Source organism: uncultured Bradyrhizobium sp. (genome assembly GCF_936943645.1).
Classification (GTDB): domain Bacteria; phylum Pseudomonadota; class Alphaproteobacteria; order Rhizobiales; family Xanthobacteraceae; genus Bradyrhizobium.
In genome coordinates this window covers 1-57493 of record NZ_CAKZJO010000084.1, presented here as the reverse complement: position 1 = coordinate 57493, position 57493 = coordinate 1, and the positions used below count along the sequence as shown (strand labels likewise).

Annotated in this window: 51 protein-coding genes and 1 pseudogene (1 of these 52 cut by a window edge); 24 read left to right on the top strand and 28 right to left on the bottom strand. The window is 64.9% G+C overall.

Annotated elements, in window-relative coordinates; genetic code table 11:
• The 3 genes from ccoN to Q0743_RS24330 all read right to left on the bottom strand — a co-directional run.
• On the bottom strand, positions 1–904 hold the 5' portion of the coding sequence (gene ccoN / locus Q0743_RS24340; protein ID WP_298244024.1) for a cytochrome-c oxidase, cbb3-type subunit I. 746 nt of this gene lie to the left of the window's left edge; only the first 904 of its 1650 coding nucleotides appear in the window; its start codon is at positions 902–904; its stop codon lies off the left edge, out of view.
• Positions 905–1127: 223 nt separating this feature from the next.
• Entirely contained in the window at positions 1128–1553 is a 426-nt protein-coding gene (locus Q0743_RS24335) for a CBS domain-containing protein (protein ID WP_298244023.1), read from the bottom strand.
• Positions 1554–1587: 34 nt separating this feature from the next.
• Positions 1588–2421, bottom strand: coding sequence for a universal stress protein (locus tag Q0743_RS24330; RefSeq protein ID WP_298244022.1), 834 nt, complete (start codon positions 2419–2421; stop codon positions 1588–1590).
• A 198-nt stretch (positions 2422–2619) separates the two neighbouring features.
• Between Q0743_RS24330 and fixL the strand changes: the two genes are divergently transcribed.
• The 4 genes from fixL (at position 2620) to Q0743_RS24310 (ending at position 6161) form a co-directional block, all read left to right on the top strand.
• Entirely contained in the window at positions 2620–4137 is a 1518-nt protein-coding gene (fixL, locus tag Q0743_RS24325; protein WP_298244021.1) for a sensor protein FixL, read from the top strand.
• A 17-nt stretch (positions 4138–4154) separates the two neighbouring features.
• The gene (gene fixJ / locus Q0743_RS24320; RefSeq protein WP_298244020.1) at positions 4155–4772 is read left to right on the top strand and encodes a response regulator FixJ; all 618 of its coding nucleotides are present in this window, start codon (positions 4155–4157) and stop codon (positions 4770–4772) included.
• A gap of 91 nt (positions 4773–4863) precedes the next feature.
• Positions 4864–5277: a response regulator gene (locus Q0743_RS24315; RefSeq protein ID WP_298244019.1), complete on the top strand. Its 414-nt coding sequence runs from the start codon at positions 4864–4866 to the stop codon at positions 5275–5277.
• Positions 5278–5462: 185 nt separating this feature from the next.
• The gene (locus Q0743_RS24310; protein ID WP_298244018.1) at positions 5463–6161 is read left to right on the top strand and encodes a helix-turn-helix domain-containing protein; all 699 of its coding nucleotides are present in this window, start codon (positions 5463–5465) and stop codon (positions 6159–6161) included.
• 61 nt (positions 6162–6222) lie between these two features.
• Here Q0743_RS24310 and Q0743_RS24305 read toward each other — a convergent pair whose 3' ends face one another.
• Genes Q0743_RS24305 through Q0743_RS24290 form a run of 4 tightly spaced genes read right to left on the bottom strand, consistent with a single transcriptional unit; the run spans position 6223 to position 12106 of the window.
• Positions 6223–7512: an MFS transporter gene (locus Q0743_RS24305; protein WP_298244017.1), complete on the bottom strand. Its 1290-nt coding sequence runs from the start codon at positions 7510–7512 to the stop codon at positions 6223–6225.
• Between the two features lie 23 nt (positions 7513–7535).
• Positions 7536–8057 carry a PRC-barrel domain-containing protein gene (locus Q0743_RS24300; RefSeq protein WP_298244016.1) on the bottom strand — a complete coding sequence of 174 codons (522 nt, stop codon included), beginning with the start codon at positions 8055–8057 and terminating at the stop codon, positions 7536–7538.
• Positions 8058–8077: 20 nt separating this feature from the next.
• On the bottom strand, positions 8078–10282 hold the full coding sequence (locus tag Q0743_RS24295; protein ID WP_298244015.1) for an amylo-alpha-1,6-glucosidase: 2205 nt from the start codon (positions 10280–10282) through the stop codon (positions 8078–8080).
• A 60-nt stretch (positions 10283–10342) separates the two neighbouring features.
• A complete protein-coding gene (locus Q0743_RS24290) occupies positions 10343–12106 on the bottom strand; it encodes an ABC transporter ATP-binding protein (RefSeq protein WP_298244014.1) in 1764 nt (587 codons plus the stop codon).
• 272 nt (positions 12107–12378) lie between these two features.
• On the opposite strand from Q0743_RS24290, the gene Q0743_RS24285 reads away from it, so the two are divergent.
• On the top strand, positions 12379–13449 hold the full coding sequence (locus Q0743_RS24285) for a glycosyltransferase family 4 protein (protein WP_298244013.1): 1071 nt from the start codon (positions 12379–12381) through the stop codon (positions 13447–13449).
• A gap of 210 nt (positions 13450–13659) precedes the next feature.
• Here Q0743_RS24285 and Q0743_RS24280 read toward each other — a convergent pair whose 3' ends face one another.
• The 5 genes and pseudogenes from Q0743_RS24280 to Q0743_RS24265 all read right to left on the bottom strand — a co-directional run bounded on the left by Q0743_RS24280 (position 13660) and on the right by Q0743_RS24265 (position 19828).
• Positions 13660–15588, bottom strand: coding sequence for an alkyl sulfatase dimerization domain-containing protein (locus tag Q0743_RS24280; protein WP_298244012.1), 1929 nt, complete (start codon positions 15586–15588; stop codon positions 13660–13662).
• Positions 15589–15724: 136 nt separating this feature from the next.
• Entirely contained in the window at positions 15725–17005 is a 1281-nt protein-coding gene (locus tag Q0743_RS34305; protein WP_367184938.1) for a TRAP transporter large permease, read from the bottom strand.
• A gap of 219 nt (positions 17006–17224) precedes the next feature.
• A pseudogene (locus tag Q0743_RS34300) lies at positions 17225–17701 on the bottom strand (TRAP transporter small permease); the annotation flags it as partial.
• A gap of 154 nt (positions 17702–17855) precedes the next feature.
• Entirely contained in the window at positions 17856–18857 is a 1002-nt protein-coding gene (locus Q0743_RS24270) for a DctP family TRAP transporter solute-binding subunit (RefSeq protein ID WP_298244011.1), read from the bottom strand.
• 200 nt (positions 18858–19057) lie between these two features.
• A complete protein-coding gene (locus Q0743_RS24265; protein ID WP_298244010.1) occupies positions 19058–19828 on the bottom strand; it encodes a methyltransferase domain-containing protein in 771 nt (256 codons plus the stop codon).
• 163 nt (positions 19829–19991) lie between these two features.
• On the opposite strand from Q0743_RS24265, the gene Q0743_RS24260 reads away from it, so the two are divergent.
• The 4 genes from Q0743_RS24260 to Q0743_RS24245 all read left to right on the top strand — a co-directional run bounded on the left by Q0743_RS24260 (position 19992) and on the right by Q0743_RS24245 (position 21889).
• Positions 19992–20735, top strand: coding sequence for an SDR family oxidoreductase (locus Q0743_RS24260; protein WP_298244009.1), 744 nt, complete (start codon positions 19992–19994; stop codon positions 20733–20735).
• Positions 20736–20871: 136 nt separating this feature from the next.
• Positions 20872–21048 carry a hypothetical protein gene (locus Q0743_RS24255; RefSeq protein ID WP_018322718.1) on the top strand — a complete coding sequence of 59 codons (177 nt, stop codon included), beginning with the start codon at positions 20872–20874 and terminating at the stop codon, positions 21046–21048.
• 121 nt (positions 21049–21169) lie between these two features.
• Positions 21170–21601, top strand: coding sequence for a pyridoxamine 5'-phosphate oxidase family protein (locus Q0743_RS24250; RefSeq protein ID WP_298244008.1), 432 nt, complete (start codon positions 21170–21172; stop codon positions 21599–21601).
• 12 nt (positions 21602–21613) lie between these two features.
• On the top strand, positions 21614–21889 hold the full coding sequence (locus tag Q0743_RS24245) for a hypothetical protein (RefSeq protein WP_298244007.1): 276 nt from the start codon (positions 21614–21616) through the stop codon (positions 21887–21889).
• A 39-nt stretch (positions 21890–21928) separates the two neighbouring features.
• On the opposite strand, the gene cax is transcribed toward Q0743_RS24245, so the two are convergent.
• Together cax and Q0743_RS24235 are read right to left on the bottom strand one after the other, a co-directional pair.
• Positions 21929–23029 carry a calcium/proton exchanger gene (gene cax / locus Q0743_RS24240; RefSeq protein ID WP_298244006.1) on the bottom strand — a complete coding sequence of 367 codons (1101 nt, stop codon included), beginning with the start codon at positions 23027–23029 and terminating at the stop codon, positions 21929–21931.
• 325 nt (positions 23030–23354) lie between these two features.
• Positions 23355–24416 (bottom strand): isocitrate/isopropylmalate family dehydrogenase, encoded by a 1062-nt coding sequence (locus Q0743_RS24235; protein ID WP_298244005.1) that lies wholly within the window; start codon positions 24414–24416, stop codon positions 23355–23357.
• Positions 24417–24589: 173 nt separating this feature from the next.
• On the opposite strand from Q0743_RS24235, the gene Q0743_RS24230 reads away from it, so the two are divergent.
• A complete protein-coding gene (locus Q0743_RS24230; protein ID WP_298244004.1) occupies positions 24590–25978 on the top strand; it encodes an MFS transporter in 1389 nt (462 codons plus the stop codon).
• A gap of 5 nt (positions 25979–25983) precedes the next feature.
• On the opposite strand, the gene Q0743_RS24225 is transcribed toward Q0743_RS24230, so the two are convergent.
• On the bottom strand, positions 25984–27606 hold the full coding sequence (locus tag Q0743_RS24225) for a B12-binding domain-containing radical SAM protein (protein ID WP_298244003.1): 1623 nt from the start codon (positions 27604–27606) through the stop codon (positions 25984–25986).
• A 312-nt stretch (positions 27607–27918) separates the two neighbouring features.
• Between Q0743_RS24225 and Q0743_RS24220 the strand changes: the two genes are divergently transcribed.
• Genes Q0743_RS24220 through soxA form a run of 7 tightly spaced genes read left to right on the top strand, consistent with a single transcriptional unit; the run spans position 27919 to position 33910 of the window.
• Positions 27919–28368 (top strand): (2Fe-2S)-binding protein, encoded by a 450-nt coding sequence (locus tag Q0743_RS24220; RefSeq protein ID WP_298244002.1) that lies wholly within the window; start codon positions 27919–27921, stop codon positions 28366–28368.
• A 12-nt stretch (positions 28369–28380) separates the two neighbouring features.
• Entirely contained in the window at positions 28381–30567 is a 2187-nt protein-coding gene (locus Q0743_RS24215) for a molybdopterin cofactor-binding domain-containing protein (RefSeq protein ID WP_298244001.1), read from the top strand.
• 57 nt (positions 30568–30624) lie between these two features.
• Positions 30625–31896, top strand: a complete 1272-nt coding sequence (locus tag Q0743_RS24210) for an NAD(P)/FAD-dependent oxidoreductase (protein WP_298244000.1) — start codon at positions 30625–30627, stop codon at positions 31894–31896.
• Positions 31889–32341: a sulfur oxidation c-type cytochrome SoxX gene (soxX, locus tag Q0743_RS24205; RefSeq protein WP_298243999.1), complete on the top strand. Its 453-nt coding sequence runs from the start codon at positions 31889–31891 to the stop codon at positions 32339–32341. Before Q0743_RS24210 ends, soxX begins: the two co-directional genes overlap by 8 nt.
• A gap of 8 nt (positions 32342–32349) precedes the next feature.
• The gene (locus Q0743_RS24200) at positions 32350–32817 is read left to right on the top strand and encodes a SoxY-related AACIE arm protein (protein WP_298243998.1); all 468 of its coding nucleotides are present in this window, start codon (positions 32350–32352) and stop codon (positions 32815–32817) included.
• A complete protein-coding gene (soxZ, locus tag Q0743_RS24195) occupies positions 32817–33134 on the top strand; it encodes a thiosulfate oxidation carrier complex protein SoxZ (RefSeq protein WP_298243997.1) in 318 nt (105 codons plus the stop codon). The genes Q0743_RS24200 and soxZ overlap by 1 nt, the downstream gene beginning before the upstream one ends.
• Positions 33131–33910: a sulfur oxidation c-type cytochrome SoxA gene (gene soxA, locus Q0743_RS24190; protein ID WP_298243996.1), complete on the top strand. Its 780-nt coding sequence runs from the start codon at positions 33131–33133 to the stop codon at positions 33908–33910. The genes soxZ and soxA overlap by 4 nt, the downstream gene beginning before the upstream one ends.
• Before the next feature lie 52 nt (positions 33911–33962).
• Here soxA and Q0743_RS24185 read toward each other — a convergent pair whose 3' ends face one another.
• The 3 genes from Q0743_RS24185 to Q0743_RS24175 all read right to left on the bottom strand — a co-directional run bounded on the left by Q0743_RS24185 (position 33963) and on the right by Q0743_RS24175 (position 37496).
• Complete coding sequence (locus tag Q0743_RS24185) at positions 33963–35615, bottom strand: regulator (RefSeq protein ID WP_298243995.1); 1653 nt, start codon at positions 35613–35615, stop codon at positions 33963–33965.
• Positions 35612–36325 carry a cysteine hydrolase family protein gene (locus tag Q0743_RS24180; RefSeq protein WP_298243994.1) on the bottom strand — a complete coding sequence of 238 codons (714 nt, stop codon included), beginning with the start codon at positions 36323–36325 and terminating at the stop codon, positions 35612–35614. Before Q0743_RS24180 ends, Q0743_RS24185 begins: the two co-directional genes overlap by 4 nt.
• A 217-nt stretch (positions 36326–36542) precedes the next feature.
• The gene (locus Q0743_RS24175; RefSeq protein WP_298243993.1) at positions 36543–37496 is read right to left on the bottom strand and encodes a hypothetical protein; all 954 of its coding nucleotides are present in this window, start codon (positions 37494–37496) and stop codon (positions 36543–36545) included.
• A 165-nt stretch (positions 37497–37661) separates the two neighbouring features.
• Here Q0743_RS24175 and Q0743_RS24170 point away from each other — a divergent pair, with 165 nt between their 5' ends.
• Positions 37662–41138: an indolepyruvate ferredoxin oxidoreductase family protein gene (locus Q0743_RS24170; RefSeq protein WP_298243992.1), complete on the top strand. Its 3477-nt coding sequence runs from the start codon at positions 37662–37664 to the stop codon at positions 41136–41138.
• A gap of 262 nt (positions 41139–41400) precedes the next feature.
• Here Q0743_RS24170 and Q0743_RS24165 read toward each other — a convergent pair whose 3' ends face one another.
• The 4 genes from Q0743_RS24165 to Q0743_RS24150 all read right to left on the bottom strand — a co-directional run bounded on the left by Q0743_RS24165 (position 41401) and on the right by Q0743_RS24150 (position 46368).
• Positions 41401–43131, bottom strand: a complete 1731-nt coding sequence (locus tag Q0743_RS24165; protein WP_298243991.1) for an FAD-dependent oxidoreductase — start codon at positions 43129–43131, stop codon at positions 41401–41403.
• A gap of 58 nt (positions 43132–43189) precedes the next feature.
• Positions 43190–44209 (bottom strand): trypsin-like peptidase domain-containing protein, encoded by a 1020-nt coding sequence (locus tag Q0743_RS24160; protein ID WP_298243990.1) that lies wholly within the window; start codon positions 44207–44209, stop codon positions 43190–43192.
• Positions 44210–44315: 106 nt separating this feature from the next.
• Positions 44316–44762 carry a hypothetical protein gene (locus Q0743_RS24155; RefSeq protein WP_298243989.1) on the bottom strand — a complete coding sequence of 149 codons (447 nt, stop codon included), beginning with the start codon at positions 44760–44762 and terminating at the stop codon, positions 44316–44318.
• A 7-nt stretch (positions 44763–44769) separates the two neighbouring features.
• On the bottom strand, positions 44770–46368 hold the full coding sequence (locus Q0743_RS24150) for a GMC family oxidoreductase (protein WP_298243988.1): 1599 nt from the start codon (positions 46366–46368) through the stop codon (positions 44770–44772).
• Between the two features lie 200 nt (positions 46369–46568).
• Between Q0743_RS24150 and Q0743_RS24145 the strand changes: the two genes are divergently transcribed.
• Positions 46569–47357 carry a thermonuclease family protein gene (locus Q0743_RS24145; protein ID WP_298243987.1) on the top strand — a complete coding sequence of 263 codons (789 nt, stop codon included), beginning with the start codon at positions 46569–46571 and terminating at the stop codon, positions 47355–47357.
• 219 nt (positions 47358–47576) lie between these two features.
• On the opposite strand, the gene cyoD is transcribed toward Q0743_RS24145, so the two are convergent.
• Genes cyoD through Q0743_RS24125 form a run of 4 tightly spaced genes read right to left on the bottom strand, consistent with a single transcriptional unit; the run spans position 47577 to position 51424 of the window.
• Entirely contained in the window at positions 47577–47963 is a 387-nt protein-coding gene (cyoD, locus tag Q0743_RS24140) for a cytochrome o ubiquinol oxidase subunit IV (RefSeq protein WP_298243986.1), read from the bottom strand.
• Positions 47960–48601 (bottom strand): cytochrome (ubi)quinol oxidase subunit III, encoded by a 642-nt coding sequence (locus Q0743_RS24135; RefSeq protein WP_298243985.1) that lies wholly within the window; start codon positions 48599–48601, stop codon positions 47960–47962. The genes cyoD and Q0743_RS24135 overlap by 4 nt, the downstream gene beginning before the upstream one ends.
• Complete coding sequence (gene cyoB / locus Q0743_RS24130; RefSeq protein ID WP_298243984.1) at positions 48601–50601, bottom strand: cytochrome o ubiquinol oxidase subunit I; 2001 nt, start codon at positions 50599–50601, stop codon at positions 48601–48603. Before cyoB ends, Q0743_RS24135 begins: the two co-directional genes overlap by 1 nt.
• Positions 50591–51424, bottom strand: a complete 834-nt coding sequence (locus Q0743_RS24125) for a cytochrome ubiquinol oxidase subunit II (protein WP_298243983.1) — start codon at positions 51422–51424, stop codon at positions 50591–50593. The genes cyoB and Q0743_RS24125 overlap by 11 nt, the downstream gene beginning before the upstream one ends.
• A 231-nt stretch (positions 51425–51655) precedes the next feature.
• Here Q0743_RS24125 and Q0743_RS24120 point away from each other — a divergent pair, with 231 nt between their 5' ends.
• From Q0743_RS24120 to Q0743_RS24110, 3 genes are read left to right on the top strand one after another with little or no spacing between them, the layout of a single operon-like run.
• Complete coding sequence (locus Q0743_RS24120; RefSeq protein ID WP_298243982.1) at positions 51656–52468, top strand: SDR family NAD(P)-dependent oxidoreductase; 813 nt, start codon at positions 51656–51658, stop codon at positions 52466–52468.
• 13 nt (positions 52469–52481) lie between these two features.
• Positions 52482–53036: a carboxymuconolactone decarboxylase family protein gene (locus Q0743_RS24115; protein ID WP_298243981.1), complete on the top strand. Its 555-nt coding sequence runs from the start codon at positions 52482–52484 to the stop codon at positions 53034–53036.
• A 1-nt stretch (position 53037) separates the two neighbouring features.
• The gene (locus tag Q0743_RS24110; RefSeq protein WP_298243980.1) at positions 53038–53838 is read left to right on the top strand and encodes an SDR family NAD(P)-dependent oxidoreductase; all 801 of its coding nucleotides are present in this window, start codon (positions 53038–53040) and stop codon (positions 53836–53838) included.
• A gap of 157 nt (positions 53839–53995) precedes the next feature.
• Here Q0743_RS24110 and Q0743_RS24105 read toward each other — a convergent pair whose 3' ends face one another.
• Positions 53996–55093, bottom strand: coding sequence for a quinone-dependent dihydroorotate dehydrogenase (locus Q0743_RS24105; protein WP_298243979.1), 1098 nt, complete (start codon positions 55091–55093; stop codon positions 53996–53998).
• On the bottom strand, positions 55090–55434 hold the full coding sequence (locus Q0743_RS24100; protein WP_298243978.1) for a DUF952 domain-containing protein: 345 nt from the start codon (positions 55432–55434) through the stop codon (positions 55090–55092). The genes Q0743_RS24105 and Q0743_RS24100 overlap by 4 nt, the downstream gene beginning before the upstream one ends.
• Positions 55435–55728: 294 nt before the next feature.
• On the opposite strand from Q0743_RS24100, the gene Q0743_RS24095 reads away from it, so the two are divergent.
• The gene (locus Q0743_RS24095; RefSeq protein ID WP_298243977.1) at positions 55729–56382 is read left to right on the top strand and encodes a helix-turn-helix transcriptional regulator; all 654 of its coding nucleotides are present in this window, start codon (positions 55729–55731) and stop codon (positions 56380–56382) included.
• Positions 56383–56513: 131 nt separating this feature from the next.
• Positions 56514–57266 carry a carbonic anhydrase gene (locus tag Q0743_RS24090; RefSeq protein ID WP_298243976.1) on the top strand — a complete coding sequence of 251 codons (753 nt, stop codon included), beginning with the start codon at positions 56514–56516 and terminating at the stop codon, positions 57264–57266.
• The last annotated feature ends 227 nt before the right edge of the window (positions 57267–57493 follow it).

Genomic DNA, 57493 nt, shown 5'->3' with positions numbered 1-57493 from the left:
GCTTCGGAATGAAGTAGTACATGATGGCGAGGAAGCCGGCGGTCAGGAAGAATCCGACCGCGTTATGGCCGTACCACCACTGCACCATCGCGTCCTGGATGCCGCCCCAGACGATGTACGATTTCGAGCCGAACACCGAGACGGGAAGCGCCGGATTGTTGCCGAGATGCAGCACCGCGATCGTCACGATGAACGCGAGATAGAACCAGTTCGCGACGAAGATATGCGGCTCCTTGCGCTTGATGATGGTGGCAAGGAAGACGAGCAGATAGGCGACCCAGACGATGGTCAGCCACAGATCGGCGTACCATTCCGGCTCGGCATATTCCTTCGACTGGGTGACACCGAGCAGATAGCCGGTGCCGGCGATCAGAATGAAGAAATTGTAGCCCACCACGACGAACCACGGGGCGAGATCACCGGCGAGGCGCGCGCGGCAGGACTTCTGCACCACGTAGAAGGAGGTCGCGATCAGCACGTTGCCGCCGAAGGCGAAGATCACGGCGGAGGTGTGCAGCGGCCGCAGGCGGCCGAACTGGATCCAGGGCAGATCGAAATTCAGCGCGGGCCAGGCCAGCTGCGAGGCGATGATGAGGCCGACGAGGAAGCCGGCAATGCCCCAGAACATGGCCATGAAGGAGGAGAACTTGATCGGGCCCATATTGTAGTTGGGGCGGCCGTTGATCTCCTGCGCCGGCAGCGCCGCCGGGCGATCGAGGTAGCGGTTGACGATGACGAACACCGCGGCAAGGCTCGCCGCCGCGCTGAGCGCGGCATGGAAGGCGAAGGGCGCATCCAGCGCCTTGGCCGAAGCGATCACGCAGAGGAAAGCGGTGACTGCGAACACGACAGCCAAGCCGCTTTCACCGATGGTCATGGATTTGGAAATGGAGGGCTGGCTCATGCGGATTCTCTCTGAAAGAACACAGCGCCAAGAACCACATTCACCCTCACCGGGAATTGATTGAAATCAAGAACGGCACTTAAGTTCGCCGTGACCGCCGAATATCTCGTCGGTTTCCTGCAAATTCTCGGCGCACAGGCAGGACGGTCGAACGTGACGCACAAGCGGAACGCCTCCGTACAATCACGGAGGCGCCAATGAACTCTCGATCAGGGATGGTCCCTCAGTCGCGCGCGGTCGCCTTCAGTGCCGCGATGACGTCCTCGCGGGCGATGATTCCGACCAGCTTCTGCGCGCTGTCGAGCACGATGATGCTCCTGATGCGATGCTCGACCATGATCTGGAGCACGCGCGTTAGGCGCGTGTCGGGGCTGACATAGATGAACTCGGGCGTCATGACGTCGCCGACCTTGCGGCTCATCAGGTCGTGATAGCGAGGCAGCATCTGGCTCGGCGTGAAGGCGAAGCACTTCAGGATGTCGAACTTGGTGACGATGCCGACCACCTGCCCGTCGTCCTCGACCGGATAGGAGTTGAAATCGTCGGTCTCGAACATCTCGCTGAGCTCGAGCAGGTCACGGTCACGCTGCACCGCTTTGACGTTGCGCGTCATGTAGCCGTCGACGGTCTGTTCGAGAAATTTGTACACGGCGCGTCCTCCTCAATTCGATTCCGGCCGGCCGTCAGTGCGACAGCAGCACGCTGCGGGCAGTCTGTGTGACCAGATACTGGGTGACGCCTCCCAGGATCAGCTCACGAAATCTCGAATGACCATAGGCGCCCGCCACGATCAGGCCGGCATCGACGTCGCCGGCGACTTTCTCCAGTTGCGCGGCGGCGCTCTCGTTCCGGGCGCCTTCGCAGATGCGCGCCGTCGCGGTGACACCGTGGCGGGCGAGCCAGGCGGCAACGTCGGTGACGCCTGCCGTCACGATCGCACGATCCTCGTCGCGCTCGGGAACGGCGGCGATGGTGACGTCCTTCGCCTTGCGCAGCATCGGCAGCGCATCGGCCACCGCCCGCCGCGCTTCCGGCGTGTCCTTCCACGCCACGAGCACGCTGCGCAGGTCGAGCCAGTTGACCCGGTCCGGGACGACCAGAAGCGGCCGGCCGGCCTGCATCACCAGATCCTTGGGGCTTGCGAGCGCGAACGCATCGGAGAAGGCCGGGCTCTGTCCGCCGCTGACGACGATGTCGGCGCAGCGCGCCTGCGCCAGAGCGAATCGCGCCGGAAAGTCCATGGCACTGCGCCACTCCGCATGCCCGCCGCGATTCCTGGTCGCGGCCCGGAATTGCGCCTCGAGGCCGGCCAGCCGCCGCTTGACCGAGGCTTCGCCCTCGTCGATCAGCGCTTGCGCCTCGGCGCCGTCGGTGAAATAGAGCGGCGGTGCGAACTGTGCCGCGGCGACCCCGACGATGGCCGCCTCGAATCGCTCGGCGAGCTCACCGGCAACCTGAAGACGCGCCTCGTTGAACTGATCGAGCGCCAGGCTGACCATCACCGTCGCGTATGTCATTGGAATTCTCCAGTGCAGAAACCTTGGTGAAATCTACGCCGGCCTCCGCACTTGGGGATGAGATAGATCAAGGAGGCCGCCGGTGCCCGGCTTGCCGTCAATCCGCAAGCGACGGAACTTGCCACCGGCCCGGCCTTGAGCGACATTAGGGGAGCGGTAACCGCGTCCGGAGCCACCGCATCAGGATAGGAGCATGATTTGTCGCCGACCCGCGTAACGCACCTGCATGACGATGGTCGGGGCGAGCGTTTTCGCGTTCGGATCGAAGGGTTTGGCGTCGGCACCTGGGATCTCGATCTCGCGACACAGGAGTTGGACTGGTCCGACACCGCCAGGGTTTTGCTCGGCGTTGAGCCCGGTCAGCCGGCGAGCTACGAGCTCTTCCTGTCGCGCCTTCAACCTGCGGACAGGGAGCGGGTCGAGAGCGCGGTCAAGCGCGTCTCCGAGCGTGGTGGCAGCTTCGACGTATCTTTCAGGGTGGCGAACGCCTCCGGCAACGGGCAGTGGATCCGCGCCCGAGCCGGGCTCATCAGGGACGAAGCCGGCGCGGCCCGTCATCTCAGCGGCATCTTTCTCGACATCGACGAGGAGAAGCAGGTCGAGGAGGCACTACGCACCCGTGAAACCCACCTCCGCTCCATTCTCCACACCATTCCCGACGCCATGATCGTGATCGACGGCCACGGCATCATGCAGCTTTTCAGCACGGCCGCGGAGCGCCTGTTCGGCTGGTCCGAGCACGAGGCGATCGGGCAGAATGTCAACATTCTGATGCCGGAGCCGGATCGCACCCGCCACGACGGCTACATCGACCGCTACCGCACCACCAACGATCCGCACATCATCGGCATCGGCCGTATCGTCACCGGCAAGCGCCGCGACGGCACGACTTTTCCAATGCACCTGTCGATCGGCGAGATGGAATCCGGCGGCGAGCCCTATTTCACGGGCTTCGTGCGCGATCTCACCGAGCACCAGCAGACCCAGGCCCGGCTCCAGGAATTGCAGTCCGAGCTCGTCCACGTCTCGCGGCTGACCGCGATGGGCGAGATGGCCTCCGCGCTCGCCCACGAGCTCAACCAGCCGCTGGCCGCGATCAGCAACTACATGAAGGGCTCGCGGCGGCTGCTCGCCGGCAGCACGGACGCGAACACGCCGAAGATCGAGAGCGCGCTGGATCGCGCGGCGGAGCAGGCCTTGCGCGCCGGCCAGATCATCCGGCGCCTGCGCGACTTCGTCTCCCGCGGCGAATCGGAGAAGCGGGTCGAGAGCCTGTCCAAGCTAATCGAGGAAGCCGGCGCGCTCGGGCTCGCCGGCGCGCGTGAGCAGAACGTGCAGCTTCGCTTCAGCCTCGATCCCGACGCAGACCTCGTCCTCGCCGACCGGGTGCAGATCCAGCAGGTGCTGGTCAATCTGTTCCGCAACGCGCTGGAGGCGATGGCGCAATCGCCGCGCCGCGAGCTCGTCGTCGCCAACACCCGTGTCGCCGACGACATGATCGAGGTGGAAGTGTCGGACACCGGCTCCGGCTTCCAGGACGACATCATTCCGAACCTGTTTCAAACCTTCTTCACCACCAAGGAAACCGGCATGGGCGTGGGATTGTCCATCAGCCGCTCGATCATCGAGGCTCACGGCGGGCGCATGTGGGCCGAGAACAATGCATCGGGCGGCGCGACATTCCGCTTCACTTTGCCGGCGACCGACGAGAACTGACCGACGAGAACCAATTCATGACGACCAAGGGACATGTCTACGTCATCGACGACGACGCGGCGATGCGGGATTCGCTGAATTTCCTGCTCGATTCCAGCGGCTTCGGCGTCACGTTGTTCGACAATGCGCAGAGCTTCATCGACGCCCTGCCCGGCCTCGGCTTCGGTTGCGTCGTCTCCGACGTGCGCATGCCGGGACTCGACGGAATCGAGCTGCTCAAGCGGATGAAGGCGCAGCAAAGCCCGTTTCCGATCCTGATCATGACCGGCCACGGCGACGTGCCGCTCGCGGTCGAGGCCATGAAGCTCGGGGCCGTCGACTTTCTGGAAAAGCCGTTCGATGACGACCGCCTCACCGCCATGATCGAATCCGCGATCCGCCAGGCCGAGCCCGCCGCCAAGAGCGAGGCCGTCGCGCAGGACATCGCCGCCCGGGTGGCCTCCTTGAGCCCCCGGGAGCGCCAGGTCATGGAAGGGCTGGTCGCAGGCCTGTCCAACAAGCTGATCGCCCGCGAATACGACATCAGCCCGCGCACCATCGAGGTCTATCGGGCCAACGTCATGACCAAGATGCAGGCCAACAGCCTGTCGGAGCTGGTCCGGCTGGCGATGCGCGCCGGCATGCTCAACGACTGAGAGGTCGATCGGTTTTGCGCCCAATCGGTTTTGGGCAAATCGAATTGAGGCAGGTCAAGGCCGCTCCCGGGCGCTGTGCTAGCCAAGTGGTATGATCGAGGTCGGTTCACATCATGAGCGGCCGTCGTCCTCAGCGCTCCCCACCGTCTATGTGGTCGATGATGATGCCGCCGTTCTGGGCTCCCTGCGGTTTCTGCTGGAAACCGACGGCTTTGCCGTGCGGACTTTCAGGAGCGGCACCGCGCTGCTCAATGCGGGCGGCGCGCGCGGAGCGGACTGCTACGTCATCGACTACAAGATGCCCGACATCAACGGCATCGAGCTGGCCAGCCGCCTGCGCCAGGCCGATCGCGGCACACCCGTGATCCTGATCACCGGCTATCCGGACGAAAACATTTCGGCCCGGGCTGCCGCAGCTGGCGTCAAGGACGTGGTCTTGAAGCCGCTCCTGGACGAAAATCTGGTCAAGCGCATCCGCCGGGCCATCCAGGATCGCCCCAGCTAATTATTTGATAAAACTTGGTTTTTATGAAGGTCGCGGGACGCATTCAACGCGCGCGGCCGAGCGGATCCGGACCGGAAGATCACCTCCGGACATCTACGTAAGGCGACCCCCTTAAGATATCGCTCGAAATTTTCGAAGCCCCCGATACCGCGTACCAAAGCGTCATCACAACGGAGATGGCGCAGATGCTGACCCAGACGATCAACACCCAGGCGATCAACACCCAGATTGTTGGCAAGATTGCCCCTGCCCATCCCGTCACCGACCAGTTCGGCGCCATCACCGGCCACGTCGGTCTGGTCGCCACCGAATTCTCCTACCGCAAGGACGAGGAGATCTACGGCGAAGACGAGCCGGCCGAGTATGTCTACCAGGTCGTGTCGGGTGCAGTGAGCAGCTACAAGCTGCTCTCCGACGGCCGCCGCCAGATCGGCGCCTTCCATCTTCCCGGCGACGTGTTCGGCCTCGAATCCGGTCCTGCTCACCGCCTTGCAGCCGAAGCCATCATCGACACCACCGTCCGTCTCGTGAAGCGCGCCAGCCTCGAGAAGGCCGCCGGCACTGACGTCCAGGTCGCCCGCAAGCTCTGGGCGATGACCGCCTCCGAGCTGCGCCATGCCGAGGACCACATGCTGCTGCTGGGTCGCAAGACCGCGATGGAGCGCGTTGCGACCTTCCTGCTCGAAATGGACCGTCGCCTCGCCGTTGCCGGCATGATGGCCCTGCCGATGTGCCGCCGCGACATCGGCGACTATCTCGGCCTTACGCTCGAAACCGTGTCGCGCGCGCTGTCGCAGCTTCACGCCCAGGGCATTCTCGGTTTCTCAGGCGCCCGCCAGATCGTGCTGCGCAATCGCCAGCGCCTGCAGCATCTCGACGCCTGATCGGTTTCTCCCCCGTGACTTGGCCGGCCGAACTCGCTTCGGCCGGCTTTTTCTTTTGCGGCTATCGCACCGTGCGCCGCGTCTCCGGCATCACGAAGAGAATCAGCAGGAGCCCGGTCGCGGCAACGCCGGACAACCCGATGAAGGCGGTCGCGTTGCCGAACTTGTCGCTGACATAGCCGCCGAGCACCGTGCTCAGCGACGCGCCGATGCCGGTCGCAGTACCGACGATGCCCTGTGCCAGGTTGAAATGTCCGCTGCCGAAAGCAACGTCGGCGACGATCAGCGGGATCATGACCGCGAACACCGCAGCCGTGATGCCGTCGAACAGCTGGACCGCGACCAGCAGATACGGATCGCGCACGGTCGCAAACAACAGGCCGCGAATCGCCAGAGCGCCGAACCCGATCAGCAGCAGCGGCCGGCGGCCCCATGCCTGCGCCTTGCGGCCGACCGCCGGCGACAGCAGCGCCACGATCGCCTGGGGGACGACGATGCAGAAGGCGACGAGCACCGTCGCCCATTGGGCCGACCGCGCCGTCACGGCGCTTGCCATCAACGGCATCATCGAAGCGTTCGCGAGCTGCAGCAGCAGCACGCTGAGCGCGAAGACGATCAGCGGACGCTGCCGGACCAAGTGCCAGATATTGGTGTCGCCGCGCTCGGCCGCTTCAGGCGGCATCTCGCCGTGACACCGCCTGATGTCGACCTCGTTCTCGCGGATGCGCGAGAGCGCGAGCAGGGTTGGAATCGCGAGCAGGAAGGTGACCAGGAAAACCGAGCGGCTCGACAGGAGATAGCCCGCGGTACCCATCACCGCCGCCGCGACGCCGTTGCCGAGGGAGGCGAAGCGCGCGTTGCGGCCGAGCCGCTCGCCGATCGCGAGCGGGCCGACCAGGCCGAGGCTGATCGCCGCAATTGCCGGCCCCAGCACGCAGCTCGCCGCCGCGTGCAAGGTGGCCGCGGCCACCACGACGGGGAAGATCGGCATCGCGGCATAGGCCAGCGCGCAAGCCCCGATGGTCGCGATGGCGAGGGCGGCGACCAGGCGCTCCGATTTCGCGGCATCGATGATCGCGCCGCCCGGCATCTGCCCGATCAGGGCGACGATGCCGCCGATCGACAGCACGAGACCGATCTCGACCTGGGTCCATTTCTGGGTGGTGAGATAGACCGCGATGAAGGGGCCGAATCCGGTCTGCACGTCGGCGAGGAAGAAGATGAACCAATCGAGGCCGCGCAAGCTCTGGCGCGACGGCGCCGGAATGCCGGCGGCCGGTGGCGCGGCGACGTCGTCCTGTTCAACGCGGCCTTCGCGATCTGCATGGTTCGGCTTCCTCGACAACAGCACAGGCGGTCACCCCTCCCTGCACCTCACTGGATCGCTTGCAGCGGTTGAAGGCTGCCGGACGCGCCCAGCACGACGATCGGCGTGTCTTCCTTGTATTCCGGCGCGGCCGCCACCTGCGCCTTGGTCAGTTCCAGCGTGATGCTGTCCTTCTTGTTGGCGATCTTGCCGAAGCGCAGCGCGTTCCAATCCACCACGATCTTGCGGCTGCCGACGCCGAGAAACCCGCCGAAATCGATCGCCGCGGCGCGGACATGGCCGGTGCGATCGACGATGACGTCGACGATGCGGCCCATGTCCTCGCCGGCGGCGCTGCGCACGTCGCGGCCGAGCACGCCATGGGCCTCGCTCGCGCCGATGATGGTCACCGACGGCGGAGGGGCCGCATCCTTCGGCGTGACCGTAACGGCCGAGGCCGGCGGCTGGCCCGTCGCCGGCGCATTCGCCTCGGTCTGGCTCACGGGCTGATCCTCCGCGGCATCTGATGACGCAATCGCAAGGCCCGCAACGAAGGCCGCCCCCAGTAGCAATGCTCGGATCGCACGCATGACACCCTCCTTGCGCGCCGCTAGCGCGCCAGCACGATCGAGACCTGGATCTGGCCGCGTGTGCGCAACACCTCCAGCGCCACGTCGTCGCCGTGACGACTGACGCGAAGATCGACGCTGGATTCGCCGAGGCGCAGATCGCGCAGGATCACCTCGTTGAGGAACGCCGGCAGATGCGGGTTGCGCAGGCGAATCTCGCCGCGCGCCACGTCGAACTCGAGGCCGAGCGCCGCTTCCAGCAGCGTGAACGGCGTCGCGCTGGCCCAGGCCTGCGGCGCGCAGGCGACCGGATAGAGCGTCGGGCCGCGCCGTTTCTCGCGCCGGAAGCCGCAGAACAATTCGGGCAGCCGGCGCAGATCCATGTAGGTCGCCGCGTCGAACAGTCCCTTGAAGACATGCGCCACCGAATGCTTGAGACCGTAGCGCGCGAGCCCGAGCGCGATCAGCGCGTTGTCGTGCGGCCAGATCGACCCGTCATGATAGGACATCGGGTTGTAGCGCACCTCGCCGACGGCGACCGTACGGATACCCCAGCCCGAAAAGAAATGCGGCCGCATCAGGTCGGCGGCGACGAGGCGGGCGCGGTCGTCGCGGATCATCCCGCTGAACAGCACCTGACCGGCGTTCGAGGTCCGCACCTTGCATGGCCGTTTCTTGCCGTCGAGGGCGAGCGCGTAGCTGCCGAGCTCCTCGCACCAGAACGCCTTCTCGAAGCGCTCGGCCAGCGCCCTGGCGTCGGCCTCGAGCTTGCGCACGCGGTCCGGCTTGCCGAGCCGCAAGGCGCAACGCGCCGCGAGCTGCTTGGCGGCGTAGACATAGCCCTGGACCTCGGCGAGCGCGATATTGCCCTCGGCGAGCTTGCCGTCGGCGTGGAAGATCGCGTCATACGAATCCTTCCAGCCCTGGTTGGCGAGGCCCTTCTCGGTCGCGCGCTGATATTCGACGAAGCCGTCCTGATCGGGATCGCCGGGACCGTCGATCCAGGCCAGCCCCGCCTCGATCGCCGGCCACAGCTCCATCAGGGTCTTCTCGTCGCCGGTGCGTTCGAAATAGCTTCCTGCGAGCAGCACGAATAGCGCGGTCGAGTCGACGCTGCCGTAATATTGCGCGAACGGCACCTCGCGCAGCGCCGCCATCTCGCCGCCGCGCATCTCATGCAGGATCTTGCCCGGCGCGGCATCGGCGAGCGGATCCGCCGCTTGGGCCTGGAAATGTGCGAGGCGCCTGAGCACGCCCTTGGCGACGCGCGGATCGACCCACAGCATCTGCAGCGCGGTGATCAGGCCGTCGCGGCCGAACGTCGTAGAGTACCAGGGAATGCCGGCATAGGGGTAACGCCCCTGCGGCGTCTCCGTCGTCAGCATGTTGAGGTCGGCCATGGCCTGGCACAGCACCTCGTTGAAGATGTTGTTGGAGGTCTCGATGCTGGCAGCGCCCATCGTGGACTGGCGCATCTCGCGGCGATGGGCGAGCAGGCCCCGGAAGAAGCGCGCCGGCTTCTCGCCGGCCGGCCGGTTGCACGACACGGCCACGAACAGAGATTTCGATTCATGCGGATCCAGCTCGAGCTGCCAGGTCGCGGCATTGACCGACAGTCGTGTCGGACGCGGATCGAAATGCAGGCCCGTCGTGCGCTCGACGTCATCGAGGCCGCGATATTCGAACAGCACGTCGGTCGGCCCGAGCAGCTTGCTCGTGCCTGCCCCGCGGCGCGGGCGCCGTTCGCCGCGAACCTCGAACAGATCGGCAAAATCGTTGTCGAACAGCAACGTCAGCTCGAAGCTGGCCCGCCCGTCGCCGTGGTTCTGCACGCCGATGCGCTGATAGGCGGTGCCACGCCAAAGGAAGATCGTGCGCACGATGTGCAACAGATCCTTCTGGAAGACGAGACGGCCCTGACGGTAGATGTCCGGATTGGTCAGATCGACGGTCAGCGCCGAATTGTCGTCCCGCAGATTGGAGCCGAGCAGCAGCGGCTGGAGATCGTCGAGCACGAGCTCCAGCCGCGCCAGATAGCGCGTGTCGTAGTGGAACAGACCGTCCGGCCCGCCGGCGGAGGCGCCGATGTCGCCATGGCTGTCGAGCACGATGAACATGTCGTCGTGCTTGAGCGATCGCCGCGGCCGGGCCGACGGCCCGGTCATCGGAATGTAGAAGGGTTGCTCCGCGACCTGCTCGGAGGTCCGCGGCACAGAGACGAGTTGGGTTACGGCTTCGGCCGACATGAGCTGCTCCCCTGCGCTTGTTCCTGGAAACGCGACCGACTCGAGAACGCGACTGTTGGTTTACGCGGCGGCTTGCGCGAGGCGGCTCATTTCCTGAGTCACCAGCTCACGATACGGCCCGTGACCCTGCATCAGGCGTTCGGGCGAGCCGTCTTCGATGATCTTACCATTCCTGAGCACCAACACGCGGTCGAAATTGCGCAGCGTTGCCAGCCGATGCGCAATCGCGATCACGGTGCGGCCGCGCATCAGGCGCGACAACGCTTCGCGGATCGCCTCCTCGGACTCGCTGTCGAGCGCAGCGGTCGCCTCGTCCAGTAACAGGATCGGCGCGTCCTTCAGGAAGGCGCGCGCGATCGCGATGCGCTGGCGCTGGCCGCCGGACATCTTGACGCCGCGGTCGCCGACCATGGTGTCGAGACCCTCGGGCAGGCTCTCGACGAAATCGCAACGCGCTGCGATCGCCGCGCGCAGCACCTCGTCGTCGGTCGCGTTCGGGCGCCCATAGCGGATGTTCTCGCGAATCGAGCGGTGGAACAGCGAGATGTCCTGCGGCACCACGGAGATCGCCTCACGCAGGCTCTGCTGGGTCACCATCGAGATATCCTGGCCGTCGACGGTGATGCTGCCCTCGTCGGCATCGTAGAAGCGCTGCAGAAGCGTGAACAGCGTGGACTTACCGCCGCCGGACTGGCCGACCAGGCCGACGCGCTGGCCGGGCTGTAGTCGCAGGCTGAAGCGCTCGAAAATCTTGTCGCCGCCGGGATAGCCGAAGGTGACGTTGTTGAATGCGATCGCCGCACCGCTCTTCACCAGCGGCTCGGCCTCGGGGTGATCGCGCAGCTCGTGGGGCACCAGCAGCGTGGCGATCGCCTCGGTCAGCCGTGCGACATGCTGGGTGACGTCGACCAGCGCGACCGCGAGATCGCGGGTCGCACTCAGGATGGAGATGCCGAGGGTGCAGACCAGCACGACGTCGCCGGTGGTCGCTTCGCCCTTCTGCCAGAGTGTGACGGCCCAGGCCATCAGCGCGATCGTCAGAAGCACCGTCACGGCGGCATGCAGCAGCCGCAGCTTTTCCAGATAACGCAGGCTGCGGCTTCGCGCGGTCAGCTCGCGGTTCACCGTTGCGTCGAACCGCTCGTGCTCGTGGCCGATGCCGCAGAAGGCACGGACCAGCGGCATGTTGCTGATGACGTCGATCATCTCGCCGTCCACCGCCGCGGCCTTGTCGGCAAAATCATCGTGAAGCGGCTTGCCGGCAGCGGCGAGGTGGAACATCGCGATCACCATGCCGCCCGCGATCACTGACAGGCCGAGCGCCATATAGGGACTGACGGTTCCAATCAAGGCGATTGCCGCAATTGTGGCAATGCAAGGCGGCAACACATTCCAGACGAACATGTTCTCGACCGTGAACACCGCGTTCGATGTCGCCGTGATGCGGCTCGTCAGCATTCCCGGCATCCGGTCCGAGAAGTAACTCGGCGCGTGACCGGTCAGATGACGAAATATGTCACGCCGTAAATCACCCGTGACCCGAACAAAGGTGAAGCTCGCTGTCCAGCTTGCGATGCGCCAGAGAAAATTGTCGGCAGCGATGAGTGACATGAGCAGAATGAATGCCAGCCATACGCCTCCGGCTTGCGAAGGGCCCGCAGACAAGGCGTCGACCAGGGATTTCACCCCATACTGCGTGCCTACAGAGCAGGCAACCGCTGCAACGACAGCGGTCAGGATCACGACATGCGATGCCATTCGCATCCGAAGATAGCGCAAGACAAAGGCAAATGGCCTGCGCGCGTATCCAGAAAGATGATCCATATGGCTATCGCCCCGTTATGTTGGTCTTTGCTTTGTTGCTGATCGACTGAACATCGACCAGTTCGCCTCGGTTCCCGGCCGAGTGATCACGACACGCAGATGCGGACGATGTGAGAAGAGGTGATGGCATCATCGCGGCCACGCCACAGTGTGTCGAAGAAGTAACGTTCGAAGGACGGAACTTCGCAAATGCGAGAACGTTCCCAGTTCGGCATGCCGGTGCCGAGACACGGCGGGGGCTTTAACTCCATGATCGCAGAGGAGATGGTGAGATGCGCATCGCGCAGATAGCTCCGTTGACGGAGGCTGTTCCACCCAAGCTTTATGGCGGCACCGAGCGGGTGGTGCACTGGCTGACGGAAGAATTGGTAGCCTTAGGTCACGACGTGACACTATTCGCCAGCGGTGACTCGCAGACATCGGCGAGGCTGGATGCGCTATGGCCGAAGGCGCTTCGCCTCGACGGTTCTGTGCGTGATCCCAACGCGCTGCACATGGTGCTGCTGGAGCGCGTGCGGCAAAAGTGTGACGACGAGGAGTTCGACTTTCTCCACTTCCATCTCGACTATTATCCCTGGTCGCTGTTCCACCGGCAGCCGACCCCGTTCTTGACCACGCTGCACGGCCGGCTCGATCTGCCGGAGCATCAGCCGGTCTTCAACACCTTCTCCAAGATGCCGGTCATCTCGATCTCGAACGCGCAAAGGCGGCCGGTGCCGCAGGCGAACTGGGTCCAGACGATCTATCACGGCCTGCCGGAGAACCTGCTGACGCCGAAGCCGGCGAAGCAGGAGTACCTCGCCGTGCTCGGCCGCATCGCGCCCGAGAAGGGCGTCGACCGCGCCATCAAGATCGCGTCCCATTGCGGCATTCCGCTGAAGATTGCGGCCAAGGTCGATCGCGCCGACCAGGATTACTACGACGAGCTGATCCGTCCGATGATCGAGAACAATCCGTTGGTGGATTTCATCGGCGAGATCAGCGATCACGAGAAATCGGATTTCCTCAGCGGTGCGCTCGGGCTTCTGCTGCCGATCGACTGGCCGGAGCCGTTCGGCCTCGTGATGATCGAGGCCATGGCGTGCGGAACGCCGGTCGTCGCCTTCAACCGCGGCTCGGTGCCTGAGATCATCGACGAAGGCCTGACCGGCTTCGTGGTCGAGGACGTGCTCAGCGCAGCCGGCGTCGTCGGCCGCCTCGCGCAGCTCGACCGCGCCGCAATCCGCAAACAGTTCGAGACGCGCTTCACCGCGCGGCGCATGGCGCTGGACTATCTCGCGGCCTACCGCAGCCTCGCCGAGGAAAAGGCGCCGCGGATCAAGCTGGTGAGCAGCGCGGAGTAAGGGCTGCGATCCAACGGTATCGCAGACCAACCAACAGTGTCGTCCCGGACAAGCGCGCGCCGATCCGGGACCCATACTCCGCAGCATTGGTTTTGCGAAGGCTTGGAGTTAAGAGCTCGCGCCTAAACCTCTCCCTGTGGTTATGGGTCCCGGGTTCGCGCTACGCGCGCCCCGGGACGACAGCGGAGTATGACGCGCGGTCAGCGTTTTCTACTTCACCACCGCCCGCTTCGGCTCCACGATCTCGAACATCCGCGGAAACTCGTCCATCAGGCCCATCAGTTCGGCAAGCTTCATCGGGTTGCCCGACAGCTTGACCTTGCCGGCGGCGACGGCCTCCGGGAAGCTCGTCAGCTTCGCGATGACCTCATCGAGCGTGGTGCGCGCAAGCGTGAAGCTGGCGTCGGCGCCTTCCGCCTGCACGCCCTCGGTATACGTGAGCGCGCAGTTCTCGAGGTTGAGCACGAAGCTCTCGCCGGTGTCGGAAAAGCGCCAGTTCAGGACGATATGCTTGCCTTCCGCCTTGGGGCCGTTGAGGCGAATGCCCAGCACGTCCCAGAGCTGGGAGGTGCGCAGCGCCGCCAGCGTCTCCCGCGGCATCGGCGGTCGGGCCGGCACCTTCGGCATGCCCTGGCGCAATTCCTGCGCACCGAACAGATAGGCATTGCGCCAGGTCGCACTCTCGGCGGCGTAGCCGAGCTGCTCCAGCGTGTCGGCGAGCAAACCGCGGGCCGCCGCATGATCAGGTTCGGCGAAGACAAGATGACTGAGCGCCTGCGCAACGAAGCGAAACTCCCCCTTGTCGAAATCGGTGCGCGCCCGCGCCAGGATCGCGTCCGCGCCGCCCATGTACTCGACATATTTCCTGCCGGACTCGACCGGCGGCAACGGATCGAGATTGACGGGGTTGGCGTCATACCAGCCGAGATATTTCTGGTAGATCGCCTTCACATTGTGCCTGATGTGGCCGTAATAGCCACGTCCATGCCAGGCGCCTTCCAGGCTGTTCGGCAGCCGGATGGTCTCGGCGATCTCGGCCGCGGTGAGACCGTGGTTCATCAGGCGGATGGTCTGGTCGTGCGCGAATTTGTAGAGGTCGCGCTGCTGGCGGATCATCGTGCCGATGCGCTCGCGTCCCCACACCGGCCAGTGATGCTGGCCGCACATCGCCTCCGCCTTGCCGTCCCAGAGCTGCAATGCCTCGCCGAGATATTTCGACCACGCCAGCGCATCGCGCACATCGGCACCGCGGAACGGCAGCAGATTGTGGAAATTGTGCGTGCAGTTCTCGGCGAGGTTCAACAGCTTGTAGCGCGGGATGAAAAAGTGCATCTCCGCCGGCGCTTCGCTGTTCGGCGCCATTTGGAATTCGAATTCGACGCCGTCGATGACGCGCTTATCGCCCGTCGCCATGATCAGATCGGTCGGGCGCAGCAGCGCAACCGATCCTGCCGCCATCGACTTGCCGAGCCCGCAATCGACCTGCCCCCGCGGACCCTTGGCGAGCAGCGGCCCGAACTGATACTGCGCCCGGCGCAGCATGGCCGGTCCCGCAATGATGTTCTCGGAGACCGCATGCTCCATGAACAGATTCGGCGCGATGATGGGCACGCGGCCGGTCGCCAGCGCATCCTCCTCCAGCACGCCGCGCGCGCCGCCCCAATGGTCGGTGTGGGTGTGCGTGAAGATGACGGCCGCAACCGGCTTCAGGCCGCGGTGCTTGAAGTAGAGATCGAGTGCAGCCCGTGCCCCCTCGATCGAGGTCAGGGTGTCGACGACGATGACGCTGTTGTCGCCCTCGATCAGCGTCATGTTGGCGATGTCGAGCCCGCGCACCTGGTAGACGCCGGGCACGACCTCGAACAGGCCATGCTGCATGTTCAGCCGCGACTGCCGCCACAGGCTCGGATTGACCGTCGGCGGCGCCTGTTCGGCCGACAGGAAGCCGTAGGGCTCGAGGCTCCAGACCGTCCGCCCCTGCGGATTTGATATCTTCGCGTGCTCGATCGTGCCGAGAAAGCCGCGCGCGGCATCGTCGAAATCCCGCCTGTCGGAAAACGGCAGCGCGTTCAGCATCGCCGCCTGCTGCGCGATGACGGACGGCGTCGCGTCCTTCGGCTCGCTGGAAATCTCGGTCATCGGCTGGCTCCTTCCCTGCTCTGGTTGGAACCATCTAAGCGCATCTGATAGTGGATTGCCATTGTCGAGGGAGCAGCGCAGACGCCCGCCCTCCCCCGCGAGGGGAGAGGGTGCATCGTTCCTGCCGCTTACTTCTCTACATCCCCAGCAATCGCGGCAGCCACAGCGACAGGCCGGGCCAATAGGTCACTACCGCCAGGAAGCACAGCATCGTCAGCAGCCATGGCCACACCGCGACCGTGAGCTCGGTGATTCCCATCTTGGCGATGCCCGAGGCCACGTAGAGATTGAGGCCGACCGGCGGATGGCACAGGCCCACCTCCATGTTGACCGTCATCAGGATGCCGAAATGAATGGGGTCGATGCCGAGCTTGGCCGCGACCGGAAACAGGATCGGCGCCATGATCAGGATGATCGAGGACGGCTCCATCACATTGCCGGCCACCAGCAGCAGCAGGTTGACCAGCAGCAGGAAGCCGATCCATCCCAGACCCTGATCGATCATCCATTGCGCCAGCGCCTGCGGCACGTTCTCGTAGGTCATCAGGAACGAGAACAGCACGGCGTTGGTGATGATGTAGAGCAGCATCGCCGAGAGGTTTGCCGACGACAGCAGCACCCGCGGCACGTCCCGCAGCTTCAGGTCCTTGTAGATGAACACCGCGACGATGAAGGCGTAGACCGCGCTGACGGCGGCGGCCTCGGTCGGCGTGAACAGGCCGCTGTAGATGCCGCCGATCACGATCACGATCAGCAGGATGCCCCAGATCGACTTGCGGAACGCATCGACGCGCTGCATGAACGTCGCCTTCGGCATCCGCGGATAGTCGTTGCGCCAGGCCCGATAGAAGGTCGTGGCCCCGAGCAGGAACGCGAGCACAAGCCCCGGTATGATGCCCGCGATGAACAGCTTGCCCACCGAGCTGTTGGTCGAGACGGCGTAGAGCACCATCGGGATCGACGGCGGAATCAGAATTCCGAGCGAGCCCGACGTCGTGATCACGCCCGCGCCGAACCGCTTCGGAAACCCTTGCGCGACCATCGCCGGCAGGATCACCGAACCGATCGCCACCACGGTCGCCGGCGAGGAGCCGGAGATCGCGGCAAACAACGCGCAGGCGACCACCCCGGACAGCGCCAGACCGCCATACCAATGGCCGACCAGCGAGGTTGCGAAGGTGATCATCCGCCGCGCCACCCCGCCATGGGTCAGGAAATTGCCGGCGAGGATGAAGAACGGGATCGCCATGATCTCGAAATTCTCGATGCCGGTAAACAGCTTCAGCGCCACCGATTCGGTTCGCACGTCGGTCAGCGTGAACATGAAGCTGAGCACGGTGAGACCGAGCGCGATCGAGATCGGCATGCCCGTCAGCATCAACGAGAGCAGGAGCGCGAAGACGACGACGACGCGCAGACCCTGCGGCAGCGTGATGACGTGGCCAGCATGCGCAAAGCAGATGGCGACGATCAGCACCGGCAGCAGCATCAGGATCCAGCCGAGCGGGCTGCGCTCGTCCCGGACCACCTGGGTCGGCGTCACCGGCGCCGGATGCACCGGGTCCACCTCGACGCCTTCGACGCCGGCCATGTCGTGATGCGGCAGTTCGCCGGTGCGATAGAACGACCAGGCGACCTGCAGGAAGCGGAAGCACATCAAGCCGGAGCCGAGCGGAATGGTGAGGTACACCATCCACATCGGGGCTTCCAGATCGTTGGACTGCTGGCCGGTCTGCCACATCTGGCCGACGAAGGCGGCACCGAAATAGGCAACGATGGCGGTGAAGAGCGCGCCGCATAGAAGACCGAAGGTGATGACGCGCCGGCGCGATCCGCCGGGAAGGATGTTGACCAGCACGTCGACGCCGACATGGATGCCGGTCCGCACGCCGTAAGCGGCGCCGAACTTCGCCATCCAGATGAACATGTAGATGCAGAGCTCCTGCGCCCAGGAGAGGTCGAGCGCCGCAAGCCAGACGAACGTCGCGCGCGCCGGCACGGCCAGGAAAGCCAGGTTGCGGGCTTCCGCCCATTTGGCGATGTCGATCGACAGCCCGGCGCCGTAACGGTGCAGCACGGCAACGAAGATGAGCGACGTCGCGGCCGCGATCATCGTCGCGATCAGCCATTCCTCGAGATGGTCGAGCACACGGTTCAGCACACGCAGCAACTTGGTCCCCCCAGCATCGGCTCGTCATTCTGATGCGAAACGGCCGGGAGTGTGATCACCCCCGACCGTTCGTGTTGTTCTTATTGGGCCGCGGCCGTCAGTTCATCTTGACGTCGAGTTCCTTGGCGACGAGATCGAGCACCTCCTGCCCGACTCGCCCCTTTGCCCATTTATACGTCGGCTGCATCGCTTCCTGCCACGCCTTGCGATCGGCATCGGTCAGATAATGCAGATTGGTCTTTCCGGTCTTCTTGATCGCGACCAGCGCGTCTTCGTTCTCCTGGTGCGCGATCTGGTTGGTGTAGTCGGTCGCGTCCGCCATCGCCTTGTCGAGCTGGGTTCGAATGTCGGGTGGCAGGCCCGACCAGAACTTCGAATTGACGATCACGGCATATTGCAGATGCGCGTGATAGGACACGGTGATGTCCTTCTGCACCTCGTAGAATTTCTGCGTCAGATAGTTGGACGCGGTGTTCTCGCAGCCGTCGACCACGCCGGTCTGCAAAGCTTGATAGACTTCGGAGAACGCCATGATCTGCGGGATCGAGCCGACAAGGCGGAAATACTGGTCGGCGACCTTCGAGCCGGAGATGCGGAACTTGAGGCCCTGGAAGTCGGTCGGCTTTATCAGCGGGCGATTAGAGGAGACCATGTGGAAACCATTGTCCCAATAGGCGAGCCCGGTGATGCCCTTGGCCTCCAGCTTCTGGAACAGCCACTTGCCGACCGTACCCTTCATCGCATTCGCATAGGTCTGGTCATCCTTGAACAGCCAGGGGAGGTCGAGCGCTTCGAACTCCTTGACGCCGAGCGGCGCGAACTTCGCGGTGGAGGGAGCGAGCATCTGCACGGAGCCGAGCTGCAGCGCCTCGATCTCCTCCTTGTCCTTGTAGAGCGTGGAGTTCGGGTACACTTCGACCTTGACCTTGCCGTCGGTGTATTTCTCCGCAAGCTCCTTGAACTTCAGCGCGCCTTTGCCTTTCGGGGTGTCGTTGGCGACGACGTGGCTGAACTTGATGACGATCGGAGTCTGAGCCTGGCCAACGGCAGGAGCGAGAACGAGCGCGGCCGCCGCGACCGCGAGAAGCAGTTTGCGCATGAAGACCTCCCCAACAACCCCAGACAAACCGGGTGCCTTTTTCTTTTCCGGTTTGAGTAGTGGCAGTAATCCGCGAGCCGAACAACTAGACCTAAGCCCAATTTGCCGCAGCCAAGTTATCTTGACGAGCGCTGTTAACGCAACCTCGCACCCGCACCCGTCCCGGGGAACGAGCGCTTATGCCGCATTGCGGCAGCGCATCAATCCTTGCGCTGGGCGACCATGAACAGACGGCGGAACGGGAACAGGGTCTGCCCCGCCGCATTCTTCGGATAGGCCTTCGCCACGCGCGCGCCATAGGCGGCTTCAAATGCGACCTTCTCGTCTCCCTCCAGCACGTCGAGATAGCGCGTCAGCCAAGTCCCCTTGGTCCATTCCTTGACCGGGTTCTCGCCTTCGAGCACCTGCAGATATTCGGTCTCCCAGATGTCGATATTGGCCGACATCGGCGCGAGAAGATCATGATAACAGGCCGGCCCCTCGACCGGCGGCGGCGTGACGAGGTGCTCGACCTTGGAGCGCCACGGACCGTCGAGCGCGGTCTCGCCGATCAGCACATGCGACGGCGCCAGGAAGTTGCGCGGCATCTGCACCGCAAGCATGCCGCTAGGCTTCACCTTCTCCATCACCGAGGGAAACAGTGCCGCATGATTGGGCAACCAGTGCAGTGCGGCATTGGAATAGATCAAGTCGTATTGCCTGCCGGGGCGCCAATGGCCGAGATCCTCATGTGACCATTCCACCTCGGGCGCAGCCTTGCGGCCGGCGGCGACCATCTCGGCCGAGCCTTCGACGCCTGTTACGCTCGCCTCCGGCCATCGCTCCTTGATCAGCTTCGTCACGTTGCCGGCGCCCGCGCCGAGATCGGCAATCGTGCGCGGGCCAAAATCCGGGATCCGCATCAGGAGGTCCACAGCAGGCCGGAGCCGATGGCCGGAGAATTTCAGATATTGCTGCGGATCCCAGACCATCGCTCAACGCCTTTTCTTTTTGCTGTTTCCTTCGCCAAGGCTCTTGTCCTTGGTCAAGGCTCTTGGTTACCACTGCTCGTCCCGGTCGGGCAAATCGCCCCGAGCGGGACGGGACGGGAACGAGCAGCAACAAGCAAGAAAACAACCAAGAGAGCGTGCGACCATGGACCTCGGGCTCAAATCGAAAACCGCAGTCGTCACCGGCGCGAGCATCGGCATCGGCCGTGCCATCGCCAAGGGCCTGGCCGCCGAAGGCGTGCGCGTCGTCGGCGTGGCGCGGCGCACCGACCTGCTTGCAGAGCTGGTGAAGGAGGTCGGTGGCGGACTGATCACGCCGCTCGAGCAGGACGTCATGGCGAAGGACGCGGCGGAGCGGATCGCGGCCTTCGCGGTGAAGGAGCTCGGCCATGTCGACATCCTCATCAACAATGCCGGCGGCAGCCGTCCCCTCCCCGTCGATGCGCCCGACAGCAAATGGGACGAGGCGATCGCGCTGAACTTCACCAGCTACCGCCGCATCGCGCATGCCCTGCTGCCGCAGATGATCGCGCGCAAATGGGGCCGCATCGTCAACATCACCGGCAAGTCCGAGCCGGAAGGCCTCAACGCCGCCTTCGCTGCCAAGGCCGCCGTACACGCCTGGGCCAAGGGCCTGTCGCGCGAGATCGGCGAGCACGGCATCACCATCAACTGTATCCCGCCCGGCCGCATCATGAGCGAACAGATCCGCCGCAACTACGCACCCGACTATCGCGAGCGGTTTGCGGAAGAGGAGATCCCGGTCGGCTATTGGGGCGAGCCGGAGGATCTGGCAGCGCTCGCGGTGTTTCTGGCGTCACCTGTCGCAAGGTACATCACGGGGACAGTGATCCCCGTGGATGGGGGCCTGCGGCGGTATCAGTTTTAGAGGCACACTCGCTGGGAATGATGGGAACGCCCGTATCATCTGCATTCGCGAGCAGCGGGTTCCGCGCAAAGCGTCGGTTCGATGCAGGAACGGTCGGTCGGCCAACACGTTGTCTCCTATATAGAAGGAGAAAACCATGAGCGTTGAAGGCAAGATCAAGGAAGGCGCAGGTTACATCAAGGAAGAGATGAACGAGCACGGCAAGGATCCCGAGAGTCAGCGCAAGGCTCAGGAGGGGCGCGACCTCCGGAACGAGGGCCGGATGGAAGACGGCAAGCCCCCGAAGACCACAAAGCCCGGCACCGGCCACTAGTCCGATCCGATTCAGAACCGCCTCCGACCGCCGTCGGGGGCGGTTTTAGTTTGGAGCCTGGAGGGGCGCAGGAACATGGGCCTGATCCCGTCGTTGCTCCAGCCTCACTCGAGGAAAGTTCATGTCCAGGAAACCGCTCGCCGAGATCGCGAAAGAAATGGCCGGGATCGACATCGCCATTCTTTCCACCCATACCGAGAACGGCGAGATCGCCAACCGTCCGATGAGCAACAATGGCGATGTCGCCTATGACGGCACGTCCTACTACTTTGCGTATGAACAGACGCGCACCGTCTCGGACATCCAACGAAACCCGAAAGTCGCGCTCGGGTTTTCGTCAGAAGCGGGCCTTTTTTCGAACGGCATCTATGTCGCCGTCGAAGGGACCGCCGAATTGATCCGGGACAAGGCGGCCTTCCAGCAACATTGGACCAGCGATCTCGACAAATGGTTCGACCGCGGCATCGACACGCCGGGCATCGTGCTGATCAAGGTCAAGGCGAGCCGCGTCACGTATTGGCAGGGTAACCAAGAGGGTCAAGTCCGGCTCTGATCGGCACGGTCGATGCGGCGTTTCCTTCAGTGGTTCTTCCGCAATCGCGAAACAGGCGCCATCACCATCGCGCAATGGCCCAATCTTCTGCTTTGGATCGTGCTCGTCGCAGGCGTTCTGCTCTGGCTCTGGCCTTCCGCAGGCAAGGCGAGCGTCGGCTTGACCATCGTCGTGAAAGGCGGACTCATCATCTGGGGCGCGGACGAGATCATCCGCGGCGTCAACCCTTGGCGGCGCTGTCTCGGCGCTGCCGTGATCGTCTACGAACTCGTGACCCTCCTGCCGTGAACGTGAACATGAGTGATCGGCAACGCCGCTCGGCGTACGTCATCCCTGTCCCGCCGGCGGGACCACATACAGCGTCAGCGCGAACACTGCGTAGATGAAGACCATCAGCGCGCCGACGAACCATGCCGAGCGTCCGCTTGCCGTGATGAAGGCCGACGTGACCGTCGCAATCATCACCATGGTCACGGCTCCCGGCCAGAACTGCAGGTCCAGCGGCTTCGGCCCCACGACATAGCTGAGCAGCACCAGCGCGGGCGCAACGAACAGCGCGATCTGCGAGGCGCTGCCGAGCGCGATGCTGACGGCCATGTCGAGCCGGTCCTTGCGGGCCGCGCCGAAGGCCACGGCAAATTCCGCGGCGGCGCCGACCAGCGAGACGACGATGAAGCCGACGAAGGCCGGGCTCATGCCGAAGGTCTCCGCTGCCTTCTGCACCGATTCCACGAAGATCTCGCTGACGAGCGCGACCAGCACCGTGACGACCAACAGCGTGCCCACGGCTACTCCGATCGGCCAGTGCGCCTCCTTGTCGTCGCCGTGATCGGCGCTTGCGAACAATTCCTTGTGCGTCACCAGCGAGAACCACAGGCCGAGCGCGTAAGCGAAGATCAGCAGGATTGAAATGCCGAGGCTCAGCTTGTTGAGGACGGCCCCGCCCTGCGGCAGATGCTCGAGATCGGCGACCGCCGAAGGCGCAAGCAACGCCACGGTCGCCATCAGCAGCAGGCCGGACGAGAGCCGCGCGCCGGCGCGGTTGTACTCCTGCACGTGGTAGCGCAGGCCGCCGAGCAGCAGGCAGGCCCCCAGCATGAAAACCGCGTTGGTGACGATCGCGCCCGCAATCGAAGCCTTCACGAGCATGTACTGGCCGGCGCGCAGCGCCGTGATGGCGATGATCAGCTCCGTCAGATTGCCGAGCGTGGCATTGAGCAGCCCGCCGACAGCATCGCCGGTTTTTGCAGCAACCGCTTCGGTGGCATGGCTGAGCAGAGCCGCCAGCGGCACGATGGCAAGCACGGCCAGCACGAACAGCAGCGTGTGCGAATGCGGCACCGCCGCCTCGGCCACCAGCACGATGGGGACGAACACCAGCATCCAGAGCAAAGGTGTATTCCGGATCTCCCTGAGCAGAGTTCGCATGTCGGCCCCCTTCCATCGGTACGCTCATGGAAAGGTCCGCGGACGTGCTCCGGGAGTATTGATCTGGCTCAACGGGAGGCTGGCAGATGCGCCCCGCCACGCGGCCTGACGAGCACATCGCGGAGGACGAAAGCGCGCTTTGGCCCACCCCCGCTCGCAACCAGTGCCTCGGTGTTTTGCCCGACGGGTCAACTTCATCGCCGCCGCGAATGTCGCTGCAACGTGCTTTCAAAACCCCTTATGGATCAAGGGCCTTCTACTGTGCATGGGGTTGTTTTTCGATTTTTTGCTTGGCCCCCGAGCAAAAAAAAGTACACCCAGCCTCTCACCCCGCCTGCAGGATCTCCGCAATCGCCGCGCCCGCGGCGATGGTGCCGAGCTTGCCGCCGACGTCGCGTGTCGCGCGGCCCTCGCCGATCGATCTGGCCACCGCCGCCTCGATCGCGCGCCCGGCCTCTTCGTAGCGGACGGCGCCGGTCCTCTCGCCGTGCCAGCCGAGCAGCAACGCGGTCGACAGGATCAGCGACACCGGATTGGCGACGTCCTGTCCGGCGATATCGGGCGCCGAGCCGTGCGCGGCCTGCGCCATGGCGTAGCGGTCGCCGACATTGAGCGAACCGCCGAGGCCGAGGCTGCCGGAGAGCTCGGCAGTGAGATCGGACAGGATGTCGCCGAACATGTTGGTGGACACGATGACGTCGAAACGGTCGGGGTTGCGCACCACATGCGCCATCATGGCATCGACCAGGATGTCGTCGACGGCGAGCCCGGGATAGTCCTTGGCCGCCGCGCGGCAGATGTCGAGGAACATGCCGTCGCCGATCTTGAGCACATTGGCCTTGTGCACGATGGTGAGGTGCCTGCGCCGCTTCATCGCCAGCCGGCAGGCGGCGTGCGCGATGCGCTCGCAGCAGAGGCGCGTGATCCGTCGCAGCGAGATCACGACGTCTGATGTGACCAGCATCTCGCCATTGCCTTGCTCCAGATTGCGATCGGCATAGAAGCCTTCGGTGTTCTCGCGAACCACGACGAGGTCGAAGTCGCCGAGCCGGCCGGGCCGCCCCGCATAGGTGCGCGCCGGCCTGACATTGGCGTAGAGGTCGAGGTTCTTGCGGAAGTGCTTGGACGGATTGATCTCGCCATGCGCCTCGTCCTTGAAGTCGAAGGTCGCGGTCGGCCCCAGGATCAGGCCGTCGGCGGCGCGGACGATGTCGAGCAGCTCGGGGCGCACCGTCGTGCCAAACTGTTTCAGGCTGGCATGCCCGACCGCATGCTCCTCCAGCCGAAGGTTGAGCTGGAAGCGCTCGGAGGCCGCACGCAGCACGCCCGTTGTCGCGGTCGTGATCTCGGGTCCGATACCGTCACCGGGCAGAACGACGATTTGCATGGCGTTTCCCCTGAATTTGCAATCGCGCCGCGATCATACGCCGGCACGCGGCCACATCGCCTTCCCTTCGCGCATACACAGCATGCAAGCATATGCCTGTGGAAGGTGGCCCCACCGTAGTACATGCCGGATGTCCCTCTTGAGCCGCGCCGCCGGAGCCACGCGCCCACGCAATGACAATCACGTTACCCGCCGCCGCGCGCGAGCCCGACCACCCCGTCACCGATGGACTTCCGGCGGCCCAGCGTCGCTGGGCGATCGCGGCGATCTTCACCGCGCTGGCGATGGCTTCGCTCGACACCGCGATCGCCAACATCGCGCTGCCCGCCATTGCCGCCGATCTGCACGTCTCGCCGGAGCAGTCGGTGTGGGTCGTCAATGTCTACCAGATCGCGCTGGTGGCAACGCTGCTGCCGCTCGGGGCGCTCGGCGAGATCGTCGGGCACCAGCGGATCTATCTCGGCGGCCTGATCCTGTTCACCATCGCCTCGCTGCTCTGCTCGGTGGCGTGGTCGCTGGACAGCCTGCTGGTCGCCCGCACGCTGCAGGGCCTCGGCGCCAGCGGCATCATGAGCGTCAACACCGCGCTGGTGCGCTTCGTCTATCCCGGCAGGATGCTCGGCCGCGGCTTCGGTCACAACGCGCTGGTGGTCGCGACCGCCTTCACGTTCGGGCCGTCGATTGCGTCGGCCATCCTCGCGATCGGGCCGTGGCCGTGGCTGTTTGCCGTCAACATACCCTTTGGCCTCATCGCCATCGGCATCGGCGTTGCGATGCTGCCGAAGACGCCGCGCGCCGATCACGGTTTTGATTTTCTCGGCGCGGTGCTGGCATCGGCCTGCCTCGGCCTGTTCATCACCGGCATCGGCAGCGCCGCGCACAATCTGTCGCCGGTGGTCGTGGGCATCGAGCTGGTCGCCGCGCTCGCGCTCGGCTTCATCCTGACCCGCCGGCACGCCGACCATCCGGCGCCAATGCTGCCGATCGACCTGTTCGCGCGGCCGATGTTCGCGCTGTCGGCAGCGACGGCCGTCTGCTCCTTCGCCGTGCAGGGCCTCGCCTTCGTCTCGCTGCCGTTCTACTTCGAGGACGTGCTCGGGCGCTCGCAGGTCGAGACCGGCTTGTTCATGACGCCATGGCCACTGGTGGTCGGCATCATGGCGCCGATCGCGGGGCGCCTGTCCGACCGCCACGCGGTCGGCCTGCTCGGCGGCATCGGCCTCGTGCTGCTCGGCCTCGGCATGGCGCTGCTCGCGATGCTGCCGTCCAATCCGGCCATTCCCGATATCATCTGGCGGATGGTGATCTGCGGCATGGGTTTTGGTTTTTTCCAGGCGCCCAACATGAAAGCCGTGATGTCCAGCGCGCCGCCGCACCGTAGTGGCAGTGCTTCCGGCATCGTCGCCACCGCGCGGCTGACGGGGCAAACGACGGGGGCAGCGCTCGCCGCCGCCTGCTTCGCACTCGCGGGCCACGACGGCGCGACGGTGGCGCTCGCGCTTGGAGCGGGCTTCGCCGCGCTCGGCAGCGTGATGAGCTTCTTGCGGCTGGCGGTGAAGTAAGCCCTTCAGACCGGGTGCCGGGCAGCGGTCGCGTCGATCGTCGCAGCGGCCGGGATGACCGCCTCGTCATCGAGCGCGGCGAGGCGCGCGTCGATGGCATCGATGACCTTGCGCGAGAACGGCCCGAGATGCGCATAGGCCGCGATCATCTGCACCGCGATGCGCGCCGACGAGGTATCGCGCTTGGCGCAGTTCATGAAGGTCTGCCACAACGGCCCGCGCGCCTCGGGGATCGCGGTGATCACGCGATGCACGGTCTCCATCGCCCCGACCCGCGAGCGGATGTCGCCCTCCGCAAGCTCGTGACGCTGCCGCGAGCGGTCGAGCAGCGTCATCAGCTTGTCCACGCGTCCGGCATAGGCGGCCGGGCTATAGACGCGCTCCAGCACGGTCCTGTAGTCCATCAGGATATCCCGCAACGGCCGCACCGGATCGAAATTGATGCCGCTGGTGCACTGGTCGCCGCCTTTCGTCGACGCCAGATCGTGGTCGGCGTGCAGCCGTCCCTCCTTCTCCAGTCGCCGCGTCAGCTGCGTGTTGGGCAGCGCATAGAGCAGCCCGACCATGGCGACGGGGATCGCGGCCTCCTCGATGAAATCGATCATCGCCTCGGCCATCGAGACCTTCTCGTTGTCGAAGCCGACGATGAAGCCGGCGGTGACCAGCATGCCCGCCGCGTAGATCTTGTGGATGCTCTCGGCGATGTTGCGCCGCGTGTTCTGCTTCTTGCGCATCGCGACCAGCGTCGCCGGATCCGGGCTTTCGATGCCGACGAAGATGCCGAAGAAATTAGCCGCGCCCATCAGTTCCAATAGCTCGGGATCGTCGGCGAGATTGACCGAGGCCTCGGTCGACAGCTCGAAGGGATAGTTGTGGGCGCGCTGCCATTCGGCGAGCTGGGGCAGGAACTGGCGCAGCGACTTCTTGTTGCCGATAAAGTTGTCGTCGACGAAGTCGAGATGGCCGCGGTAACCCATCTGGTAGAGCGTCTCGAGCTCGACGAACATCTGCTCGGTCGTCTTGGTCCTGGGCACGCGGCCGTAGAGCTCGATGATGTCGCAGAACTCGCAGGTGAACGGACAGCCGCGCGAATATTGTACACCGAGATAGAGATAGTCTTCGAACCTCAAGAGGTCGAAGCGCGGCACCGGCGTCCTGGTGACGTCGGCCTGGAATTTCGGCGCGGTGAACACGCCGGAGCGCTGTCCGTTCTCCCAGGCCGCGATGAACTCGTCGATGACGCCCTCGGCCTCGCCGAGCACCTGGAAGTCGGCCTTCTCGTAGATGTGGGGGCTGGAGGTCGGATCGGGACCGCCGACGACGACCGGCTTGCCGGCCGCGCGGCACTGCTCGATCAGGCGCAGGGTGTCGGCCTGCTGCGGCAACATGCCGCCGGTGAAGACGACATCGGCCCAGGCGAGATCCTCGTCACCGAACGCTTGCGTGTTGCAGTCGATCAGCCGGATGGTCCAGCTCTGCGGCAACATCGCAGCGACCGTGATCAGGCCGAGTGGAGCCGCAGGCCGCCGAACGCCCATCAGCTTGCAGGATTCGCCAAAGCTCCAGAACGACTCCGCCGTGAACAGCGGATAGAGCATCAGCACATTGCAGGGGCTCGGCACGATCATGGAACTCCTAAAAGCGTCGCCCCAGTGTAGCAAAGCATCGCGGCGTTGCACCCCGACAATGGTGGCAAACTTCGCCGATAGATGCGACGGGAACATGCCGGGCGTCGCCTCAGACCGCGTCCCTGGCGGCGAGAGAGGATCTCGCTCGGGCCGGGCTCGTTCCGGCCGCGACACCGCTCCTCCCATCATCTTCCCATGCCGCGAAAATATTCGGCATCGACCCCTCGGACTGTTGATTTGAACAGTTCCAGTTTGCCGGACAGATTGCGCCCCGGAGTTCAATCGGTGGATTGGGCCAATCAGGGGACTGCGATGGCAAACCTAATAATCAACGGAAAAACCTTCACCCTCGACGTCGAGCCGGATACGCCACTGCTCTGGGCGATCCGCGAGAATGCCGGCCTGACCGGCACCAAATACGGTTGCGGCATTGCACAATGCGGCGCCTGCACCGTTCACATCGAGGGCGTTGCCACCCGCTCCTGCGGCGTCTCGGTCAGCGAGGCCGAGGGCAAGAAGATCACCACGATCGAGGGACTTTCTTCGGGCGACACGCTGCACAAGGTGCAGGAGGCCTGGATTGCCCAGGACGTGCCGCAATGCGGCTATTGCCAGAGCGGCATGATCATGGCGGTGGCGGCACTGCTGAGCGAGAAGCCGAAACCGACCGACGCCGATATCGACGAAGCCATCACCAATATCTGCCGCTGCGGCACCTTCCAGCAGGTGCGCGAAGCGATCCACACGATCGCAAGCGCTTAAGGGAGCCGCCCCATGAACAAGCATGTTTCTCCCAAGATGAACCGCCGCGCCTTCGTCATCGGCAGCGCCACGCTGGGTGCAGGCCTTGCTATCGGCCTCGACATCCCCTTCGGTGGCCCCGCCGTGGTCCGTGCGGCCGACGGCTCGCCGGAAATCGGCGCCTGGGTCGTGGTCAGGCCCGACGACACCGTGGTGATCCGCATCGCCCGCTCCGAGATGGGCCAGGGCTCGCTGACGGGCCTTGCCCAGCTCGTCGCCGAGGAACTCGAATGCGACTGGACCAAGGTCACGACAGAATATCCGACGCCGGGCCAGAGCGTCGCCCGCAAGCGCGTCTGGGGCGATTTCTCCACCGGCGGCAGCCGCGGCATCCGCTCCTCGCAAGACTATGTCCGCAAGGGCGGCGCCACCGCGCGCGTAATGCTGATCCAGGCCGCCGCCGACGCGTGGAAGGTGCCGGCCTCCGAATGCGCCGCCGAGAACAGTGTCATCACCCATAAGCCCTCGGGCCGGACCACGACCTACGGCAAAGTGGCTGAGGCTGCGGCAAAGCTGACGCCGCCGGCCGAGGTCAAGCTGAAGGATCCCAAGGACTGGAAGCTGATAGGCAAAGGCGTGAAGCGGCTCGACACCGTCGACAAGACCACCGGCGCCATGATCTACGGCGCCGACGTCAAGCTGCCGAACATGCTGAACGCCGCGATCAAGGACTGCCCGGTGTTCGGCGGCAAGCTCAAGAGCTATGACGAAGCCAAGATCGCCGGCATGAAAGGCGTCAAGAAGGTCGTCAAGGTCGGCGACACCGCGGTCGCCGTGGTCGCCGACACCTGGTGGCACGCCAAGACCGCGCTGGAGGCATTGCCGATCGTCTGGGACGAAGGCGACAACGCAAAAGTCTCCAGCGAGTCGATCGCGAAATGGCTGGCGGAGGGCCTCAACAACGATCAACCGGCCTATGTCGGCAACAAGAACGGCGACGCCAAGGCGGCAATTGCGAGTGCGGCGAAGAAGATCGAGGCCGTCTACTCCTATCCCTACCAGAACCACGCCACGATGGAGCCGATGAACGCCACCGCGCTCTACACCGCGGACAAATGCGAGGTCTGGTGCGGCACGCAGAACGGCGAAGCGGCGTTCGCCGCGGTGCTGGAGGCCTCAGGCCTGCCGGCCGACAAGTGCGACGTCCACAAGGTGATGCTGGGTGGCGGCTTCGGCCGTCGCGGCCAGACCGACTATGTCCGCCAAGCCGTGATGATCGCCAAGCAGATGCCGGGCACACCGATCAAGCTGTTGTGGTCGCGTGAAGAGGACATGGCCCACGGCAGGTATCACCCGATCACCCAGTGCAAGATGACCGGCGCGTTCGATGCCAACAACAATCTGGTCGCGCTGCACTACCGCCTGTCCGGGCAGTCGATCCTGTTCTCGCTGCGCCCCGAAGCGCTGCAGAACGGCATGGACCCCGCGGCATTCCAGGGCGTCGCCCAGTCGGGCGAGGCCGCGTTCGGCTATTCGGTGCCGAACCTGCTGGTCGAGCATGCGATGCGCAACCCGCACGTTCCGCCCGGCTTCTGGCGCGGCGTCAACGTCAATCACAATGCGATCTACATGGAGTGCTTCATGGACGAGCTGGCCCAGGCCGCAGGCCAGGACCCGCTCGAATTCCGCCGCAAGCTGATGGGCAACCATCCCAAGCATCTGGCGGTGCTCAATGCGGTCGCCGAGAAGATCGGCTGGGACAAGCCGGCGCCGCAGGGCGTCTATCGCGGCATCGCCCAGGTCATGGGCTATGGCAGCTATGTCGCCGGCGCCGCCGAGATCTCGGTGACCGACGGCAACAAGATCAAGGTGCATCGCATCGTCGCTTCCACCGATCCCGGCTACGTCGTCAATCCGGCGCAGGTGGAGCGGCAGATCGCGGGCTCCTTCGTCTATGGCCTCTCCGCGCTGTTCTACGGCGGCTGCACCGTCAAGGACGGCAAGATCGAGCAAACCAACTTCGACACCTATAACTCGATGCGCATCAGCGAGATGCCAAAGGTCGAATCGGTGATGGTGCCGAGCGGTGGGTTCTGGGGCGGTGTCGGCGAGCCCACCATCGGCGTCGCAGCGCCCGCCGTGCTCAATGCGTATTTCGCCGCGACGGGCAAACGCATCCGCTCGGTGCCGCTGCGCGACCAGAACATCACCTTCGCCTGAGAAACTCCGCGGCGGTCACGACGGCCGCCGCGGCACACTTCCTTTTGGACAAGCCTCATGAATGTGCCGGTGACACGGCGGAATGCCGTTCTCGGCATCACCGCCGCGGCCACATCGCTCGCCACACCTTCGATCCTGCGTGCGCAATCGGCAGGCCGCATCGTCGTGATCGGCGGTGGCTTCGGTGGCGCGGCCTGCGCGCGTGCGCTCAAGCGCGCCGACACGAAGCTGCAGGTTGCGCTGATCGAGCCGAACAAGGTCTTCACCTCCTGCCCGTTCAGCAACGAGGTGATCGCCGGCCTGCGCGAGATGGAGGCGCAACAATTCGGCTATGACAAGCTCGCCGCCGACGGCATCACCGTGATCGGCCAGGCGGCCGCGAAGATCGAGCCGCAGCAGCGGAGCGTCACGACGGCCGATGGCACAGTGTTGACCTATGATCGTCTCGTGCTCTCGCCCGGCATCGACTTCCATGGCGAAGCCCTGCCCGGCTACGACGACGCCGCATCGGAGAAGATGCCGCACGCCTGGAAGGCCGGCGCACAGACATTGCTGCTGCGCAGGCAGCTGGAAGCGATGGCCGATGGCGGCACGGTCGTCATTGCCATCCCGGCCAATCCCTCGCGCTGCCCGCCGGCACCCTACGAGCGCGCCAGCCTGATCGCGCATTACCTGAAGATGAAGAAGCCGCGCTCGAAAGTACTGATCCTCGATGCCAAGGATAGTTTCTCCCAGCAGCGGCTGTTCGAGAAGGCGTGGAAGGAGCTCTACGGCGACATGATCGAGCGCATCGGCTTGTCGCAGGGCGGCCGCGTCACCTCGGTCGATCCGGCGACCATGACCATCGTCACCGAATTCGGCAATTACACGCCTGACGTCGCCAACGTCATCCCGCCGCAGCGTGCAGGCCGCATCGCCGAGATCGCGGGTGCGGCGGACCACACCGGCTGGTGTCCGATCGATCCTGTGACGTTCGAGTCAAAACTCGTCAAGAACATCCATATCATCGGCGATGCCTGCCTCGGCGGCGGCATTCCCAAATCGGCGTCGGCCGCAAGCGGTCAAGGCAAGGCCTGCGCCGCGGCCATCGCGAGTCTCCTTGCCGGCCGCGCCCCAGAGGCGCCGCGGCTCACCGGCGTCTGCTACAACATCGTTGCCCCCGGTTACGGATTTTCGCTCGCCGGCAATTACCAGCCGAAGGGCGACATCTATGCCGAGGTCGAGGGCGGCGCGACCAGCCCGGTCGATGCGCCGCGCGAGTTGCGGGCCCGCGAAGCGACTGAGGCGGAGCGCTGGTTTCAAACCCTCACGGCGAACACCTTTGGCTAGAGCATCCGTCCATATCGCTGCGCTGATCGCCGCAAGTCTCGCTCTTTCGTGGACTGCACGCGCGGAAGGGCTTGTCCCCTTTGAGATCATCGGCGATGGCATTCCAATCTCGCTCACCGGCGCGCCCGGCGAGGCTGCGCGGGGACGGGCGCTGGTGCTCGCGCGCACCACGACCTGCATCCTCTGCCATTCCGGCCCATTCCCTGAAACCCGGTTCCAGGGTGATCTCGCGCCCGACCTCACCGGCGCCGGGAACCGCTGGACGGCAAGCCAGTTGCGACTTCGACTGGTCGATGCGTCGCGATTCAACGCACAGACCATCATGCCGTCCTACTATCGCAACGACGGCCTCGTGCGCGTAGGCCGCAATTTCACCGGCAAGCCGATCTTGTCGGCCGCGGAGATCGAGGACATCGTGGCCTTTCTTGCAACGCTTCGCGACTAGGACTGTTCATGCCAACCACGCGACGACAATTTTTGAACCTTGCCGGAGGTGTGACGGTCGCCGGGACGATCCCCATCGTCACCCTGCGTCCGCTTCACGCAACGCCCGCAATGCTCAACAACGCGATCCGCAACGTCGTCGGCGAAGCACAGATTCGGACCGGCAGGGTGAAGCTCGACATTCCACCGCTGGTCGAGAACGGCAACACGGTCCCGATGACGGTGAGCGTCGCGAGCCCGATGACGGCTGACGAATACGTCAAGAGCATCCACGTCTTCAACGAGAAGAACCCGCAGCCGAACATCGGCAATTTCTATCTCACCCCCTCCTCCGGCCGGGCCCAAATCTCGACCCGGATCCGTCTCGCCGACACCCAGAAGGTGGTCGCGATCGCCCGCCTGTCCGACGACACCCTCCGGCAGGTCGCCGCCGACGTCGTCGTGACGCTGGCCGCCTGTACCGAGGAGATGAATTGATGGCCGCGCTCATCAACGTTCCCGCCAAGGCCAAACGCGGCGATGTCATCGAGATCCGCGCGCTGACCTCGCACATCATGGAGACGGGCTTTCGCCACACAGCCGACGGCAAGCTTGTGCCGCGCGACATCATCACGAGCTTCACCTGCCGCTACAACGGCACCGAGATCTTCCGTGCCGATCTGTTTCCGGCGATCGCCGCGAATCCATACTTGTCTTTCTTCACCGTGGCCAAGGAGAGCGGCAAGTTCGAGTTCGAATGGATCGGCGACAACGGCTATTCGTCCACCGCATCGGCATCGATCACCGTCGAATGAGCGATTGGCGCGCGATAGCGGCGGCGGCATTGTTCGCCGCGGCCCCGGCCCTGCTCGCCGGCGAAATTCCGCCCGATGCGCGCCGGTCCGGCTATTCCTTCATGGGGCCGGAGACGCGCGCGATGCAGGATGACGACACCTCCAATCCCGGCATGCTGTTCGTGCTCGACGGCGAGGCGTTGTGGGCCAAGAAGACCGGCAGCGCGGAGAAAGCCTGCGCGGATTGCCATGGCGATGCGCGCGGCAGCATGAAGGGGGTCGCGGCGCGCTACCCGGCCATCGACAAGGCGCTCGGCCGCCCCGTCACGCTCGACCAGCGCATCAACCTCTGCCGGGCCAATCACCAGCAGGCCACGCCCCTGCCTTACGAGAGCCGCGACCTCCTGGCGCTTTCCGCTTTCGTCGCCCATCAATCGCGCAGTGTCGCGATCACCGCTGGCGATGATCCGCAGGCAAGGCCCTTCGTCGAGCAAGGCCGCGACCTGTTCATGCGGCGGGAGGGGCAGCTCAACCTCGCCTGCACCAATTGCCACGACGACAATTTCGACAGGCGCCTCGCGGGCGCACCGATCACGCAAGGACAGCCCACCGGCTATCCGCTCTACCGGCTGGAATGGCAAACGCTGGGCTCGCTGGAGCGGCGCTTGCGCAGCTGCATGAGCGGCGTGCGCGCCCAGGCCTATGATTACGGCTCGCCCGAGCTGGTCGCGCTCGAGCTTTATTTGATGTCGCGGGCACGCGGCCTGCCGATGGAGACGCCTGCTGTGCGGCCCTGAAGCGAAAGCGGCCGGCACTTGCCGGCCGCTTCGCGGAAGTTCGCGCCGTCTTCTACTCCGCCGGCGCGGCCGACATTTCCGGATGCGCGGCATAGGGTGCGCTGGTGCCGAGCCTGCTGGCCGCGAACAGGCCGGCGGACATCACGGCGTAGGCGAGCGCAACCGCGGGCGTGACGCCGAAGCCACCGCCGATGCCGACGGCCTCGCCGTGCATGAAGCCGAAATAGGTCAGGACCGCACCGACCAGCGCGAAGGCGGACGCCTTCTCGAAATCGCGCTCGATGACGAAGACACCGATCGCACCGAGAATGAGGCCGCCGAGGATGGAGCCGCCGCCCATCACTTCGAGGCCGTGATAGAACACGCCCTGCTGCGGCAGCGCGGCGATCGCGGCAGCTTTGACGGCGTCGGCCTTGTCGGCGGCCATGCCGCCGACACTCGCCGCCGCATTCATGGTCGAGCCCAGCATGGTGTCGATCTGCAGCTTGGCCCAGGCGGCCAGATGCGGCGTCAGCGCCAGCACGATCGCGGGCGCGTGCTTGACCGGCGTGGTCTGGAACGCCTGCGCGCCGATCAGCATGCCGATGTAGAGCAGGATCGGCGAGATCGCGACGACTGGCACGAGCGCCAGCAGTACCGAGATGATGCCGAACCAGGCCAGCACGATCACCATGAGGCCGGTCGCGGCCGAATAGCCGATCCGGCCGCCCATCGCCTTCCAGCCGGGATGGCCGATATAGACGGCGTTGATGAAGGGATTGCCCATCAGGCAGCCGACCAGGCTGACAACGCCGTCGGCGGTCAGCACGCGCGTGGTCGGATATTCGTCGCCGGCGGCTTCCGCGCTCTCGACATTGTCCATGGCCTCGACGAGGTCGTAGATGCCGAACGGAATCGCTGTGACGAGAATGACGCCCAGGAATTCGAAGCCGGAGAACACGTAGCCGACGGCGGGAATCGGCACCGAGAAGCCGAAATTGGCGAAAGCTGCGCCGACGCCCGCGACGCTCAATCCGCCGAGGCCGAGCCCGAACAGGTTCGATCCCCAGGCGATGATCATGCCGGCGGCGATGGCGACGAGGCCAGCAGGTATGCCGCGCCAGTATTTGACACCGCCGAACCAGCTCACGAGGATGATGGCGAAGCAGACGAGGCCGATCTGCGGCGTCATGTACATTTCCAGCGCCGGCCGCATCGAGATGAAGGTGACGGAAACGCCGGCGAGCGTGCCGAGCAGCGCCGCGCGCGGCGTGATTTTTCGAATGAACGGAGCAATGAAGCCGCCGATCATCAGGATGAAGCTCTGGAAGAACACCCAGACGAGCCCCGCCGACCAGCCCTTGAGCGGATCGCCCGTCTTCAGCGTGATCGGCAGCATGATCACGAAGGTGACGATGAACATGTGCGGCACGCTGACGCCCGAGGGTAGCGCGCAGACGTCATCGCGGCCGGTCTTCTGTGCGAGGCGATAGGCGAGATAAGCGTAGTAGAAGGTCGACAGGCACATCATCAGCCCGAGCGCGGGCAGGATGCGGCCGAACACGAGGCTGTCAGGCATCTTCAGAACGAAACGCAGCAGGCCCGTGAGCACCAGCATGTTGACGAGGATGTTGGTGCCGAAGCCGAAAAACGCGTTCCAGTCGCCCGATGTCCAAAGTGCCGGCTTGAATCCGGGTTTGCCGGCCGTCCCCGTCAATGTGCTCATGATGTCACCCCTGAAATGGTCGAAGTCTTCATTGCCTCCAAGACTTCGGCGGAGCCCGCGACCCAGCCGAAAATGCCGCCCTGGGCCTTGATCATCTTCAGGCCCATCTCGTGAAACTCGGGGAAGTAGGACGCGCAACCGTCGGAGATGACGACGCAGCGGTAGCCGCGGTCGTTGGCCTCGCGCACGGTGGTGTTGACGCACACCTCGGTGGTGACGCCGCACACCAGGAGATTCTCGATGCCGTATTTCTCCAGCACGTCCGTGAGCTCGGTGGCGTAGAACGCGCCCTTGCCGGGCTTGTCGATCACGATCTCGCTGTCGAGCGGATAGAGCTCGGGGATGATGTCATGGCCGGCCTCGCCACGAATGAGAATGCGGCCCATGGGACCGGGATCGCCGATCCGAAGGCTCGGCGCGCCGCGTTCGACCTTTGCGGGCGGCGCGTCGGAGAGATCGGGCAGATGGCCCTCGCGGGTGTGGATCACCAGCATGCCGGTGTCGCGCGCGGCTTGCAGCACCGCGCCGATCGGCTTCACCGCGCGCGCGAGCTGGCTGACGTCATTGCCGAGTGTCTCACCGAAGCCGCCGGGCTCCATGAAGTCGCGCTGCATGTCGATGATGAGAAGCGCGGTAGCAAGCCAGTCGAGCCTGATCGGCTCGGGCTCGGCGCCGATGACGCCCCATGTCCGCTTGCTCGAGTCCAGCATGACGCCCGCCCCTCGCGAGAACTCTCTTTGTCAGGAGTTCTGCAAGCGCCGTGCCATTGTGTACAATTGCGATGGAGCGCCGTTCGCTGGGGAATTCGTTGTGCAGTCAGAAACTTACGCCGAAGATCGGTGTATGCTCATTCGCTGTGCGACGGCTTTGCGAACGGCATTTGCCTAAGGGATGGGCGGTCTCGCGTGTGGCGACGACACCTTGCGGCTACCGCGCCGCCCCATACAGCCGCCGATACTCTTCCTCATACGGCGCATAGGACTCCTTCAGCGTCGCCATGTTCAGCAGCATGGTCGCGACCACCGCGCCGGCCTTGTCGAACACCCGCGTCCTGGCCCAGGCGCTTTCGGTGCGGCGGCTGCCGGAGAGCGCGACCACCTCACGCTCGACCTCGTACTCCTCACCCTCGAACAGCGGCCCCTTCATCAGCCGGATCTCCTGGTCGGCGAACAGGCCGACGGCCGGGCCCTTGGTGGGCAACGGATCGTCCTTGGAGCGGTACTGGAACAGCACGCTCAGCATCTCCATTGGAATGATCGGCTTGCCCCACGGATTGTCGGCGCCGGAATAATAGGGCGAGTTCTCGGTGATGACGGCAAGCTTCTGGCGCAGCGAGAAGGGATAGAGGTCGCCCATCATCTGGTCGAACGCCATCCGCACCGTCTGCCGCTTGCTCGTGTGCGCGACCTTCACATCGCGCAGGATCACGGGGTCGGTGAGCGGCTTCAGTTCGCCCAGGCGTGCCTCGAGCGCGGTTGCAGCACGCGATTCACCGACGGATGCGGTGCCGCGCAGCACCTCGGTGCCGTCGCGCTTGACCATCTGGATCTGGCACTGGCTCGTCCCCTGCAGCGGCTTCAACAGGATCGCCTGCACCTCCTCGCCCTCGTAGCAGACGCTGCGGTAATGCGCCGACAGGCAGCCGGTCTCGAACCAGGCTTGCCCCCACAATCGCGCGCCGAGCGGAGCGAACTGGCTGAAATGGGTGGGCCCTTCGATCGTGCCGCCCTTGAAGCCGAGCTTCTGCGCGGTGGCGTCGTCGTGGATGGAGGCGTGCGCGTCGTAGGTTTGCGCCTGAAGCATCTGGCGCGGCTGGCGCCACGGCCCGATCAGGGCCTCGGCTGTCTCGGTGATCTCAGTCTCGAATGCGTTCGCAGCCATGATGTCCTCCACAGACAGCCATGACTAGCAGGAGCGCCACGGATGCGGCTAGCCGTATTGACTTCGCCCACCCATGCTTTTGACTGCAACCATCCGCTTCGCAAGCCGCGTCTCTTTTCGCGGCGCAAAATCCCCGCCAGACCAAGAAGAACAAGGACTTCCGAAATGACGCTGTTGCAGGTCGAGCTGGACGACAAATACCGGCTCGAATCGAAGCGGATCTTCCTGTCCGGCACGCAGGCTCTGGTGCGACTGCCCATGTTGCAGCGCGAACGCGACCGGCTCCAGGGGCTCAACACCGGCGGCTTCATCTCCGGCTATCGCGGCTCTCCGCTTGGCATGTACGATCACGCGCTGTGGCGCGCGAAGTCGCACCTCCAGCAGCACGACATCGCCTTCGTCCCCGGCCTGAACGAGGATCTGGCGGCGACCGCCGTCTGGGGCAGCCAGCAGGTCGGGCTGTTCCCCGGCGCCAAGGTCGATGGCGTCTTCGGCATCTGGTACGGCAAGGGTCCCGGCGTCGACCGCTCGGTCGATGCGCTCAAGCATGCCAATGCGGCCGGCACCTCGCGCAATGGCGGCGTGCTGGCGCTGGCCGGCGATGACCATGGCTGCCAGTCCTCGACGCTGGCGCATCAGAGCGAGCAGGTGTTCGCGGCGGCGCTGATCCCCGTAATCAATCCGGCAACGCTGCAGGATTATCTCGATCTCGGCCTCTATGGTTTTGCGCTGTCGCGCTTCTCCGGCTGCTGGGTCGGCTTCAAGGCCATCAGCGAAACCGTGGAAAGCTCCGCGTCGATTGACAGCGATCCCAAGCGCATCAAGATCGTCATGCCCGATGATTTCGAGATGCCGCCCGGTGGCCTCAACATCCGCTGGCCCGATCCGCCGCTCGAGGCCGAGAAGCGCCTGTTCGGGCCGAAGATGGCCGCGGTGCAGGCCTTCGCCCGCGCCAACCAGCTCGACCGCATCGTGCTCGACTCCAAGCCGGCGCGGCTCGGCATCGTCGCCACCGGCAAGGCCTATCTCGATCTGCGCCAGGCGCTGGCTGACCTCGGCATCACCGACAAGGACGCGCAGGATCTCGGCCTGCGCATCTACAAGGTCGCACTGACCTGGCCGCTGGAGGAAAGCGGCGCCAGGCGGTTCGCCGAAGGGCTTCAGGACGTGCTCGTGGTCGAGGAGAAGCGCGGCTTCATCGAAGACCAACTGATGCGCATCCTCTACAACATCGACGCCTCGAAGCGCCCGACGATCACGGGCAAGCGCGACGAGCGCGGCGCACCGCTGTTGCCGAGCGAGGGCGAGCTGACGCCGACCATCGTCGCCGGCGCGCTGGTGGCGCGCTTGCGCAAGCTCGGCCATCACAGCCCGGTGCTGGAGCAGCGCCTCGCCCGGCTCGAGGCCTTCGACAATCCCGTCACCACGAGCACGCAGATCAAGCTCGCGCGCACGCCGTTCTTCTGCTCGGGCTGTCCGCACAACACCTCGACGCGCGTGCCCGAGGGCAGCCGCGCCATGGCGGGCATTGGGTGCCACGGCATGGCTCTGAGCATGCCGACCCGCCGCACTGACCTGATCTCGCATATGGGCGCCGAGGGCGTGAACTGGATCGGCCAGTCGCCCTTCACCAGCGAGACGCACATCTTCCAGAATCTCGGCGACGGCACCTACACCCATTCCGGGCTTCTCGCCCTTCGCGCGGCATCGGCGGCCGGCATCAACATCACATACAAGATCCTCTACAACGACGCCGTGGCGATGACCGGCGGTCAGCCGGCCGAAGGCGCCTTCAACGTCGCGCAGATCGCGCACCAGGTCTGGGCCGAGGGCGTCAAGCGGCTCGCCATCGTCTCGGACGACCCCGGCAAGTACCCGGCCGGGAATTACTTCCCGCAAGGCGCGACCATCCACCACCGCCGCGAGCTCGATGCGGTCCAGCGCGAGCTGCGCGACGTCAAGGGTCTTAGCGTCATCGTCTACGACCAGACCTGCGCCGCGGAGAAGCGTCGCCGCCGCAAGCGCGGGCTCTATCCCGATCCTGCCAAGCGCGCCTTCATCAACGAGCTGGTTTGCGAAGGCTGCGGCGATTGCTCGCAGGCCTCCAACTGCGTCTCGGTGCAGCCGCTGGAAACCGAGTTCGGCCGCAAGCGCCAGATCGACCAGTCGAACTGCAACAAGGATTTTTCCTGCGTCGAAGGCTTCTGCCCGAGCTTCGTCACCGTGCATGGCGGCACGCTGAAGCGGATGAAGACCTCGGCGGTGGATTCCGGCCAGCTGTTCGCCGATCTGCCGCTGCCGCCCGCGCGCGAGCTTGACGGCCCCTACAACATCCTCGTCACCGGCATCGGCGGCACGGGCGTCATCACCATCGGCGCGCTGCTCGGCATGGCCGCCCACGTCGACGGCCGCGGCTGCTCCGCGCTGGATTTCACCGGCCTGTCGCAGAAGAACGGCGCGGTGATGAGCCATGTCCGCATCGCGCCGAGGCCGGAGGACATCTCCGCGGTCCGCATTACCACCGGCGGCGCCGACGTCATCCTCGGCTGCGACATGATCGTCTCGGCAGGTCCCTCCGCGCTCAGCCGCGCCGAGCGCGGCGTGACCAAGGCGTATATCAATGCGGACCTGCAGCCGACCGCGAGCTTTGTGCAAAACCCCGACCTCGACTTCGAGATGGGCACGATGCAGACCGTGCTGCGCGACGCCATCGGCGACAAGAACCTCGACATCATCGACGCCACCGGCATCGCCTCAGCGCTGATGGGCGACAGCATCGCGACCAATCCCTTCATGCTCGGCTTTGCCTTCCAGAAGGGCGCGATCCCGCTGTCGCTGGAGGCCCTGCTCCGCGCCATCGAGATCAACGGCGCCGCGATCGAGATGAACAAGCTCGCCTTCACCTGGGGCCGCCTCGCCGCCCACGACATGTCGCGGGTGCGCAGTGTGCTGCAGTTCAAGAGCCGGGCCGCCGCGCCGACCAAGTCGCTCGACGACATCATCGCGACCCGCGCCGAATTCCTGACCTCCTATCAGGACAAGGCTTACGCCGACCGCTATCTCGCGGCCGTCGCCAAAGTGCGCAAGGCCGAGAGTGCGGCGTCGCCCGCGTCCACGGAGCTGGCCGAGGCCGTCGCGAAGAACCTGTTCAAGCTGATGTCGTACAAGGACGAGTACGAGGTGGCCCGGCTCTATACCGACGGCAGCTTTGCCAGGAAGGTGTCGGAGAAGTTCGACGGCGACTTCACGCTGAAATACCACTTGGCCCCGCCGATCTTCGCCAAGCGCGACAAGACGACGGGACGTCTCCAGAAGCAGGAATTCGGCGGCTGGATGCTCCACGCCTTCCGCGTGCTGGCGAAGCTGAAATTCCTGCGCGGCGGCACGTTCGATCCGTTCGGTCGCACCGAGGAGCGCCGGACCGAGCGCAAGCTGGTCGCGGATTACCTTGCGATGATCGATCAGCGGATGACCGGACTGAAGGCCGAGCAGATCCCGCTGCTGGCACGGCTCGCCCGCGTGCCGGAGACCATCCGCGGCTTCGGGCACGTCAAGGAAGCCAATGTCAAATTGGCGGCAGCCGAAAAGGCGCGGCTGGAGGCGGAGCTGGAGAACAGCCGCTTTGCCGCGGCGGCGGAGTAGCAGTTAGGCGCGAGCCCCTCTCCCCGTCATTGCGAGGAGCCCTTGCGACGAAGCAATCCAGAGTCTTTCCTCAGAGGCAGCCTGGATTGCTTCGCTGCGCTCGCAATGACGGAGGTGGTGGAGCGCGCTCGCTACACACTCAGGGTCATCGCCCGGCTTGATGACCGGGCGATCCAGTACTCCGAGACAGTTGTGGTTGAATCGATAAGTTGTGGCGTACTGGATGCCCCGCTTTCGCGGGGCATGACAGTGGTGGGGATGGCTAGACCGACGTCGTGGCGACGCTCGGCATCGTCGGCGCCCCGCTCCCCTCCGCCAGATGCCTTCCCGCGATATACCCGAACGTCAGCGCCGGCCCGAGCGTGATGCCCGGCCCCGGATAATTGCCGTTCATGATCGAGCCCATATCGTTTCCGCACGCATACAGCCCTGCGACCGGCGTGCCGTCCGCGCGCAACACGCGTCCTTGGGCATCGACTTTCATGCCGATGGCGGTGCCGAGATCGGCGGGGTAGATGCGCATCGCGAAGAACGGCGCGTGGAGGATGGGCGCGACGCAGGGGTTGGGCTTGTGTCGGGCATCGCCGAGGTGCCGCTGGTAGATTGTGCTGCCGCGGCCGAACTCGGGATCGCGCCCCTCCTTCGCACCTTCATTGTAGCTCGCGATCGTTGCCGAAAGCACGGAAGGCTTGATACCGATCTTCGTCGCCAACTGCACAACGTCAGCGGCCTCGACCAGTTCGCCGCTCGCCACATAGCGCCGCACACTCCGCGTGAACGGCTTGATGCGGCCGAGGCCATAAGCCCACAGGAACGGACGGTCGCAGATCAGATAGAACGGCCGATCCGGCTCACCATTGCCATCGCGCAGCATGGCCAGCCCGAACTCGTGGTACGACAGCGCCTCGTTGACGAAACGCCGGCCCGCGGCATTGACGGCAATCACACCGGGCTTGGCGCGGTCGGTCACCGTATGCGGGAACACGCCACGGCTGCCGTCGGCCCTGGGGAATAGCGAGGCCGGCACCCAATAGGCCGGGCTGGTCGCATCCGTATTCAGCGCGGCACCCGCCGTGGCCGCAAGGCGAAGCCCATCGCCGGTGCCTGATGTATTCGTCGCCGAAACATGACCGGCCGCCGGGGGGAAGAAGCGTTTGCGCAAGGCAGCATCATGCGAGAAGCCGCCGGTCGCCAGCACCACGCCGCGGCGCGCCGCTATCAGCCGATCGCGCGCGCCATGGCGTATCAGAACGCCTGCGACACGGTCGCCCTGCATCGACAGATCCTCGACATCAGCGCTGAAGAGGATCTCGACCTGCCGCGCCAGCAGCGAGGCATAGAGCCGCGCGGCGAGCGCATTGCCGAGATGCAGCGTCGTCCCGCGCGGGCTGCGCAGCCGCTGCAACGCGTATGCCGACACCAGCCGCACCGCGCGCAAGGTCGAACGCAGCGATTTTCCGACGCGCCGAAGATGCGGAATGTCGAGCCGATTGACCATCATCCCGCCGAACAGCGTGAACTCCGGCAACGGTGCACGCAGCCGTGCAAAGCCTTCACCCAGCCGCTTGCCGTCGAACGCCACCGGCTCCAGCACGCGCCCGCCGGATGTCGCCCCCAATCGCTCCGGGTAATAGTCCGGATAGACCGTCACCGGCTGGAGCCGCACTTCGGTGTTGGCCTCGAGCCAGGAGATCGCCTCCGGCCCGCGCGCAAGGAAAGCGGCCCGAAGCCCCGCATTCGCAGGCTCCGGCACGGTGCTCGACAGGTATTGGACGGCGTCGGTGACGCTGTCCGACAGCCCCGCTTCCTTCATCCTGGCATTGGCGGGAATCCAGACCATGCCACCGGACCAGGCGGTGGTGCCGCCGACGAACGCGGTCTTCTCGATCACCAGCACGCGCAGGCCTTCGGTCGCGGCCACGGCCGCCGCCGTCATGCCACCGGCACCCGCGCCGATGACGATGACGTCGTAGGTCTCATGCGCCGGCATCATGCGGCAAGGGTCCGAGGACAAGGCATAAACCGTCATACCTCGCCCGGAGGGGCCAACGCTAGCGCGCCGGCCTCCGCTCGATCGGATCGATGTCGATCGCCCGCAGCCGGCCGAGCCGCAGCACGTCCATGGCGAGCCGCCGGCCGATGCGATCGCGGTCGAGCACCCGGATCAGATCGTCCACGCCGTTGATCTCGACGCCGTCCAGCTTGATCACGACGTCACCGGGCAGCAGGCCAGCCTTGGCCGCCGGGCCGTCGGGCTCGATCTGCATCAATAGCGCGCCCATCTTGTTCTCGACGCCGGCCAGCACCGCATGTCGCCGCGGTACCGGCGCGGTCTGGCCAGCAACGCCGATAAAAGCGCGCCGAACGTAACCGTGACGGATGATCTCCGACAGCACGAACTGCGCGGTGTTGCTGGCAACCGCAAAGCAGATGCCCTGCGCGCCGTTGATGATGGCCGTGTTGATGCCGATCACCTCGGCATTCGACGACAGCAAGGGCCCCCCGGAATTCCCGGGATTGAGTGCGGCATCGGTCTGGATCACGTCCTCGATGGTGCGCCCGCTCACCGAGCGGATCGAACGTCCGAGCGCGGAGACCACACCGGCGGTCACGGTCGATTCAAAGCCGAGCGGATTGCCGATCGCGATCACCAGCTGGCCGCGCCGCAGCGTCTTGGAATTGCCGAGCGCGGCATAAGGCAGATGGCGCACGCCGTTGGCGCGCAACAATGCAAGATCGGTGTCGGGATCGACGCCGAGCACCTGGGCCTCGCCGACATGGCCCTCGACGTCGCGCAGCCGGATCTCCCTGGATGTGCCGACGACGTGGCTATTGGTGAGGACGAGGCCATCAGGCGAGATCACGATGCCTGAGCCGAGCCCGCCGCGCTCGCGGCCGTTTGGCACTTTCGGCCCGGTCTCGACGCGCACGACTGCAGGGCCGACGCGGTCGGTCACGTCGATCACGGCGTTGGAATAGGCATCCAGCAGCGCCCGGTCGTCGGCCGGGGCAGATGTGGTTGTTCGCGATGACGGGGTGTCATCGACGATATCCGAGGTGAAATCCAGCATGGCAAGAGTCCTTGAAGGCTCACACAGATGGTGGCCTGCTCACTGCCGCGCAAGGTGCCCCCCGGATGCGCGGGGCTGGACTGCCGGGTCGTGACTGCCCATGTGGCTAGGGGGCCCGCCTCAGCGTGCCGCCCCTCGCCTTGACCGGATCGAGCAGGGACCAGTCGCCGTCCGGGAGCACATGGCCCTTGGGGAACGGCGCGCGCTGCTCGATCCCGAGCGAGCGCAGCACCCGGTCGTCCCGGTAGTAGCATTGCAGGACGACCCGAACGAGCGTTGCGGCAGCCGCGCCGCCCGCCTTGCGGAACTCCTGTGCCACCGCGTCGCGCCTGTCGGCATCGAGCTCGGCGAACGGCCCTCCGGCAAGCCGCGCCAACTGATCCAGTGCCGCCGCCACCAATTTGGTGTCACGGCCTAGCGTTGCAAGGATGTCGGCCTGGATTGCGGGATCGTCGGCACCGGGCACCTTGTACGCGTCGCTGGCCGGGATGATCATCGCGGCGACGGTGCGGAGATCGTCGCGTTGGGTACGCGTGAGATTGTCTGCAGACATGACGGCCTCAGTCGAACAAATTGGCGAGGCGCTGCTTCATCTGGTCGGCGATGTAGAGCGCGAGGGCCTGGATGGTGGAGGTCGGGTTCACGCCGCCCGAGGTGACGAAGATACTGCCGTCGACGATGAAGAGGTTCTTCACGTCGTGCGTGCGGCCCCATTCGTTGACCACGGAGCGCGCGGGATCGGTGCCCATCCGCGCCGTGCCGAGCAGATGCCAGCCGCCCCAGGGGATCGGCGAGTTGACGCAGATATCGGTCGCGCCCGCTGTCTCCAGAACCTCGCGGCCACGGGCGAGCGCGTGATCCATCATCTTCCGGCTGTTCTCGCTGATCGTGTAGTCGATCTTCGGCGCGGGAATGCCGTGGCTGTCTTTCAGGACGGGATCGAGCGTGACTTGATTATGCTCCTCCGGCAAATCCTCGCAGATCGCGGAGAAGCCGAGCCGATGGCCGTTGAGCTTGCGGAAGACGCGGTGATGATCCTCGCCCCACGGCAAAATGCCCTTTTGCTCGCTGATGACCGCTTCGAACACGGGACCTGCGCCGCGCACGAATTGCACGCCATAGCCGCGCACGAAACCGCGCGACAAGTCGGTGTCGTACCACTCCTTGCTCCACAGGCAGGTCGGCGGCGCGCGGTTGCTGTCGGTCGGCTCCTTCACGTAGCCGTAGATCTGCGCGTAGGGGTGGAACATCAAGTTCTTGCCGACGAGGCCCGATGAATTGGCAAGGCCATTCGGGAAGCGGCTCGACGCGGAGTTCAAGAGCAGCCGAGGCGTACCGACGCCGTTGCAGGCGATGATGACGACATGCGCGGGCTGGAACTGCTCGACGCCGTCCTTGTCGTAATAGACCACGCCCGAGGCCATGCCGTTCTCGTCGGTGGTGATCTCGCGCACCCGGCAATGCGTGCGCAGCTCGACGCCGGCGCGGATCGCGTGCGGCCAATAGGTGATGTCGGTGGAGGATTTCGCGCCTTGCGCGCAGGCCGGCGTGCAATGGCCGAGATTGATGCAGCGCGCCCGGCCCTCGTAGTCCATGGTCGCGACCGTCGTGTCCGACGGCCACCAGTGCCAGCCGAGCTTGTTCATGGCCTTGCCGACGATGGCGCCGGACAATCCCATCGGCTGCTGCGGCATCGGCGGATGCGTCAGCGGCGAGAGCGGATCGCCCGAGAGGCCCGACGTGCCCATCATCCGGTCGTTCTCCTCGAAGAACGGCGTCAGCGCGTCGTAGTCGATCGGCCAGTCGTCCGCGACGCCGTCGAGCGTCTTCACCTTGAAATCGGAAGGATGCAGCCGCGGCCAATGCGCGGTGTACATCACGGTCGAGCCACCGACCGCGTTGTAATTGACGACCTTGATCGGCGAATTGTCGTCATTGATCGGATAGTCCTCGGGTCGGCCTCGGATATTCGGGCTCGACGACCACTCACCAAAGAACTTGGCCTCCCAGTCCCGGCCCGTGCTGGGATATTCCGCCGGGTTCATCCAGCCGCCCTGCTCCAGGCAGAGAATGTGCATCTTGGTCTCGGCCAGCGACCACGCCACCGCCGCGCCCGACGCGCCGGCACCGATGATCAGGACGTCCACGGGCTCTTTCATCGCAACCTTTTCCTCCCGCCCTCGCCGCTTACCGGGCGATTCGGCCTGCTCTGTCGGCAAGGCACGCGAACGATAGGATCAGAGCGGGCGGGGAGTAAAGCCGCGAGGCCGGAATGTCGCACTTCGCAGGGTGCAGACCATTGGTATAGCCACATCCGGATGCTAGGAACAGGCGACCGAGCAATCGATAGCGAGACCGTATGTCCTTCCGAAGTGCTTTTGCCGCCGCCCGCGCGTTTGCGCTTGTTTCTTTCTTTGCCTTGTCCGGAGTCCTGGCGACGTCAGGGGCCGCCTCCGCGCTGACGGCTGCCGCGACGGTCCGCGACGGCAACTCCATCCAGCTTGGCGACGTCACCTACCGGCTCGACGGTGTCGACGCGCCCGAGCTGGACCAGGTCTGCATCGACGATCACGCCGATCCCTGGACCTGCGGTATCGAGGCCCGCGACCAGCTGGCGAAGCTGATCAACAAGCGCTCGGTGCGCTGTGACGATGTCGGGCCGGAAAAGAGCTTCGGCAAGCGCCATCGCGCCATCTGCACGGCCGAGGGCGACAAGACGACCTTGAACGAGCAGCTGGTCAAGCTCGGATTTGCCGTCGCGCGGGAGCCGATCAAGGCAAACGTCAAGCCGGCGGCTGGCGAAGCCAAGACGGCCTCGGCCGGAATCTGGAAGGGCTGCTTTGTTGCACCGCAAGACTTTCGCAGCGGCAAGAAGGACGGCGCCCTCCTGGGCGCTGCCTGCCGCCAGGACCGCGACAAGGAAATTCGCGCCGTGCTCTTCCCGGAGGAGCTGACGATGCCGCCGAGCTGCAGCATCAAGGGCAAGCTTGCAGTGCGCGCCCGCGTCACCGGCAATATCGGCATCTATCATTTGCGGGGTTGCCCGAGCTACCCGGCCACCACCAAGCCGGACCGCTGGTTCTGCTCGGAGGATGACGCCCAGGCGGCCGGATTCCGCAAGGCCTATAATTGCCGCCGGCCGAAGTGAACAAAGCCGTTCACGCATCCGTGAGTGGTAGTCCGGGACCGTATTGATCCGGAATTGAACAAAGCCCGAAGTTGCTGCATTTGTATGCGTACGCAAGCGCTTGCGCATGCGTTTCCTTGGCAGCAATCCGGTTTCGGCCGATTGCCTTGCTTGGGCGTTTCCTCCCTAGACTTGGGCCGCTTGTCACAACAAGCGGCTCTTCTTTTTTGTGCGGTGCTGTCACTGCATCCGCATGATCTGGTCCATCGGCGGCATGTTGGCGTTCAGATGCGCCATGATCCAGACCGTGCCGCCGACCACGAGGAAGACCACAAGAAGGCCGAAGGCGAGCGCCAGCACGTTGTTGGTGTTATCGGGGCCGGTTGTGATGTGCAGGAAGAACACCAGATGCACGCCCATCTGCGCGATTGCGAGCACAATCAGCGCGACGGGAATCGAGGGCTGCCAGACCAGATCGGTGCCGGCGATGAAGAACGATGTCCCCGTGAGCAGCAGCGCAAGCGCAAGCCCGATGACGTAACCGAGGATACGGACCCCGACACTATGTTGTTCCTCGTCGCCCGGTGCGAGGTCGTGTTCGGCATGCATGTGCATCTGATCGCTCATACGCCACTCCCAAGCAGGTAGACGACGGAAAAGACCCCGACCCAGATGATGTCGAGCGCATGCCAGAACAGCGCAAAACACATCATCCGGCGCAAGACGTCGGCGCGAAAGCCTTTCGCGAAGACCTGGGCCATCATGGTGAGGAGCCACAGCACGCCGGCGGAGACATGCAGGCCGTGGCACCCGACCAGCGAGAAGAACGCGGTGAGGAACGCGCTACGCGACGGGCCATAGCCCCGCGCGACGAGGTCGGCGAATTCGCGAAACTCGATGACGAGGAAGATCACGCCCAGCACGCAGGTCACGGCCATGCCGAGATAGAACCAGAAGCGGTTGCGGACGTCAGCGGCAATACTGGCCATGCCGCAAGTGAAGCTCGACAGCAGCAGGCACACCGTCTCGATTGCGACATTCCCCTGCTCGAAAATCTCCGAGCCTTTCGGGCCGCCGGCGGTTTGGCCGGACAGCACCGCATAGGCGGCGAAGAAGCAGGAGAACATCACGATGTCGGAGAGCAGGAAAATCCAGAAGCCGTAGGCGGTGACGATCCGTTTCGACGCAGGCCCGGGATGCTCGATCACGACGCCGATGTGATGAGGATCGGCCTGCGCACGGCCGGCGGTTGCGGTCATCGACATCAGGTCGCTCCCGCCATGCTGACGAGCCCGCGCCGCTCCTCGAGATTGACGCGGTCGATGCGGGCGACCTCCTCGGCCGGGATGACGTATTCGTCATGGTCGCGCCAGGCGAACACGACGAAGGTCGCGAACGCGCCGAGGCCGCCGAGGATCACCATCCACCAGATATGCCAGATCAACGCAAAGCCCATGATGGTGGCAAAGAACGCGCAGACGAATCCCGTCGGCGAGTTCCGGGGCATCTCGATGTCACGATACTCGGGCACTTCATGCTCGAGCGATTGCTGCTGGGCACGGGCTTTCATGTCCCAATAGGCGTCTTCGCCGCGCACGTCGGGATTGAAGGCGAAATTGAATACGGGCGGCGGTGACGACGTCGCCCATTCCAGCGAACGCCCGTCCCAGGGATCGCCGGTGCGGTCGCGCAACGCCTCGCGATTGCGGATGCTGACCACGAGCTGCACGATCTGGCAGACCACGCCGATCGTCAGCACGGCCATGCCGAATGCGGCCACGATCATCCAGGGCCGCCACGCCGCGACATCATAGTGCTGCATCCGTCTGGTCATGCCGAGCATTCCGGCGACATAGAGCGGGACGAAAGTGGCGAAGAATCCGAGGAACGTGAACCAGAACGCGGCCTTGCCCCAGCGCTCGTCGAGGCGAAAGCCGAACGCCTTCGGAAACCAGTATTCGAAGCCCGCGAAGGCGCCGAACAGCACGCCGCCGATGATGACGTTGTGGAAGTGCGCCACCAGGAACATGCTGTTGTGAAGCATGAAGTCAGCCGGCGGCACCGCGAGAAGCACACCCGTCAGACCGCCGATGATGAAGGTGACCATGAAGCCGACCGACCACAGCATCGGCGTCGCGAAACGGATGCGGCCGCCATACATCGTGAACAGCCAATTGTAGATCTTCACGCCCGTCGGTATCGCGATGATCATGCTGGCGATGCCGAAGATGGCGTTGACGTCGGGCCCTGCGCCCATCGTGAAGAAATGATGCAGCCAGACCATGAAGGAGACGACGCAGATCGCCATGGTCGCGAGCACCATGGAGCGATAGCCGAACAGCGCCTTGCCGGAGAAGGTCGAGACCACCTCGGAAAAAATGCCGAAGGCCGGCAGCACCAGGATGTAGACCTCGGGATGCCCCCAGGCCCAGATCAAATTCATGAACATCATGACGTTGCCACCGGCTTCATTGGTGAAGAAGTGGAAGCCGAGATAGCGGTCGAGCAGCAGCATCGCGAGCGTCGCGGTGAGGATGGGGAAGGCTGCGACGATCAGGAGGTTCGAAGCCAGCGTGGTCCAGCAGAACATCGGCATGCGCAGATAATTCATGCCTTTGGTGCGCAGCTTCAGCACCGTCGTGACGAGATTGATGCCGGCCACCAGCGTACCGACACCGGAGATCTGCAGCGACCAGGCGTAATAATCGACGCCGACGCCCGGCGAATAGGACAATTCCGACAGCGGCGGAAAGGCGAGCCAGCCGGTGCGCGCAAACTCCCCGATCACGAGGGAGAGATTGACCAGCAGCGCACCGGTCGCCGTCAGCCAGAAACCGACCGAATTGAGTGTCGGAAACGCGACGTCGCGCACGCCGAGCTGCAGCGGCACCACGAGGTTCATCAACCCGATCACGAACGGCATCGCCACGAAGAAGATCATGATGGTGCCGTGCGCCGAGAAGATCTGGTTGTAGTGCTCCGGCGGTAGATAGCCCTGAGACTGGTAGGCGACCGCCTGCTGGATCCGCATCATGATGGCGTCGCTGCCGCCGCGCAGCAGCATCACCGACGCCAGCAGGATGTACATCACGCCGATCCGCTTGTGATCGACGCTCGTGATCCATTCGTGCCAGAGATAGGGAAGATGCCCCTTCACCACGACCCAGATCAGCACGGCGAGGATCGCGACCAGCACCACCGCGCCTGCGACGAGCGGGATCGGCTGATCGAACGGGATCGCGGACCAATCGAGCTTACCGAGCATCGTGGCCTCCACTGTGCGGACGACCGGCATCGGAGATCAGCTCCGGGCCCGGCCCCGGCGGAATGTGCTGGTTCGCAATCAGGTCGAACAGGCGCGGGTCTTCAAGACGATAGGCCGGCCTGCCCTTCTCGATCCCCTGCTGCATCAGCGTCCTGTAGCTGGCCTCGTCCAGCACCGCGTCCGTCTTGGCCGTCGTCGCCACCCAGTCCGGAAAGGCGAGCGGCGAGATCACGTTGACGTCGAACATCATGTCGGGAAAGCCGTCGCCGGAGAAATGCGCCGACAATCCTTGCAGCTTGCCCTCGTTGTCGGCGCGCAGGTTCAGCTTCGTCACCATGCCATTCATGGTGTAGATCATGCTGCCGAGCTGCGGGATGAAGAACGTGTTCATCACGCTCGACGATGTCAGCTGGAAGTTCAGCTCGGCGCCGGCCGGCACCGTCAGCGTGTTGACGGTGGCGATGCGCTGGTCGGGATAGATGAAGAGCCATTTCCAGTCGAGCGAGACGGCCTGGATGCGGACCGGACTGCCGGTGCCCGGCACCGGCGCTGCGGGGTCAAGCTGGTGCGAGCCGATCCAGGCGACGCCGCCGAGCAGGATGACGGTGAGCGCCGGGATCGACCACACCACCATCTCGACGCGGCCGGAATAGACGAAGTCCGGCTGGTAGCGCGCCTTGCCATTCGAGGCGCGAAACCAGAACGCAAAGGCCAGGATCGCGACAATGGTCGGCACCACGATCGCAAGCATGATGAAGACGGAGTCGATCAGGATGGTGCTGTTGGCCGCAGCCACGGGCCCTTGCGGATCGAGCAGATTCATCGGCAAGCCACTGGCGGTTGGGAAGCCCCGGGGAAGAGCCTAGCGCGGGACAGGCTCCGCAACAAACGCGATCGCGTGAGGTCGGTTCCAAGACGCGCGATCCTGCGGTCGCCAATCTCGTGCAGCGGCATGCAATTCCACGCGATGTCAATGACATGAGCGCGGGACCACCGGCCTTCTCTCTCATCGTCACGATTGCTAGTCTGCACGAAAATAGCGGGATGAAATGACATGCAGGGCCCTGAGGACGATGCCGGCCTCGCCGGCAAGGTGGCGCTGATCAGCGGCGGCGGCGCCGCGGGCGATGGCATTGGCAACGGCCGCGCTGCAGCAATATTGCTGGCCCGAGCGGGCGCGAGAGTGCTCGTTGCCGATCGGGACCTCAAGCTCGCCGAACGCACCGTGGAGATGATCGCCGCCGAAGGCGGCACGGCGGCGGCACATGGTGGCGACGTCACCAGCGAAAGTGATTGCAAGACACTGGTGGAAGCCGCGCTCGACCGCTGGGGCCGGCTCGATTTCCTCGACAACAATGTCGGCATCGGCAGCCGCGGCAGCGTCGTGGACGAGACACCCGAGCAATACCGCCGCGTCATGCAGGTCAATGTCGAGACCATGTTCCTGCTCTCAAAGCACGCGATCCCCGCCATGATCCGAACCGCCGGGGGCGGCGCGATCGTGAACATCTCCTCGATCTCGGCGCTGCGGCCGCGCGGGCTCACGACCTACACGACCTCGAAGGCCGCCATCATCGGCCTCACCCGCGCCATGGCAGTCGACCACGGTCGCGACAACATCCGCGTCAACTGCATTTGCCCCGGCCCGATGTACACGCCGATGGTCTATGCCCGCGGCATGAGCGAGCAGGCGCGCGCCAATCGCGCCAGGGCCTCCCTGCTCAAGACCGAAGGCACCGGCTGGGACGTCGGCCACGCCGTCAAATTCCTGCTCAGCAATTTTGCGCGCTACATCACCGGCCAGGTGCTGGTGGTCGACGGCGGCGTGACGCTGCAAGCCCCCGAACGCGAGTCACAGGAACACTAGAGGAAACATGGAAATGGCCCGCCTGCCCTATCTCGAGGCCGACCAGGTCGCGCCCGAATATCGCGACATGCTCAAGCGCAACACCAATCTGCACAAGCTGCTGGTCAACTCGCCGGAGATGGCGCGCGCATTCAACGGCATCGGCGGCTATATCCGCTTCAAGAGCAAGCTCGATCCGCGCCTGCGGGAGCTCGCCATCCTCCAGGTCGGCTGGATGGAGCGATCGGAATACGAATTCACCCACCATGTGAAGATCGGCAAGGAATTCGGCGTCACCGACGAAGACATCGCCGGCCTGATGGCGGAGACCGAAGGGCGGCCCTCGAAGCTGGAGCCGCTGGCAAGAGCGATCCTGAAGGGCGCCCGCGAGATGGTGCGCGAGCTCGCGATGTCCGATGCGACCTTCGCCGAGATCAAGAAGGATCTGTCCGACGAGCACATGACCGACCTCGTGCTCACCATCGCCTTCTATTGCGGCGTGGTCCGCGTGCTCGCGACCATGAAGATCGACAACGAGCCGTATTACAAAGAGGTACTCCAGCAGTACCCGATCCCGGGAGTGAACTGACATGCGCTTGAAGGACAAGGTTGCGATCGTGGTCGGCGCCGGGCAAAGCCCTGGCGAGGGCATGGGCAACGGCCGCGCCACCGCGCTGACCTTCGCGCGCGAGGGCGCCAGGGTCCTGTGCGTCGACCATCATCTGGAATCCGCACAGGAAACGGTTGCGATGATCGCGGCGGCGCAGGGCACGGCCGCGGCCTTCAAGGCCGACGTGACCAAGGCTGCCGACATCAAGGCGATGGTGAAGGACGCGCAGACCCGCTGGGGCCGGATCGACGTGCTTCACAACAATGTCGGCGTCAGCCTGTCCGGCGGCGATGCCGAGCTGCTCGATATCACCGAAGAAGCGTTCGACCGCGTCGTCGCCATCAACCTCAAGAGCTGCGTTCTCGCCGCGAAGGAGGTGATCCCGATCATGCGCGCGCAAGGAAGCGGCGCCATCATCAACATCTCCTCGATGGCCGCGATCACCACCTATCCTTACGTCGCCTACAAGGCGACGAAATCGGCGATGATCGCCTTCACCGAGCAGCTTGCCTACCAGAATGCGGAGTACGGCATCCGCGCCAACGTCGTCCTGCCCGGCCTGATGAACACGCCGATGGCCGTCGACACCCGCGCCCGCGAATGGCACAAAACGCGCGCCGAGGTCGAAGCCGAGCGCGACAGCAAGGTGCCGCTGCGCAAGAAGATGGGCACGGGCTGGGACGTCGCCAACGCCGCGCTGTTCCTGGCGTCGGACGAGGCCAACTTCATCACCGGCGTGACCCTGCCGGTGGATGGCGGGGCCAGTGTGAGACGGGGGTAGCTGTTTCCTCCCCCTCTCCCCGCTTGCGGGGAGAGGGTTGGGGTGAGGGGGAGTCTCCGCGGGGACGCTGGCAGATGGACTCGTGGAGAGTCCCCCTCACCCGGAATTTGCTCTCGCAAATTCCGGCCTCTCCCCGCGAGCGGGGAGAGGCGAGGGACTACATCCCCGGCCAGTCTTCGGCGGTGAGCGTCGCCGCATCGGCGCCGACGATCTCGGACAGCGAATCGCGCCCGGTGCGGAGCAGCGTCGAGGTGAGGTCGCGCTTGATCTCGTCGACGAGGCCGAGGCCCTTGTAGACCAGCGACGAATAGAGCTGGATCAGGCTGGCACCCGCGCGGATCTTGGTCAGTGCGGCGCCGCCGGAGTCCACGCCGCCGACGCCGATCAGCGGGAATGCGCCCTCGACGCGCACATAGGTCTCGGCGACCATCCGCGTCGACAGCCGGAACAGCGGCCGGCCGGACAGGCCGCCTTGCTCCTTGGCGCGCATCTCCTCCCGCAGCGTGCTCGGCCGCGAAATCGTCGTGTTCGACACGATCATGCCGTCGACCCTGCGCGAGCGCGCGACCTGCACGACATCGTCGAGCTGGGCGAGGCTCAGATCCGGCGCGATCTTGAGCAGCACCGGCGTGTCGCCGGCCTTCTGCCTGACACGCTCGCGGGCGTCGATCACGCGTGCGAGCAGCTCGTCGAGCAGCGCGCCTTCCTGCAAATTGCGCAGGCCCGGCGTGTTCGGCGAGGAGACGTTGACGGTGAAATAGCTCGCGACCGGCGCGAAGGTCTCGATCAGCTTGACGTAATCGGCGACGCGATCCGGCGAATCCTTGTTGGCGCCGACATTGACGCCGACGATGCCGCCGTGCTGCGCGCGCGCGGCAAGCCGGCGCAATGCGACGTCCGCGCCGTCATTGTTGAAGCCCATGCGGTTGATGATGGCTTCGTCGCGCTCGAGGCGAAACAGCCGCGGCCTGGGATTGCCGGCCTGCGGCTTCGGCGTCACCGACCCGATCTCGACGAAGCCGAAGCCGAGCCGCAGCAGCGCGTCCGGCACCTCCGCGCTCTTGTCGAAGCCGGCGGCCATGCCGATCGGGTTGGGAAAGTTGAGTCCGAAGGCGCGCATCGCGAGCTTGGGATCGTCGGTGCGCGGCTTGATCGGCGGCAGGAAGCGCAGGCCCTGGATCGCCAGGCGATGCGCATCTTCCGGATCGAGCCAGCGCAGCACGGGCAGCGAAAAGGCGTCGAAAGCGCGGATCACGGGGCAAGCTCCGGAACGTCGTGGCCGCCGTCGGAGCGGATGTTGAGATTCATCACCATGATGACGGCGCCGAGATCGAGCTCGCCGTAGAGATGCGGAAACAGCTCCTCATTGCGCGAGCGCTCCCAGCGCAGTTCGCTGCCGAGCGCGTCGCTGTCGATCTCGACCAGGAACAGCGCGCGCTGCCCGAAATAGTGCTTGCGCAGGGTCTCGGGAACCTGGGCGGCGGTCGAGAAATGGATGAAACCGTCGCGCGCATCGTCTGCGCTGCCGAGGTAGACACCCTGCCGTTCCGCCTCACGCCAGGCCGAGGCCGGACAGATTTTGTAGATCTTGACCACCGCTTGCGCAGCCCTGTTGCTCTTTGAGTCTTTTGGGTTTTTTCGTCTATCGCGGGTCTTCAAAAGCCCCGGCGCGACCGTAAAGGCCGCCCCTGCCGAACTCAAGACCTCAAGCCATTTCCGGTCCGATGAAATCGAAGCGGGGCTCCAGATCCTCGTTTTGACGCGTTTTCCTGGCGCGAACCGGTATCCGCTTCGCTTGAAAACGCCTTCTCCCGCCGCCTCTTGCGCGAAAAACAGAAAACCGGTTGATTTGAGGACAGTTTTCCTGGGTTGCGACAGGCTGGACCTTCCATGGTCAGACAGGCCAAAGCGCAGAGGATACTGACTCACGACCAGATCTGGGTCGCGCTGGATCGGCTGGCGGCGCGCGCCGGTCTGTCACCGTCCGGCCTTGCCAAGCGCGCCGGGCTCGATCCCACCACGTTCAACAGGTCCAAACGCGTCACCTCGGACGGCCGCGAGCGCTGGCCCTCGACCGAATCGATCGCCAAGGCGCTCGCCGCCGCCGACGCTTCGATCGAGAGCTTTGCGAAACTGATCGACGACGACGCCGGCGATTCCCGCTCGGTCCCGCTGCTCGGCTTCGCCCTGGCCGGCGCGAGCGGGGCCTTCGACGAGTCCGGTCTTCCTTCCGGCAAGGGCTGGACCGAAACGGCGCTTCCCGCCACCGAGGACAGCCGCACTTTTGCGCTGGAGATTTCCGGCGATGCGTTCGCGCCTGTTTATCGCGACGGCGACATCGTCCTGGTGTCGCCCGATGCGCCGATCCGCAAAGGCGATCGCGTGCTGGTGAGGGGCAGGGCGGGCGAGGTGACGATCGCAACGCTGAGGCGCCGCACCGCGAAGGCACTGGAGCTGCAATCGCTCGATGCACCGCAGGCCGCGCGCACGATGGCGGCGGACGAGGTGGCGTGGATTGCGCGGATCGTGTGGACGAGCCAGTAGCTATGACCTTAACCGCAACATGACCCCCATACCGGCGCCGCGTCCGATTCGGATCGCCATTGCGACTCACCGGACCTCTCGCATAGGTTGCGGCCGATACTACCGCTCCAGCTTTATCTTAGGGGAATACGATGAATCGCCGTCATGCATTGAAGGCCCTCGCGGGTCTCGCACTTTGTCCGCTCTGCAAGCCGGCCTTCGCCGCCGAAGGCGCGCATTGGAGTTACGAAGGCGCCGGCGGCCCGGCCAAATGGGGCGATCTCGACGCGGCCAACAAGGCCTGCGCGGTCGGCCTTCAGCAATCGCCGATCGACATCGAGGGGACGATCAAGTCGCAACTGCCGGTCCTGAAGCTGAATTGGGGCAAGAGCGCCGACACCATCGTCAACAACGGGCACACGATCCAGCTCAACTTCGCCGAAGGCAGCACGCTGATGCTCGGCGACGTCAAATACAAGCTGCTGCAGGTACACTTCCACCGGCCGAGCGAGCACATGATCGGCGGCAAGAATTTTCCGATGGAGGCGCATTTCGTCCATCGCAACGAGGCCGGCGGGCTCGCCGTGGTCGGCGTGCTGATGGCGGAGGGCCGGGCGAACCCGGCCTTCGGCAAGATCGTCAAGACCATGCCGGCGGCGGAAGGCCCGGCGGTGAAGGCCGATGCCGGCATCGATCCGCACGCCATGCTGCCAACCAAGCTCAGCTACTTCCGCTATCCCGGCTCGCTGACGACGCCACCCTGCTCGGAAGTGGTCGAATGGCTGCTGCTGACCACCCCGATCCAGGTCTCGGCCGCCGACGTCGCCGCGTTCGCAAAGCTCTATCCGATGAACGCGCGCCCGGTGCAGAAGGACAACAGACGGTACGTGCTGAAGTCGATCTGAGCTGGCGCTCCAATCAACGGTGTCGTCCCGGCCTAGTGCGCAATTGCGCACGGGCGCCGGGACCCATACCGCGTGGTGTATCGGAAGGTGGCGGTCTTCGTACCGACGCAAGCGCAACTATGAATCTTCGCCCCACTTCTCCCTGGGGTTATGGGTCCCGGCGCCCGTGCGCAATTGCGCACTAGGCCGGGACGACAGCGGAATGTGGGTCGTAGAGCAACGCGTTC

Coding starts and splice junctions, on each gene's coding strand:
- Q0743_RS24330 (WP_298244022.1), bottom strand. CDS start 2,421: ATGACATACGCGACGGTGATGGTCAGCCTGGCGCTCGATCAGTTCAAC.
- fixJ (WP_298244020.1), top strand. CDS start 4,155: ATGACGACCAAGGGACATGTCTACGTCATCGACGACGACGCGGCGATG.
- Q0743_RS24315 (WP_298244019.1), top strand. CDS start 4,864: ATGATCGAGGTCGGTTCACATCATGAGCGGCCGTCGTCCTCAGCGCTC.
- Q0743_RS24310 (WP_298244018.1), top strand. CDS start 5,463: ATGCTGACCCAGACGATCAACACCCAGGCGATCAACACCCAGATTGTT.
- Q0743_RS24300 (WP_298244016.1), bottom strand. CDS start 8,057: ATGCGTGCGATCCGAGCATTGCTACTGGGGGCGGCCTTCGTTGCGGGC.
- Q0743_RS24295 (WP_298244015.1), bottom strand. CDS start 10,282: ATGTCGGCCGAAGCCGTAACCCAACTCGTCTCTGTGCCGCGGACCTCC.
- Q0743_RS24290 (WP_298244014.1), bottom strand. CDS start 12,106: ATGGATCATCTTTCTGGATACGCGCGCAGGCCATTTGCCTTTGTCTTG.
- Q0743_RS24285 (WP_298244013.1), top strand. CDS start 12,379: ATGCGCATCGCGCAGATAGCTCCGTTGACGGAGGCTGTTCCACCCAAG.
- Q0743_RS24280 (WP_298244012.1), bottom strand. CDS start 15,588: ATGACCGAGATTTCCAGCGAGCCGAAGGACGCGACGCCGTCCGTCATC.
- Q0743_RS24270 (WP_298244011.1), bottom strand. CDS start 18,857: ATGCGCAAACTGCTTCTCGCGGTCGCGGCGGCCGCGCTCGTTCTCGCT.
- Q0743_RS24265 (WP_298244010.1), bottom strand. CDS start 19,828: ATGGTCTGGGATCCGCAGCAATATCTGAAATTCTCCGGCCATCGGCTC.
- Q0743_RS24260 (WP_298244009.1), top strand. CDS start 19,992: ATGGACCTCGGGCTCAAATCGAAAACCGCAGTCGTCACCGGCGCGAGC.
- Q0743_RS24255 (WP_018322718.1), top strand. CDS start 20,872: ATGAGCGTTGAAGGCAAGATCAAGGAAGGCGCAGGTTACATCAAGGAA.
- Q0743_RS24250 (WP_298244008.1), top strand. CDS start 21,170: ATGTCCAGGAAACCGCTCGCCGAGATCGCGAAAGAAATGGCCGGGATC.
- Q0743_RS24245 (WP_298244007.1), top strand. CDS start 21,614: ATGCGGCGTTTCCTTCAGTGGTTCTTCCGCAATCGCGAAACAGGCGCC.
- cax (WP_298244006.1), bottom strand. CDS start 23,029: ATGCGAACTCTGCTCAGGGAGATCCGGAATACACCTTTGCTCTGGATG.
- Q0743_RS24235 (WP_298244005.1), bottom strand. CDS start 24,416: ATGCAAATCGTCGTTCTGCCCGGTGACGGTATCGGACCCGAGATCACG.
- Q0743_RS24230 (WP_298244004.1), top strand. CDS start 24,590: ATGACAATCACGTTACCCGCCGCCGCGCGCGAGCCCGACCACCCCGTC.
- Q0743_RS24225 (WP_298244003.1), bottom strand. CDS start 27,606: ATGATCGTGCCGAGCCCCTGCAATGTGCTGATGCTCTATCCGCTGTTC.
- Q0743_RS24220 (WP_298244002.1), top strand. CDS start 27,919: ATGGCAAACCTAATAATCAACGGAAAAACCTTCACCCTCGACGTCGAG.
- Q0743_RS24215 (WP_298244001.1), top strand. CDS start 28,381: ATGAACAAGCATGTTTCTCCCAAGATGAACCGCCGCGCCTTCGTCATC.
- Q0743_RS24210 (WP_298244000.1), top strand. CDS start 30,625: ATGAATGTGCCGGTGACACGGCGGAATGCCGTTCTCGGCATCACCGCC.
- Q0743_RS24200 (WP_298243998.1), top strand. CDS start 32,350: ATGCCAACCACGCGACGACAATTTTTGAACCTTGCCGGAGGTGTGACG.
- soxZ (WP_298243997.1), top strand. CDS start 32,817: ATGGCCGCGCTCATCAACGTTCCCGCCAAGGCCAAACGCGGCGATGTC.
- soxA (WP_298243996.1), top strand. CDS start 33,131: ATGAGCGATTGGCGCGCGATAGCGGCGGCGGCATTGTTCGCCGCGGCC.
- Q0743_RS24185 (WP_298243995.1), bottom strand. CDS start 35,615: ATGAGCACATTGACGGGGACGGCCGGCAAACCCGGATTCAAGCCGGCA.
- Q0743_RS24180 (WP_298243994.1), bottom strand. CDS start 36,325: ATGCTGGACTCGAGCAAGCGGACATGGGGCGTCATCGGCGCCGAGCCC.
- Q0743_RS24175 (WP_298243993.1), bottom strand. CDS start 37,496: ATGGCTGCGAACGCATTCGAGACTGAGATCACCGAGACAGCCGAGGCC.
- Q0743_RS24170 (WP_298243992.1), top strand. CDS start 37,662: ATGACGCTGTTGCAGGTCGAGCTGGACGACAAATACCGGCTCGAATCG.
- Q0743_RS24165 (WP_298243991.1), bottom strand. CDS start 43,131: ATGATGCCGGCGCATGAGACCTACGACGTCATCGTCATCGGCGCGGGT.
- Q0743_RS24160 (WP_298243990.1), bottom strand. CDS start 44,209: ATGCTGGATTTCACCTCGGATATCGTCGATGACACCCCGTCATCGCGA.
- Q0743_RS24155 (WP_298243989.1), bottom strand. CDS start 44,762: ATGTCTGCAGACAATCTCACGCGTACCCAACGCGACGATCTCCGCACC.
- Q0743_RS24150 (WP_298243988.1), bottom strand. CDS start 46,368: ATGAAAGAGCCCGTGGACGTCCTGATCATCGGTGCCGGCGCGTCGGGC.
- Q0743_RS24145 (WP_298243987.1), top strand. CDS start 46,569: ATGTCCTTCCGAAGTGCTTTTGCCGCCGCCCGCGCGTTTGCGCTTGTT.
- cyoD (WP_298243986.1), bottom strand. CDS start 47,963: ATGAGCGATCAGATGCACATGCATGCCGAACACGACCTCGCACCGGGC.
- Q0743_RS24135 (WP_298243985.1), bottom strand. CDS start 48,601: ATGTCGATGACCGCAACCGCCGGCCGTGCGCAGGCCGATCCTCATCAC.
- cyoB (WP_298243984.1), bottom strand. CDS start 50,601: ATGCTCGGTAAGCTCGATTGGTCCGCGATCCCGTTCGATCAGCCGATC.
- Q0743_RS24125 (WP_298243983.1), bottom strand. CDS start 51,424: ATGAATCTGCTCGATCCGCAAGGGCCCGTGGCTGCGGCCAACAGCACC.
- Q0743_RS24120 (WP_298243982.1), top strand. CDS start 51,656: ATGCAGGGCCCTGAGGACGATGCCGGCCTCGCCGGCAAGGTGGCGCTG.
- Q0743_RS24115 (WP_298243981.1), top strand. CDS start 52,482: ATGGCCCGCCTGCCCTATCTCGAGGCCGACCAGGTCGCGCCCGAATAT.
- Q0743_RS24110 (WP_298243980.1), top strand. CDS start 53,038: ATGCGCTTGAAGGACAAGGTTGCGATCGTGGTCGGCGCCGGGCAAAGC.
- Q0743_RS24095 (WP_298243977.1), top strand. CDS start 55,729: ATGGTCAGACAGGCCAAAGCGCAGAGGATACTGACTCACGACCAGATC.
- Q0743_RS24090 (WP_298243976.1), top strand. CDS start 56,514: ATGAATCGCCGTCATGCATTGAAGGCCCTCGCGGGTCTCGCACTTTGT.